This window comes from Nocardia fusca NBRC 14340 (genome assembly GCF_001618425.1).
Classification (GTDB): domain Bacteria; phylum Actinomycetota; class Actinomycetes; order Mycobacteriales; family Mycobacteriaceae; genus Nocardia; species Nocardia fusca.
Window position 1 is genome coordinate 1 of record NZ_BDCU01000007.1, and the last position, 46432, is coordinate 46432.

At 68.8% G+C, this 46432-nt stretch carries 43 protein-coding genes and 1 tRNA gene; 17 read left to right on the forward strand and 27 right to left on the reverse strand.

Features of this window, described 5'->3' with window-relative positions; genetic code table 11:
- Positions 1-79: 79 nt before the first annotated feature.
- The 9 genes from panC to ftsH all read right to left on the reverse strand — a co-directional run bounded on the left by panC (position 80) and on the right by ftsH (position 9143).
- Positions 80-1045, reverse strand: a complete 966-nt coding sequence (gene panC, locus NF4_RS01320) for a pantoate--beta-alanine ligase (protein WP_063125472.1) — start codon at positions 1043-1045, stop codon at positions 80-82.
- 189 nt (positions 1046-1234) lie between these two features.
- Positions 1235-2182: a Rossmann-like and DUF2520 domain-containing protein gene (locus tag NF4_RS01325; RefSeq protein WP_439956713.1), complete on the reverse strand. Its 948-nt coding sequence runs from the start codon at positions 2180-2182 to the stop codon at positions 1235-1237.
- Between the two features lie 117 nt (positions 2183-2299).
- Complete coding sequence (locus tag NF4_RS01330) at positions 2300-3442, reverse strand: DUF6779 domain-containing protein (protein ID WP_157119874.1); 1143 nt, start codon at positions 3440-3442, stop codon at positions 2300-2302.
- 72 nt (positions 3443-3514) lie between these two features.
- The gene (locus NF4_RS01335; RefSeq protein ID WP_063125475.1) at positions 3515-3991 is read right to left on the reverse strand and encodes a DUF3180 domain-containing protein; all 477 of its coding nucleotides are present in this window, start codon (positions 3989-3991) and stop codon (positions 3515-3517) included.
- A gap of 198 nt (positions 3992-4189) precedes the next feature.
- A complete protein-coding gene (gene folK / locus NF4_RS01340) occupies positions 4190-4735 on the reverse strand; it encodes a 2-amino-4-hydroxy-6-hydroxymethyldihydropteridine diphosphokinase (RefSeq protein WP_063125500.1) in 546 nt (181 codons plus the stop codon).
- Complete coding sequence (gene folB, locus NF4_RS01345; RefSeq protein ID WP_063125476.1) at positions 4732-5124, reverse strand: dihydroneopterin aldolase; 393 nt, start codon at positions 5122-5124, stop codon at positions 4732-4734. Before folB ends, folK begins: the two co-directional genes overlap by 4 nt.
- The gene (gene folP, locus NF4_RS01350; protein WP_063125501.1) at positions 5121-5939 is read right to left on the reverse strand and encodes a dihydropteroate synthase; all 819 of its coding nucleotides are present in this window, start codon (positions 5937-5939) and stop codon (positions 5121-5123) included. The genes folB and folP overlap by 4 nt, the downstream gene beginning before the upstream one ends.
- A 92-nt stretch (positions 5940-6031) precedes the next feature.
- Positions 6032-6703, reverse strand: a complete 672-nt coding sequence (gene folE, locus NF4_RS01355; protein ID WP_063125477.1) for a GTP cyclohydrolase I FolE — start codon at positions 6701-6703, stop codon at positions 6032-6034.
- Positions 6704-6779: 76 nt separating this feature from the next.
- Positions 6780-9143 (reverse strand): ATP-dependent zinc metalloprotease FtsH, encoded by a 2364-nt coding sequence (gene ftsH / locus NF4_RS01360; RefSeq protein ID WP_063125478.1) that lies wholly within the window; start codon positions 9141-9143, stop codon positions 6780-6782.
- Between the two features lie 329 nt (positions 9144-9472).
- Between ftsH and NF4_RS01365 the strand changes: the two genes are divergently transcribed.
- A complete protein-coding gene (locus tag NF4_RS01365; RefSeq protein WP_063125479.1) occupies positions 9473-10438 on the forward strand; it encodes a hypothetical protein in 966 nt (321 codons plus the stop codon).
- 208 nt (positions 10439-10646) lie between these two features.
- Here the strand turns inward: NF4_RS01365 and NF4_RS01370 are convergent, their stop codons facing one another.
- Positions 10647-11114 carry an RrF2 family transcriptional regulator gene (locus NF4_RS01370; protein WP_063125502.1) on the reverse strand — a complete coding sequence of 156 codons (468 nt, stop codon included), beginning with the start codon at positions 11112-11114 and terminating at the stop codon, positions 10647-10649.
- An 88-nt stretch (positions 11115-11202) separates the two neighbouring features.
- Between NF4_RS01370 and NF4_RS01375 the strand changes: the two genes are divergently transcribed.
- Positions 11203-11952 carry an SDR family oxidoreductase gene (locus tag NF4_RS01375; protein WP_232330262.1) on the forward strand — a complete coding sequence of 250 codons (750 nt, stop codon included), beginning with the start codon at positions 11203-11205 and terminating at the stop codon, positions 11950-11952.
- A 56-nt stretch (positions 11953-12008) separates the two neighbouring features.
- Here the strand turns inward: NF4_RS01375 and NF4_RS01380 are convergent, their stop codons facing one another.
- Positions 12009-12824: a DUF1266 domain-containing protein gene (locus NF4_RS01380; RefSeq protein WP_063125480.1), complete on the reverse strand. Its 816-nt coding sequence runs from the start codon at positions 12822-12824 to the stop codon at positions 12009-12011.
- 104 nt (positions 12825-12928) lie between these two features.
- Here NF4_RS01380 and NF4_RS01385 point away from each other — a divergent pair, with 104 nt between their 5' ends.
- The 4 genes from NF4_RS01385 to NF4_RS01400 all read left to right on the forward strand — a co-directional run bounded on the left by NF4_RS01385 (position 12929) and on the right by NF4_RS01400 (position 17037).
- Positions 12929-13183 (forward strand): DUF2277 domain-containing protein, encoded by a 255-nt coding sequence (locus NF4_RS01385; protein WP_030524159.1) that lies wholly within the window; start codon positions 12929-12931, stop codon positions 13181-13183.
- A gap of 123 nt (positions 13184-13306) precedes the next feature.
- Positions 13307-14905 carry an aldehyde dehydrogenase family protein gene (locus NF4_RS01390; protein ID WP_439956714.1) on the forward strand — a complete coding sequence of 533 codons (1599 nt, stop codon included), beginning with the start codon at positions 13307-13309 and terminating at the stop codon, positions 14903-14905.
- On the forward strand, positions 14895-15731 hold the full coding sequence (locus NF4_RS01395) for an SDR family oxidoreductase (RefSeq protein ID WP_063125481.1): 837 nt from the start codon (positions 14895-14897) through the stop codon (positions 15729-15731). Before NF4_RS01390 ends, NF4_RS01395 begins: the two co-directional genes overlap by 11 nt.
- Positions 15732-16152: 421 nt before the next feature.
- Positions 16153-17037: a LysR family transcriptional regulator gene (locus NF4_RS01400; RefSeq protein ID WP_063125482.1), complete on the forward strand. Its 885-nt coding sequence runs from the start codon at positions 16153-16155 to the stop codon at positions 17035-17037.
- Between the two features lie 52 nt (positions 17038-17089).
- Here the strand turns inward: NF4_RS01400 and hpt are convergent, their stop codons facing one another.
- Genes hpt through NF4_RS01420 form a run of 4 tightly spaced genes read right to left on the reverse strand, consistent with a single transcriptional unit; the run spans position 17090 to position 21316 of the window.
- Entirely contained in the window at positions 17090-17653 is a 564-nt protein-coding gene (gene hpt / locus NF4_RS01405) for a hypoxanthine phosphoribosyltransferase (RefSeq protein WP_030524163.1), read from the reverse strand.
- A 1-nt stretch (position 17654) separates the two neighbouring features.
- Positions 17655-18674 (reverse strand): tRNA lysidine(34) synthetase TilS, encoded by a 1020-nt coding sequence (gene tilS, locus NF4_RS01410; protein ID WP_439956715.1) that lies wholly within the window; start codon positions 18672-18674, stop codon positions 17655-17657.
- 3 nt (positions 18675-18677) lie between these two features.
- Positions 18678-19796, reverse strand: a complete 1119-nt coding sequence (locus NF4_RS01415; RefSeq protein WP_084532768.1) for a zinc-dependent metalloprotease — start codon at positions 19794-19796, stop codon at positions 18678-18680.
- Between the two features lie 14 nt (positions 19797-19810).
- Positions 19811-21316, reverse strand: coding sequence for a D-alanyl-D-alanine carboxypeptidase/D-alanyl-D-alanine-endopeptidase (locus NF4_RS01420; RefSeq protein WP_063125506.1), 1506 nt, complete (start codon positions 21314-21316; stop codon positions 19811-19813).
- 171 nt (positions 21317-21487) lie between these two features.
- Here NF4_RS01420 and NF4_RS01425 point away from each other — a divergent pair, with 171 nt between their 5' ends.
- Positions 21488-21976 (forward strand): inorganic diphosphatase, encoded by a 489-nt coding sequence (locus NF4_RS01425; RefSeq protein WP_030524167.1) that lies wholly within the window; start codon positions 21488-21490, stop codon positions 21974-21976.
- A 619-nt stretch (positions 21977-22595) separates the two neighbouring features.
- Here the strand turns inward: NF4_RS01425 and NF4_RS01430 are convergent.
- The gene (locus tag NF4_RS01430; RefSeq protein WP_063125484.1) at positions 22596-23417 is read right to left on the reverse strand and encodes a crotonase/enoyl-CoA hydratase family protein; all 822 of its coding nucleotides are present in this window, start codon (positions 23415-23417) and stop codon (positions 22596-22598) included.
- A gap of 140 nt (positions 23418-23557) precedes the next feature.
- On the opposite strand from NF4_RS01430, the gene NF4_RS01435 reads away from it, so the two are divergent.
- The 4 genes from NF4_RS01435 (at position 23558) to NF4_RS01450 (ending at position 30069) form a co-directional block, all read left to right on the forward strand.
- Complete coding sequence (locus NF4_RS01435; RefSeq protein WP_063125485.1) at positions 23558-24031, forward strand: YbaK/EbsC family protein; 474 nt, start codon at positions 23558-23560, stop codon at positions 24029-24031.
- A gap of 72 nt (positions 24032-24103) precedes the next feature.
- The gene (locus tag NF4_RS01440) at positions 24104-24664 is read left to right on the forward strand and encodes a flavin reductase family protein (protein WP_063125507.1); all 561 of its coding nucleotides are present in this window, start codon (positions 24104-24106) and stop codon (positions 24662-24664) included.
- Positions 24665-24805: 141 nt separating this feature from the next.
- A complete protein-coding gene (locus tag NF4_RS01445; RefSeq protein ID WP_063125486.1) occupies positions 24806-28714 on the forward strand; it encodes a Pls/PosA family non-ribosomal peptide synthetase in 3909 nt (1302 codons plus the stop codon).
- On the forward strand, positions 28714-30069 hold the full coding sequence (locus NF4_RS01450; RefSeq protein ID WP_063125487.1) for a M1 family metallopeptidase: 1356 nt from the start codon (positions 28714-28716) through the stop codon (positions 30067-30069). Before NF4_RS01445 ends, NF4_RS01450 begins: the two co-directional genes overlap by 1 nt.
- Here the strand turns inward: NF4_RS01450 and NF4_RS01455 are convergent.
- Both NF4_RS01455 and NF4_RS01460 read right to left on the reverse strand, forming a co-directional pair.
- Positions 30054-30242 (reverse strand): hypothetical protein, encoded by a 189-nt coding sequence (locus tag NF4_RS01455; protein WP_063125488.1) that lies wholly within the window; start codon positions 30240-30242, stop codon positions 30054-30056. The two genes, NF4_RS01450 and NF4_RS01455, sit on opposite strands and share 16 nt — an antisense overlap.
- 14 nt (positions 30243-30256) lie before the next feature.
- Complete coding sequence (locus NF4_RS01460; RefSeq protein WP_232330263.1) at positions 30257-30745, reverse strand: DUF2752 domain-containing protein; 489 nt, start codon at positions 30743-30745, stop codon at positions 30257-30259.
- Positions 30746-31009: 264 nt separating this feature from the next.
- Between NF4_RS01460 and NF4_RS01465 the strand changes: the two genes are divergently transcribed.
- Both NF4_RS01465 and NF4_RS01470 read left to right on the forward strand, forming a co-directional pair.
- Complete coding sequence (locus NF4_RS01465) at positions 31010-32062, forward strand: alpha/beta fold hydrolase (RefSeq protein WP_063125489.1); 1053 nt, start codon at positions 31010-31012, stop codon at positions 32060-32062.
- 141 nt (positions 32063-32203) lie between these two features.
- Positions 32204-33124 carry an NADP-dependent oxidoreductase gene (locus NF4_RS01470; RefSeq protein WP_063125490.1) on the forward strand — a complete coding sequence of 307 codons (921 nt, stop codon included), beginning with the start codon at positions 32204-32206 and terminating at the stop codon, positions 33122-33124.
- 112 nt (positions 33125-33236) lie between these two features.
- Here NF4_RS01470 and NF4_RS01475 read toward each other — a convergent pair whose 3' ends face one another.
- A complete protein-coding gene (locus NF4_RS01475) occupies positions 33237-33710 on the reverse strand; it encodes a hypothetical protein (protein ID WP_063125491.1) in 474 nt (157 codons plus the stop codon).
- A gap of 51 nt (positions 33711-33761) precedes the next feature.
- On the reverse strand, positions 33762-34169 hold the full coding sequence (locus NF4_RS01480; RefSeq protein ID WP_063125492.1) for a DUF4267 domain-containing protein: 408 nt from the start codon (positions 34167-34169) through the stop codon (positions 33762-33764).
- An 87-nt stretch (positions 34170-34256) separates the two neighbouring features.
- Here NF4_RS01480 and NF4_RS01485 point away from each other — a divergent pair, with 87 nt between their 5' ends.
- Positions 34257-34847: a TetR/AcrR family transcriptional regulator gene (locus tag NF4_RS01485; RefSeq protein ID WP_063125493.1), complete on the forward strand. Its 591-nt coding sequence runs from the start codon at positions 34257-34259 to the stop codon at positions 34845-34847.
- Positions 34848-34871: 24 nt separating this feature from the next.
- Here the strand turns inward: NF4_RS01485 and NF4_RS01490 are convergent, their stop codons facing one another.
- The 3 genes from NF4_RS01490 to NF4_RS01500 form a co-directional block, all read right to left on the reverse strand.
- Positions 34872-35258 (reverse strand): DUF1304 domain-containing protein, encoded by a 387-nt coding sequence (locus NF4_RS01490; RefSeq protein WP_063125509.1) that lies wholly within the window; start codon positions 35256-35258, stop codon positions 34872-34874.
- 196 nt (positions 35259-35454) lie between these two features.
- Complete coding sequence (locus tag NF4_RS01495; protein ID WP_084532769.1) at positions 35455-36846, reverse strand: MFS transporter; 1392 nt, start codon at positions 36844-36846, stop codon at positions 35455-35457.
- A gap of 120 nt (positions 36847-36966) precedes the next feature.
- Positions 36967-37821, reverse strand: a complete 855-nt coding sequence (locus NF4_RS01500; RefSeq protein ID WP_063125510.1) for a DUF8832 domain-containing protein — start codon at positions 37819-37821, stop codon at positions 36967-36969.
- 196 nt (positions 37822-38017) lie between these two features.
- Here NF4_RS01500 and NF4_RS01505 point away from each other — a divergent pair, with 196 nt between their 5' ends.
- From NF4_RS01505 to NF4_RS01515, 3 genes are all read left to right on the forward strand, one after another.
- Positions 38018-39421, forward strand: a complete 1404-nt coding sequence (locus NF4_RS01505) for an MFS transporter (protein ID WP_063125495.1) — start codon at positions 38018-38020, stop codon at positions 39419-39421.
- A gap of 50 nt (positions 39422-39471) precedes the next feature.
- On the forward strand, positions 39472-39678 hold the full coding sequence (locus NF4_RS01510) for a heavy-metal-associated domain-containing protein (protein ID WP_063125511.1): 207 nt from the start codon (positions 39472-39474) through the stop codon (positions 39676-39678).
- 270 nt (positions 39679-39948) lie between these two features.
- Positions 39949-40389 carry a VOC family protein gene (locus NF4_RS01515; RefSeq protein WP_063125496.1) on the forward strand — a complete coding sequence of 147 codons (441 nt, stop codon included), beginning with the start codon at positions 39949-39951 and terminating at the stop codon, positions 40387-40389.
- A gap of 147 nt (positions 40390-40536) precedes the next feature.
- Here the strand turns inward: NF4_RS01515 and NF4_RS01520 are convergent.
- The 4 genes from NF4_RS01520 to topA form a co-directional block, all read right to left on the reverse strand.
- Positions 40537-40612, reverse strand: a tRNA-Thr gene (locus NF4_RS01520).
- A 57-nt stretch (positions 40613-40669) separates the two neighbouring features.
- Complete coding sequence (locus NF4_RS01525; protein WP_063125512.1) at positions 40670-41860, reverse strand: DNA polymerase III subunit delta'; 1191 nt, start codon at positions 41858-41860, stop codon at positions 40670-40672.
- Positions 41861-41965: 105 nt separating this feature from the next.
- Positions 41966-42472 (reverse strand): DinB family protein, encoded by a 507-nt coding sequence (locus NF4_RS01530; protein WP_063125497.1) that lies wholly within the window; start codon positions 42470-42472, stop codon positions 41966-41968.
- Positions 42473-42541: 69 nt separating this feature from the next.
- Positions 42542-45457 (reverse strand): type I DNA topoisomerase, encoded by a 2916-nt coding sequence (gene topA, locus NF4_RS01535; RefSeq protein ID WP_063125498.1) that lies wholly within the window; start codon positions 45455-45457, stop codon positions 42542-42544.
- Positions 45458-46432: the final 975 nt, after the last annotated feature.

Sequence of the window (46432 nt, forward strand, 5' to 3'; positions counted from 1 at the left end):
ACCACGGATGCCGACCACTCGGAGGAGACGAAAGGTGTGAACGGACGTGCGCGTCGACCGGATCGGGCGGACAGCGGGTTCACTGTGGTCTCGTCCCGTTCGGGCTGCTCGGCAGCGGCTGCCGAGGTTCCGGGGTCACGAGGTCGGCGTCCGGGTGGCCGTCGAGCCGGGCTCCCAATCGGACGGGGGCGTTGTCGATCAGCCGGGTGGTGCCGACGCGGGCCGCGACGAGCAGCCGGGCGTTGCCGGATTCCGGGGCGGGGCCCAGGTCGGCGGCGCGCAGTTCGAGGTAGTCGAGTTCGATCTCCGGAGCGGCGGCCAGAACCGCGTGCGCGGCCTCCAGTACCGCGTCCGCGCCGGCCGCCCCGGACCGCGCGCCGGCCAGTAGCGCGGCGGACAGCGTGGTCGCGAGTTCGCGCCGGCCGGGATCGAGGTAGCGGTTGCGTGAGGAGAGCGCCAGGCCGTCGGATTCGCGCACGGTCGGCACCGCCACGATCTTCACGTCGAAGTTCAGGTCGCGGACCATCTGGCGGATCAGCGTGAGTTGCTGGTAGTCCTTCTCACCGAAGAATGCCTCGTGTGGGCGCACGATCTGCAGCAGTTTGGCCACCACGGTGAGCATCCCGGCGAAATGGGTCGGCCGGGAGGCGCCCTCGAGGTCGGCGCCGGCCGGTCCGGGCTGCACGGTCGTCCGTGGGCCCTCCGGATACATATCCGCCACGCTCGGCGCGAAGACCAGGGCCACTCCCTCGCCGCGCAGCAACTCCACGTCGGCGTCGAGGGTGCGGGGGTAGCTGTCCAGGTCCTCGCCGGCGCCGAACTGCAGCGGGTTGACGAAGATGGACACCACCACGATCTGGTTGGTCCGCTTGGCGCGGCGCACCAGTTCGAGATGGCCTTCGTGCAGGGCGCCCATGGTGGGCACCAGGCCGACGGTGCGCCCGCTGCCGCGCAGCGCGCGAACGACTTTGCCGAGCACGGCCGGATCGTGCTGCACGGTGAGTTCGCCGGCGCGGTACGCACCGCGCAGGGCCGGGTCCGTCATAGAGCCTCCTTCGAAGCCGGTACCTGGGATCCATGGAGACCGCAGCGAGGGCGGAGATCGACTTCCCCCGACAGCAGCACCCGGGGTCGGCGGAGACCGCAGCGAAGGCGGAGGTGCCGTCTCATTCGACCTCTCCCGACAGCAGCACCCGGGGTCGGCGGAGACCGCAGCGAAGGCGGAGGTATCGCCTCATTGATGGTCCTCCAACAGCTCGCGTAGTTCGGCGGGGGCCTGCGCCCGTTCGGCGGTACGCCGCGACAGGGCCCGGTACCCGGCGGCGATCTCGGGATCCGCCGCCGTGAGAGCCTCGAGGTGCGCGACGACGGCCGCGGTGTCGCCGCGGGCCACCGGACCGGTGAGCGCCGCCTGGCCACGGCGCAGCGCATTGTCCAGGGCGGCGGAGGCCAGCGGGGCGAGCAGGCGTTCCGGCAGGCCGCCGGGCTGATCGTCGACCGTCTGCTGGCCCAGCAGACCGGGTCCGGCCAGCGCCTGGCGCAGCGCCTCCACCGCGTCCAATACCAGCGTGACGAGATGATTGCTGCCGTGCGCGAGCGCGGCGTGATAGAGCGTGCGGTGTTCCTCGGCCACCCGGACCGGTTCGCCGCCCATTTCGATCACCAGCGACTGCGCGATGGCATAGCCGATCTCGTCGGCGGCGGTGATCCCGAAGCAGGCGTTGGCCAGGCGGGACAGGTCTTCGTCGTGGCCGGTGAAGGTCATCGCGGGATGCACGGCCAGCGGAAGCGCACCGGCTTCCCGCAGCGGGGCCAGCACACCGATGCCGTTGGCTCCGGAGGTGTGGGCCACGATCGTGCCGGGACGTACCGTGCCCGAACTCGCCAGGCCGCGGACCAGACCGGCCAGTTCGGCGTCCGGGACGGCCAGGATCAGCAGTTCGCTGCGGGCTGCGACCTCCTCGACCGGGAGGATCTGCGATTCGGGCAGCCGGGACCGCGCGCGGCGCACCGAAGCGTCGGAGATCGCGGCGACGCCGAACACCACATGTCCGGCGCGCTCGAGCGCGGCGCCGAGGGCTGATCCCACACGTCCCGCCGAGACGATGCCTACCGTCAGTCGTGCGGGCGCTGGATCACCACTCGCGGCCGGATTGCCAGGAGTCACGCGTGGCGAGGTCAACAGTGTCCTCTCGAAGTCGTTCCAGTCCCGCGCTGCGGGTACCGGACGTTACGAGTCGAGGATAGGGCCGGCTCCGGCCGATGCGCTATGGGCGCCCCGGGTGATATATGCCGCACTTCAGGAGCTGCGCTGCTCCTCTTCCTGACGCAGGTTGGCCATGATCTCGGCGACCGACAGCCGCCGGTTCCCGGCGGCGTCGGACTGGGTGCGGCGGCGCCGGGAGTTCGCCGAACGGGGGAACAATTTGCCCGCCGCGGACGCGGCCGGTTCTCGGGCATCTCCGTCGAGCGCCGTGCCGTCGACGACGGGCTCGGCCGATTCGGCGGCTACGGCGGGTGCGGGCACGGCGGCCACCGGCGGGCGGGAGTCCGGGGCCTCCCTGTCCGGCGCGGGCGGACCGTAGCAGGGTTCGTCGCGCAGCAGCGGGCTGTAGCGGTCGTCGCCGGTGTCCGGTTCGTCGTACACCTCGGTGAAGGCGTCGGCCCAGCTCGGCCCGGAGATTTCGGAATTGGGCGGCCCGTAGGGCGGATCGTCGTCGAGGCGGACGATCGCCGTTTCCGCGGTGACCGGCGCGTCGTCGGGGCTCGCGAACCGCGGCCGGCCCGGGTGGTCGGTTTCGTACACCGGGGTCACTGCCTTGCGTTCACCGGTGTCGCTCGCCGATTCGGCGGCCCCGGCTTCGGTATCGACCCAGCCGTCCGCGGCATACGACCAGCTCGCGGCGGCGTTCGCCCAGGCGTCCACGGCCCGCCGCTCACCTTCGTCGGGCCCTTGCCAGCCGGGTGCCAGCCCCGGCCGGTCCGCGGCGCCGGGCAACTCCTGGAGACGGAAGGCGGACGCGCGCAGCGCGGGCCGCTCCTCCGGCAGGTCTCCGTCGAAGAGTCGCTCCAGCTGCCGCCGCAGCACCGTCAGTTCGGCACGCAGCGCCGCCATTTCCGTCGCGTCGGCACCCAGTTCGGAACGCACCCGCGATTCGACGCCGAGTTCGTGTTCGCGGCGGGCACTGATCTCACGCTCGAGTTCCAGTTCGTAGATACGGCGCAGATCACGCATTTTCGCCTGGTACCGGCCGGCCGCCCAGGCGCCCAGTACCGCCGCCCACAGCGCCACCACCAACCCGACCCGAATGAATTGCAGACTGTCGCTCAGAACGAGAAATACGCTGGCCACCAGACCCAGTAGAACGAGTGCGCCGAGGAAGAGCTTGCCCACATCTTCCCGGCCGCGCGCGGAAGTACTACTGCGGGACGGTGAAACCATGACCGCAAGGGTAGCCGCGATATTCGTCGTCGCCCAGGTCGGAAAGGGCGGGATCGATCACGGCGATCCGGCCTACGACGGCGCCGGATCGTCGGTCGGATCGTCGGGGGCCCGGCAGCAGTATTCGAGCCACAGAGCGGCCACGGCAAGGGCGATACCGGCACCGCATCCGATGAGCGCGCCCGGATAGTCCGCGTCGGCCGCCCGCAGATCCCCGCGCTGCGGGAAGATCCACAGCAGGAATCCGAGCCACACTCCGGCCACCAGCGATCCCACCTGGGCCGAGGCCTTCGCCAGCGCGAGAGCCCGGGCGACGGTGATCGGGTGCAGCTGGCGTGAATCGGCGCCGATCTGACTGTTGCTCACCCGGGTCCGGATATAGAAGCCCAGGGCGGCCTCCAGAATCGCGACCGGGTACAGCGAGGCGCCGGCGACGGTTGAGATCGGCGGGAAACTCGCGTAGGTCAGCCGTGTCGCCACCCATGCGATCACCGCCGCGATCAGGACGTTGGCCAGCAATTCCCGGATGCGGGTGGGTTTGAGCTTCATCTCCCCGCCATCGCCGTCCCCGCCGCGACCGCCGCCGGTATCCCTACGACCACCCCCAAGACTCATCGAACGCCCCTCGAAGCAGGCACATGCGGTCCGCGGAGGCCGCAGCGAAGGCGGAGGTATCGCATCATTGGACGCCCCTCGAAGCAGGCACACGCGATCCGCGGAGGCCGCAGCGAAGGCGGAGGTATCGCATCATTGGACGCCCCTCGAAGCGGGTAGGAGTGTCAATTCCGTGCGCCGCACACCGTCGCGTTCGGCGGGGTCCAGCTCCGCCAGTAGTTCGCGCACACTGCGTTCGGTCCCGTCGACGGCCAAGGACGCGTCGGGCTCCACATCGAGCCAGGGAATCAGGACGAATGCGCGATGGTGCGCCTGCGGGTGCGGCAGGGTGAGTTCGGGGTCGGTGCTGCGCAGGGCACCGAGTCCGGAGCCGGCCCGCTCGGCGCAGGAGACGATGTCCACGTCGAGGGTCCGGGCACCCCAGCGCACCGCCCGCTCGCGCCCGGCGGCCTGTTCCAACTGCTGTCCGTGCCGGAGCCACGCACGACAGTCGTAGTCCGGGTCCTCGGCCACCAGCACAGCATTGAGGAAATCATCCTGCTCCACCCCGCCCCACGGTGCGGTGGTGTACACGGGTGATACGGCACGCACCCGCGCACCGAGCCCGGTGACGACACTGCGCAGCAGTTCGAGCCGATCCCCCATATTCGAACCGATCGAGAGCACGGCACGCGTCACGGCGACCACTGCTCCCGGCGGCCCGCGGTGACGACCCGCACATCGGCGAAGTTGTGCGGGATGGGCGCGGCCGGTTTGTGCAGCACCACCTCGACATCGGCGACACCGGGCACTTCGCGTACCCGGTCGGCGATTTCGGTGGCGACGGTTTCGATGAGATTCCGCGGCGGACCCGCCACGATCCGCACGGCCAGCTCCGCGAGCGCGCCGTAGTCGACGGTATGCGTGAGATCGTCGGTGGCCGCCGCGGCGCCGAAATCCGACCAGACGGTGAGGTCCACCACGAATTCCTGCCCGTCGCGGCGTTCGTGCTCGAAAACTCCGTGCCGGCCGAAAACCCGCAACCCCCGCAGCTCGATCCGGTCCGGGCCGGGTGCCGGTGCGCTCACCGCGGTGCTCCCGGCTTTTGCGCGCGACGCCAGGCCTCGGTCACGGCGAGGGCGTCCTGCGACCCACGCACATCGTGGACCCGGACGCCCCAGGCGCCGTGCCAGGCCGCGAGCGCGGAAACGGTGGCGGTGGCGGTCTCCCGGCCGGCGGGCGGGCGCGGGCCGTCACCGTCGGCCAGCAGCGACCCCAGGAACCGTTTGCGCGAGGCGCCGATCAGCACCGGGAATCCGTCGGCGACGAACCGGTCCAGGGCTGCCAGCAGCGCCCAGTTGTGCTCCGCGGTCTTCGCGAATCCGAGACCGGGATCCAGGATGATCCGGGCGGGATCGACACCCGCGTCGATCGCGTGCCGCACCTGTACCCCCAGCTCGGAACGTACCTCGGCCACCACATCGTCATAGTGGTCGGCCGGCCCGGTGTGCCGGTAGTCCGACGCGGCCCGCCAGTGCATGAGGATCCACGGGATACCGGCGGCGGCGACGACCGCGGCCATCGCCGGGTCGGCGCGGCCGCCGGAGACATCATTGATCACCGTCACCCCGGCCGCGACGGCTGCTTCGGCAACCCGGGCCCGCATGGTGTCGACGCTGGTCGGTATCCCGGCCGCGACCAGCCCACGCAGCACCGGCACCACCCGGTCGACCTCGGTCTCCACCTCGACGCGCACGGCGCCGGGCCGGGTCGACTCACCGCCGACGTCGATGATGTCAGCGCCCATCTCGTAGAGCCGGATACCGTGCTCGATCGCCCGCTGCGGATCGAGATAGCGGCCGCCATCGGAGAAGGAATCGCTGGTCACGTTGACCACGCCCATCACGACACAGGAGCGGCCCGGACGTGGCTCCACGCCGGGACGCGGCCGCACCCCGGTGAGGGTCGGTACCGCCACGGCCGTGCGCTGGTCGCTCACTTGCGCAGGATCAGGTCGAGGGCCTCGGCGCGCGAGGCCGAGCTGGTCTGCAGGATCCCGCGGACGGCCGAGGTGGTGGTGCTGGCGCCGGGTTTCCGGATACCGCGCATGGCCATGCACAGATGTTCGGCCTCGACCACCACGATCGCGCCGCGCGGATCCAGTTTCCGCATGACCGCGTCGGCGATCTGGCTGGTGAGCCGCTCCTGCACCTGAGGGCGTTTGGCGTAGAGGTCGACCAGCCGCGCCAGTTTGGACAGCCCGGTCACCCGGCCGTGCGGGCCCGGGATATATCCGACATGGGCGACGCCGTGAAACGACACGAGGTGATGCTCACAGGTCGAGTACATCGGGATATCGCGCACCAGGACGAGTTCCTGATGCTCCTCGTCGAAGGTGGTGTTGAGGACCGCGTCCGGTTCCACGTACAGCCCCGCGAACATTTCCCGATAAGCGCGGGCCACGCGGGCGGGGGTATCGAGCAACCCCGGCCGGTCCGGGTTCTCGCCGACCGCGAGGAGCAACTCGCGCACCGCCGCCTCGGCTCGCGGCTGATCGAAGCGTCTACCGGTGTGCAGCGCGACCAGCTCCGCGGCGGGATCGCCGCTCTCGCCCAGCTCGGCGGGGATATCGGCCGTGTAGCCGTTGGTCTGCTGATCGGTCGACATTCGAGGACACCTCCACATCTCGGGCCCGGCAGTACACACCGGGCGCCGAACCCCTCCGAGCGTAATCGGCGCCGGTTTACTGCCGACCGTTCGGGCTGTCCCAGGAGTGCGGGCCACCATGTCCGGAATCCTCACCGGAGCCGTAACCGGATTCGTCGGGCCCGCGGTCGTGCCCGGGCTTGTGATCGGGATGCGAGTACCGGGGCTGTTCCTGCCCACCGCCGTAGCCGCGGTCGGCAGGCGGGACCTGCGGTTCCTCGCGCGGCGGCCACCCGGGCGCCGACCAGCCGGCGGGGGCGCCGTAGTCCGGCCGGGAGCCGTGTGTGGCACCGCGGGGATAACTGGGCGCGGGCTGCGCCGGTGCCGGGTAGCCGCTGGGCGGCTGGCCGTAACCGGGCTGCTGGACCGCGCCACCGGGGAATCCCGCGGGCTGCGGCACGCTTCCGGCGGGCGCCGGGTCGCGCGGGTCGATACCGGCGGGGACGGCGGGTTGCGGAGGCCACGGTTCGCCGCGTTCGGCGGCGAGCTCACCCGGGGTCTTGACCGGCGGTTTGTCCGAGGGCACACGATCGCCGAAATCGTTGAACGCGGTGATCCGGGGCCGCTTCTGCACCGCGCCGAGAAGGGTTTCCAGATCCTTGCGGTGCAGGGTTTCGCGTTCGAGCAGCGCCATCGCCAGATCGTCGAGCACATCACGGTACTCGCTGAGGATCGCCCACGCTTCGGTGTGCGCGGCCTCGATGAGGTTGCGGACCTCGATGTCGATGGCGCCGGCGACCTCGTGCGAGTAGTCCGAGGAGGTACCCATGGAGCGACCTAGGAAGGGATCACCCTGTTCCTGGCCGTACCGCACGGCGCCGAGCCGGGCGCTCATGCCGTATTCGGTGACCATCGCGCGGGAGATCTTGGTCGCCTGGTCGATATCGGAGGAGGCCCCGGTGGTCGGCTCGTGGAAGACCAGTTCCTCCGCGGCGCGCCCGCCCATGGCCATGACCAGGCGGGCGATCATCTCGGAACGGGTCATCAGGCCCTTGTCGTCCTCGGGCACCGTCATCGCGTGCCCGCCGGTACGGCCGCGGGCCAGGATCGTCACCTTGTAGACCGGTTCGATATCGGGCATCGCCCAGGCGGCCAGCGCGTGGCCGCCCTCGTGGTAGGCGGTGATCTTCTTCTCGTGTTCGCTGATGATCCGGCTCTTGCGGCGCGGACCGCCGATCACCCGGTCGACCGACTCCTCGAGCGCGTCACCGGTGATGGTGGAGCCGTTCTCCCGCGCGGTGAGCAGGGCGGCCTCGTTGATGACATTGGCCAGGTCGGCGCCCGACATACCGACGGTGCGCTTGGCCAGACCGTCGAGATCGGCTTCCGAGGAGATCGGTTTGCCCTGCGAGTGGACCCGCAGGATGGCGCGACGGCCGGCCAGGTCGGGATTACTGACCGGGATCTGCCGGTCGAACCGGCCGGGCCGCAGCAGGGCGGGGTCGAGGATATCGGGGCGGTTGGTCGCGGCGATCAGGATGATGCCGGTGCGATCGCCGAAGCCGTCCATCTCGACCAGCAACTGGTTGAGGGTCTGTTCGCGTTCGTCGTGACCGCCGCCGAGTCCGGCGCCGCGCTGACGGCCGACCGCGTCGATCTCGTCGACGAAGATGATGCAGGGGCTGTTCTGCTTGGCCTGCTCGAAGAGGTCGCGGACGCGGGAGGCACCGACACCGACGAACATCTCCACGAAATCGGAGCCGGAGATCGTGAAGAACGGTACGCCCGCCTCACCGGCCACGGCACGCGCGAGCAGCGTTTTCCCGGTGCCGGGCGGGCCGTAGAGCAGGACGCCCTTCGGGATCTTGGCGCCCAGGGCCTGGTAGCGCACCGGATTCTGCAGGAAGTCCTTGATCTCGTAGAGCTCTTCGACCGCTTCGTCCGCGCCGGCGACATCGGCGAACGTGGTCTTGGGCATATCCTTCGACAGCTGTTTGGCCTTGGATTTCCCGAAGCCCATCATGCCGCCGCGGCCGCCCCCCTGCATACGCGACATCACGAAGATGAACAGGCCGAGCAGGATCACCATGGGCAGCACGAACAGCAGGATCTGGGTGAGCCAGCTCTCCTGTTTGACCACCGTGTTGTAAGGGGCGCCCGAATCTTGAACGGCCTTGAAGATCTGGGCCGAGGTATCGCTGCCGCCGGGATACTTTGCGATGATCTTGTCGTGGCCCTGGGTGGCGTCGTTCCCATTTTTCAGTTCGATCCGCAATTGCTGTTCGCGGTCATCGATCTGAACGTGGGCGACGTTCTCCTTGTCGGTGAGCTGGCTGATGGCCACCGACGTGTCGACGCTCTGCCAGCCGCGGGTGTCGTTGCCGAAGTAACTGAACAGATAGATCACGAGCAGAATGCCCGCGATTATCGCCAGGGTACGAAACACTGTCTTGCGGTTCATAGAGCGTCGGCCGGGCGGCCAGTCCTTTCAGGCGTCTCCGCGTTTTGCCTAGCGATGCGTCGCTCTCGGGCGGCGCAACCCGCATCCGTTTCCGCCCGGTGGGCGGATTCGGGTGCGGACATGCCACGTTACCGCGTACGGTCTAGTCGATACATCGCGCTTCCTGACTCGTCGCAAGCCAGTAGTTCGGCTGGTGATGCAGTTCAAGAGGTAAACGGCCGGAAAACCACGGTGGTTCCCGGGGTCGTGTTCTGTGATATCTCGTAGTGATCACAATCATGGCACGCATGTTGGACCGATGATGATCGCGTACGACCCGAGCAGGGGGTATGGACATAGTCGAGTTACGAACACCCACAGCGATCGTGCGGCACGGCGAAGGGCGATTGGTCGTCCTGCGTCCCGGTGCCGACGGCGAATCCGAGAGCGACGGCGAGCGAGTCCTCGACGTCGCGGTGACCGACCTACTGGAGGTGCGACTCAGCCGGCGAGCCGACGACGCGGTGGTCATCGAGATATATCTGCGCTATCCGACCCCCGTGCTGGTCGGCGTTCCGGCCGATCGGACACCGCTGCCCGTGCTGATCGCCGAACACGATGTACCGGCGGCCGCCGGCATCGTCGCCCGCATCAACGACCAGATCCTGGCCGCGCAGCGGATCGATATCGCCGCTCCCGAGCTGATCGCGCCGCCCACCGAACAGACCGAGCACGGGCCGGTACGCGCCGATGTGGAGCGGGCGGTACGCCGGATGTCGGCGACCGGGCGGGGCGAGGCCGCGGTGGCCGATCTGGCCGGTTACGTCACCCCCGACGAATACGTGCTGGAAACCGCGAGTGTCGTCGCGCACCCGCCGGTGGGCGACGACGACCCCTGCCTGCTCACCGTGACCACGACGCGGCTGCTGCTGGTCTCGCTCGGCACCGGCGACGCATATGCTCGCGAACTGCCGATCCCCGTCATCATGCGGGCCCGCGCCACCGAGGAGGCGGTCTCGGTGGTGCAGGACGTCCGGGTGCGGGACCGCCGTCCCCTGGTGGAAGTACACGACGGCAATACGACGATGTACTTCACCGCGATGGATCGCGCCGATTCCGAACGGCTGGCCACCGCGATCAACTTCGCCGTGCGGCTGGTCGCCGTGGACGGCGCGGCCGGTCCCGCCGATCCCAGCGTCGCGCATCTGTACTCGGAATGGGAACTTTTGGTGGAGCGGCATTCCCTGGGAATGGTCGACGACACCCAGTTCCAGCGCTACGGCCGCGGGATTCTCCGCTCCCTTCCGGGTATCTGAACCAAGCCCGGCCGGGCCCATCGACCGGGCGGATCCATCGACCGCGCGAACGCCTCAGGGGTATCGGATGGCCCGCCGCCACGCGGCCGTACGATATCCGTGGCTTGCGCCGGCGGCCGATCCAGGCGGACTACCCGCCACCGCTCGGGGCATCACCGGCCGAGTCGGCACGGCCGTACCCGACGAGCCGGGTCGAACCGGCACCGGTTCACCCCACCAGGCGCCGGCGGGTCCGCTCCGGAGCCCACTCCGGTAATTCGGCGACGAGACCGGCCAGTGAGGTGGCGGCCAGACTCGCCCGCCAGGCCTCGTGCGCCTCGGCCATCTTCACGGCGAGGATGCACGGCTCGCGGCATTCCTCCGCAGGTAGTCCGCCGCGACCCTGTTGACGTATTTCGCGACATTCGTAGGGCGAGGCGCCGCCGTCCACCGCCTCGACGATCTGCAGCAGCGTGATCTCTCGGGCGGGCCGGGCCAGCCGGAACCCACCTCGGGGACCGGTGGTGGCGCTCAGCAGGCCGGCCCGGACCAGAGCCTGGAGCTGTTTGGCGAGGTAGGGCGCCGGCAGATCGAAGTACTGGGCCAGCTGCGCCGCCGACGCGGTAGTTCCCGGTTCGAGCTGTGCCAGCGAGGTGGCGCAGTGCAACAGCCATTCGGTACTCACCGGCAACTTCATGCCCATGATTCTATCCAAGACATTGCGGATCTATTTAGTCCGAGATATTGTTTCGGCAGCATTGGACCACCGCTGGAGGAGACTGCCCATGACCATGCGAATCGCCGTCGCCGGCGCCACCGGCAATATCGGCACTCTCACCGTCGAGGCGTTGCGAGCCGCCGGTCACGAGGTCGTCCGCATCAGCCGCTCACTCGGCGTCGACCTGCGCACCGGCGCGGGATTGGACGCCGCCCTCACCGGCGTCGATGCCGTGGTGGACGCCACCAGCGTCGAAAGCACCGACCGCGACGAGGTCGTCGACTATCTCGGTAGCACCACCGGCAACCTGCTGGCGGCCGAGCAACACGCCGGAGTGGGACACCACGTGCTGCTGTCCATCGTCGGCATCGACCGAGTGGAGGGCAACGCGCACTACGCCGGGAAGCGCGAGCAGGAACGTCTGGTGGAGCAGGGAAAAGTGCCGTGGACGATCGTCGCGGCGACCCAATTCCACGATTTCGCCGCGACCGTCACCGGCTGGACCGAACAGGACGGCGTCGCCACCCTCGCGCCGCTGCTCGTTCAGCCGATCGCCCCGGCCGATGTCGCCGATATCCTCGCCGAGGTCGCGACCGGCGCGCCGCAGGGCCGCTATCGAGATATCGCGGGACCGGAACCGCAGGACCTGGTCGATATGGCCCGCCGCACCAACGACGCGCGGGGACGCTCGGTCCGGCTGGTGCCGACCTGGTCGTCATTGTTCGGGCCGGAAATGGCCGGGAACACGCTGCTGCCCGCCGAGAACGCACGAATCGCCCCGACGACCTTCGACGAGTGGCTGGCCACCCAGAGCTAGCTCTCGGGGGCCGGCCGCAGCGGCGGCAGTAGCCGGAGCGGCCGACGCATTCCGGGCTACACCAAACCGATGCGGCGCCACGGGCTGGTCGGGCGGAGCCACAGGCGCATCAGTTCCAGGCGGCGGTCGACGCCACCGTCTTTCAGTTCCGCCAGGTCCTCACAGGCCTGCCAATAGGTCCAGCCGGTGAGGTAGGCGTCGCCGAACTGCCGCCAGTTGCGGTACTTGCGCTGGGCCAGCGGAAGCGCCCGGCCCAGGTAATCCCACGCGACATCGGCTTCGATGTAACCGGCGGTGTAGGACATCCGCGCCACGGCGACCACCCGCGCCAGATCCCAGGCGTGGATATCGGCCGGCAGGGGACGCGACAGATGGTCGGTGAAACCGATTTTGATCGCCTGGGACCAGATGTCGTAGTCGCGGACCAGTGCCTCGGAATTGTCGATACCGCGGAACGAGGCGACCTGCCGTAGGAAGGCGCGGTGCCGATCGGCGCGTTCGCCGAACCGGTCGCGTTCGCTGGCATTCAGCGAGGCGGTCACCAAGGGATGCACCAGCGCGTAGAGCGGGGCGTGCATACCCTCGAGCAGTTGTTCCATGGACGCGCGCGCCTCGGTGCCGTCGGTGATACCCCAGGCCCCGGTGAGGGTGTCGATGGCCAGCTCACGCCGGTCGCCGAGCGGGTGGTCGCGTTCGGGCCCCAGCAGCAGCGCGTCGTGGAATGCGTCCCACCGCGCCGAGTAGAAGGCGCCCAGTGACAACGCGCGCAGGCGATCGTCGTCGATCTGCGCGCCGGACCAGTGGTCCTCCTCGCGCTTGTCGAGCTCCGGATAGGGAAAGGGGGTCGGCGTGGGCAATCCGGCAGCAGCCATACTGTGAGTCTAGGACGCGCGGGCCCCGGCCGGTCCGGGCAAACGTATTTTCACATTTGTTCCTTGGCCTGTCACGGGCTGTGTTCCAGCGCTAATGTGCATTCATGTGTAGAAACATCACCGTCTTGCGAGGTCTGGAGCCCGCCGCTACCGAGCAGGAGATCTATGCCGCCGCACTGCAGTACGTGCGCAAGGTCGGTGGCCTGTCCGGGTTGAGTTCGGCCACCAAACCCGCCGTGGACAAAGCCGTCGCCGCCGTCGCCGCGGCCACCACCGAACTGCTCGCCGAATTACCCGACCGCCGGGTGCCCCCGGCAACCGAGCCGCCACTGCGCCGGTTGGCTCGCGAATCCCAATAGATCCCGGCATCGGACACCGCGACCGGGCGCGGTGTCTCGCACAGTGTGTCACGATCGATCCGGTGAGCTGATTCACAATGATCGGCCCCAGCGGTTCCGAGCACGACGCAGTGGGAGAACGCAGTGACCAAAACCGAATCGGGACAACCCGACGCCACGGTGAAAACCGTGGACCCGCCTCCGGACTCGGAGATCCGAGTCCTTAATCCCGCCACCGGCGAGGTGGTCGGCTCGGTACCGGATATGTCGGCCGAGCAGGTCGTCGCGGCCATCGCCGAGTTGCGCGAACACCAGCGCGCATGGCAGGCCATCGGCGCCGACGAACGCAAGGAATGGCTGCTCAAACTCCAGGACTGGATCATCGACAACACCGAGGTGCTGGCCGACGTCCTACAGTCCGAGACAGGTAAACCGCGGGTCGATTCGCTCATCGACCCGATCTTCGGCAGTGACCTCATCGGCTATTACGCGCGCCGCGCCGCCAAATTCCTCGCCGACGAACATCCCGCCCCGCACAGTCCGCTGGCCCGGGTGAAACGGCTGACCACGGTATTCGAGCCGTATCCGGTGGTCGGTGTGATCACACCGTGGAACTTCCCGCTGGCCATGCCGCTGCTCGATGTGATCCCGGCGCTCGCCGCCGGCGCCGCGGTGATCTTGAAACCCTCCGAGGTGACTCCCCTTTCCGCGCTCGAACTCGCCCGCGGCTGGGCCGAGATCGGCGCTCCCCCGGTGCTCTCCGTCGTCACCGGCGCGGGCGCCACCGGCGCGGCGGTGGTCGAGCACGCCGACTACATCCAGTTCACCGGCTCCACCGCGACCGGGCGCCGGATCGCGGCGGCCTGCGCCGCCCGGATGGTCCCCTACAGCCTGGAACTGGGCGGCAAGGACCCGGCCATCGTGCTGGCCGACGCCGATCTCGACCGCGCCGCCCACGGCATCGCCTTCGGCGGCATGTTCAATTCCGGACAGGTCTGCATCTCGGTCGAGCGGGTCTATGTGGAGGAGCCCGTCTACGACGAGTTCGTCGCCAAACTGACCGCCAACGTCAAGTCCCTGCGACAGGGCCGCGACGATCGCACGCCCCGCAACGATGTCGGCGCCATGGCCAACGAGAGTCAGGTCGGCATCGTCGCGCGGCATATCGACGAAGCGGTAGCGGCCGGCGCGAAGGTTTTGACCGGTGGCAAACGGACGGGTGTGGGCACCTTCTTCGAACCCACCGTGCTGGTGGACGTCGACCACACCATGTCGTGTATCACCGAGGAAACCTTCGGGCCCACGTTGCCCGTCATGAAGGTGGCCGACGAGGCCGAGGCCATCCGGTTGGCGAACGACTCCGCGTACGGGTTGTCCGCGACGGTGTGGACGGGAGACAAGGCACGCGGCGAACGAGTCGCCCGGGCGCTGCAGGCGGGCGCGGTCAATATCAACGACGTTTTCGCCAACCTGTTCAATTTCGCGCTGCCGATGGGCGGCTGGGGCGATTCCGGTGTCGGCGCCCGATGGGGTGGTCCGAACGGGGTGCGCAAGTACTGCCGGGCCAAGGCGATCACCACGCCGATACTGCCCACCCAGGAACGCGAACTCACCTGGATGCCGTATGACCTCAACAAGATCCTGATCGGGCTCGGCGCCATGCGCGCGGCCGGAGCGCGCGGTATGCGCCGGATCGATATTCCCGCGCTGCTGCGACTCAAGGGGGAGAACCGTGGCGAGTAGGACCGAATCCATCCGCGGCAAAGTCGTCGTCATCACCGGAGGCGCCCGCGGTATCGGCCTGGCCACCGCTATCGCCCTGGAGAAGCTGGGCGCCAAGATCGCGATCGGCGACATCGACGAGAAGACCGTCAAGGAATCGGGCACCGACCACGATTTCGACTACTACGGCCGGCTCGACGTGACCGATATCCAGTCCTTCACCACATTCCTCGACGATGTGGAACGCGAGATCGGGCCGATCGATGTCCTGATCAACAATGCGGGCATCATGCCGACCGGGCGGCTGGTCGAGGAAACCGATCAGATCACCCGGCGGATCCTGGATATCAATGTCTACGGCGTGATCCTGGGGTCCAAGATCGCGCTGGCCCGCATGCTCGCCCGCGGCAGCGGCCACATCATCAATATCGCGTCGCTGGCCGGCGAAACGCATATTCCGGGTCTGGCAACCTACAACGCCTCCAAACACGCGGTGCTCGGTTTCACCGACACCCTGCGCGAGGAGTACCGCGGCACCGGTGTGGCCTTCTCGTCGGTGCTGCCGACGCTCACCCGGACCGAACTCGGTTCCGGGGTGGCGGCGCCGAAGGGCCTGCCCGCGGCGGAACCGGAGGATATCGCGGCGGCAGTGGTCCGGCTGATCGCCAAACCCCGGTCCAAGGCTCGGGTCACCCGGGCGGCGGGCGCCATGTCGGTGTTCGTGAACCTGCTGCCGCAGTCGGTGGGTGACGCTCTGGGGCGGTCGCTGGGGTCGGCCCAGACCTTCCTCGACGATGTGAACGCCGAGGAGCGCAAGGCCTACGAGGAGCGGGTCCGGGGCAGCTGAACCGGAGGCCGCTGTCACCGCGCCGCGGTCCGTCACCGGACGGGCCGCGGCGCACCGCTATGGACCCATCGAGACCCCACCGAAACCCTATTGTGATCAATGTCACTTGACGTTCATAGTCGATCATACGGTGGCGCGAAATCGTTTCGCCCGACCGCCTCCGGGCCGCACCGGAGCTCCATAGGCCGAGGTGACAGCACGCACTGGACGAACAGCCCTACCACGGCAAACGCGCCGGATTTTACGTCGTATCGCCCGGCGATACCCCGCCGTCGGCGATACGAGAAACTCATGATGCACATCACCGCGCCACCCCATAAGCTGTCACTAACAAACCTGCTGACTGTTTCGGGCCCGATATGCGGACTCACTGAACAAATTAGGGCTGGAAATTCAGCAACGATTCTGATAGCAAGGTGCTATGGACCCGCATTTGCGCGATCTGCGGTATTTCGTCGCCGTCGCCGAGGAACTGCACTTCACCAACGCCGCTCAGCGGCTGCACATCGCCCAACCGACCCTGTCGCGTCAGATCCGGCAGCTGGAACGTCAGCTCGATGTGGTCCTGTTCGATCGCAACCAGCGCAGTGTCGCGCTCACGGTTGCCGGTAAGGAACTGCTCAGCGGCGCCCGCAAGATCCTGGAGCTCTGGGAAACCACCAACAGCTCCCTGCAGGAGGCGGGCGAAGTCCTGCGCGTCGGCCTGCAGTCGACACTGGGTCGTGGGCTGCTGCACGATCTCGAGAGCGCCAGTGGCCACCGATTGGCCCTGCATCCCGCCGCCTGGACCGACCCGTCCAGCGGTCTCGCCGGCCGCCAGGCCGACCTGGCGCTGGTCTGGCTCCCGTTACCCGATCAGAACCGCTACCGCTGGCAGGTACTGCGTACCGAGCGCCGCTGGGTGCTCCTACCGGAGAACCATCCCCGCGCCAATCAGGAAATGATCGATTTCGCGGACCTGCTCGACGAACGGTTCATCGCGCTGCCCGCCGAAGCCGGCGCCGTCCGCGATTTCTGGCTCGGTAACGACGCCCGCAACGGCCGCCCTGCCACCATCGGCGCGGAAGCGGCCACCCCCGAGGACCGGCTCGAGGCCGTCGGGCTCGGGCTGGGCCTGTGCCTGCTCGCCGAGAACAATGTGCCGATGTACCGCTGGCCCGGACTCACCGCACGTCCGGTCACCGGCCTGCCGCCGTGCGAGCTCGCGGTCGCCTGGCGTGCCGACGACACCCGGCCGACGATTCTCGAATTCGGCCAGCGGGCCGTGTCCGGCGGCTTCGCGGCACCCCCTGCCATCCCGGCCTGAGCCGGCGAAACCTCGTGGGTAGGTGGGCTCGCCCACCTACCCACGGTTGCGTTCAGGCCTGTTCGCCGCCGTAGACCCGTGGGTGCAGCGTGCCGATATAGGGCAGATCCCGGTAACGCTCGGCGTAGTCGAGGCCGTAACCGACGACGAATTCGTTCGGGATGTCGAAACCCACATTGGCGACCTCGACCTGGGTGCGCAGCGCGTCGGGTTTACGTAGCAGCGTCACCACCTCGAGCGAGGCCGGGTTACGCGTGGAGAGATTGCGCATCAGCCACGACAGGGTCAGGCCCGAGTCGATGATGTCCTCGACGATGAGCACATTGCGGCCGGCGATGTCCTTGTCCAGGTCCTTCATGATGCGCACCACGCCGGACGACGACGTGGAGGATCCGTAGGACGATACGGCCATGAACTCCATCTGAGTCGGCATCGGCAGAGCTTTGGCCAGATCCGTCATGAAGAAAATCGCGCCCTTGAGCACACCGATCAGCAGGAGATCGCCCTCCGGTGCGTCGGCCGGGTACCGCTTGGCGATCAGTTCGGCCAGTTCGCTGACCTTCGCCGCGATTTCTTCCTCGGTGATCAGGACCGAATCGATATCGTCCCCGTACACGTCAACTGGTTTCCCTTCGGTCTCGGCGTTCCCGATCGGTGCGGGCAAGTGTCAGCCTGCCATGCTCACGAACGACGACCAACCGGGTCCCCCGCTCACCGCCCCCCACCGCGACCCCGCCCTGCCCCCGCCAGGCCACCACCAGGTCGTCGATACCGCGGATATGTGTTCCGGTCACCCCCGCAACCCCCTGGGAGAGCAGCCACGCCCGCACCGCCCGGCGGCGCACCGCGGCGGCGGCCTCCGCCAGCACAGCGCAGACCGGCGATCCGGCGCCGGCCCGCGACAGCAGTTCGCCGGCGAACGCGTCCAGGGCGGCATTGTCCTCGCGCAACTGTTCGGCGGTCCGGGCCAACGCCGGTGCCACCGCACCGCCGAGCACCTCCTCGAGCAGCGGCAGCACCTCGGTGCGCAGTCGTACCCGGGTGAACTCGGGGGCGCTGTTGTGCGGATCCTCGTAGGGCGTCAGCGCGAGGTCGGCGCAGAACTGCCGAGTCGTCTCCCGCCGGACCCCCAGCAGCGGCCGGCCCCACGGACCGTCGCTCGGGGCCATCCCCTGGATCGAACGCGCGCCCGAACCCCGCCCGAGTCCCAGCAGTACGGTTTCGGCCTGATCGTCGAGGGTGTGGCCCAGGAGCACCGGCAGGCCCGATCTCGCGCCCTCCAGCGCCGCGTAGCGCGCGTGCCGTGCCGCCGCCTCCATCCCGCCGGGCCCCCTCACCTCCACCGGCAGCACCCGCGCCGACCGGCAGCCGAGTGAACGCGCCGTCGTGGCGGCCGTCGCCGCGACCACATCCGATCCGTCCTGCAACCGGTGATCCACGATCAAGGCGTGCACTTCCGCGGATTCGGCGAGCGCGGCCGCGGTGAGCGCCAGGGAATCCGCACCGCCCGACAGTGCGACGGCCACACGCCGGCTCTCCGGGCCGAACCCTGTCAGCCACGCCCGCACCGCATGCCGTACACCGAGCACCGCGGGCGTTTCCGGTAACCGGATCGGCCGCTGTTCGGCGGAGGGCACCGTTCAGTCCAGGACGCGGGCGATCCAGCGCCGCGGTTCGTCGATCTCGTCGGTGCGCGGCAGCGTATCGGCATCGGTCCACACCACGTTGAACCGTTCCATTCCCACCGTGCCCACCACCTCGTCGACGAAGGCCTTCCCGCGCACGTACTGCGCCACCTTCGCGTCGATACCGAGCAGCGCGCGCAGCAGGCGCTGCACCGGGTTCGCGGGCCGGGTCCGGCGTTTGTCGAACGCCATCCGGATCTGCTCGACCGAGGGCACCACCCTCGGGCCGACCGCGTCCATCACATGGTCGGCGTGCCCCTCCAGCAGAGTGCCGAGCAGCAGCAACCGATCCAGTGCCGCCCGCTGTTCCGGCGGCTGAGTGGCCCGCAGCAGTCCCACCACGCCACGCGAGGCCGGGTCGTCGGAAACCTGGCCACTGCGCCGCAGTTTCACCTCGGTGAGCAGCCGGGACAGCATCTCCGAGGTCGCCTCGTCACCGATCTCGCCGAGCACCTCGACGTTCTCACGCATATACCCGGCCAGCCACGGCGACGCCGAGAACTGCACCCGGTGGCACACCTCGTGCAGGCAGACCCACAATCGGAAATCGGCCGACGGTACCGCGAGCGCACGCTCGACCCCCACGATATTCGGGGCCACCAGCAGCAGCGTGCCGTCCGGACCGGTGAACGGGTCGTACTGGCCCAGGATCGCGGTGGACAGGAAAGCCAGCATGGCGCCCACCTGCACCCCGGCCGGTTTACCGGTGAACAGGCCGGACCGGTCCGTGGTTCCGGTACCGGTCAGCTGGGCCATGGAATCGGCGGCCGCCCCGATCCAGCCGGGCCGGTCCACGATCCGGGCCGCGGGTACGGGCTGGTCGTCGAGCAGGCCGGTCACCGCCCGCACGGGCGCCTCGGCGCGCACCGAGGCGTAGCTCAGCTCGGCTACCGCCTGCTCCGCGGCGGGCCGGGAGGTGCGGGGCCCGGCCGGTACCAGCGCGGCGCCGGTACGGGCCGCCCAGCGCCAGTCCACCGAAGCCGAAAAAGTGCGTCGCTTGTGCTCGCCGGCGGAACCGCCGTTCTCGGCCACTGTCCGGGCGCCGGGCCCATCGGGACCTTGTCGAATCGTCATGCGCCCTCCAGCCGTCAGGAACATCCACAGTTGCGCAATGTGGTCGCGACGGCGTCCAAAGCGGGCCGACTGACCTCCGGGGGCCGATCGCTCGACATCAGTGTGAAGGTCAGGACCCGGCCGTCACGATCCAGCACGTAACCAGCCAACGTACTGGCCACCGACAATGTTCCGGTCTTGGCGCGCACCCAGCCGGCACCGCCCTGGTTCTGCGTGACATATCGGCTGCTCAGCGAGCCGGTACCGCCCGCGACCGGCAGATAGTCCAGCATCGGCACCAGACGACTCGTGAGCGTGGCGGCGGCCGGTTCCGGCTGCGCCTGCCGGCCCGCGCCCGCACCCAGCGGCGGCGCGAGCGGGGCGGGCGCGGTGGTGGTGGTCTCGGGATCCGGTTCGGAGCCGGCCGCGGTGGTGATTATCTGGTTCAGCAGCCGGGCCGGTATCCGGTCGTCCACCGAGAGCCCGCTGCAGTCGAACATCGTCACACCGGTCATATCGAAAGCGTGCTCGGCCAGCACCGCCGCCACCGCGGCCGCCGCCCCCTCGAACGACATCGGCCGCCCGGTGGCCTGGGCGACCTCCCGGCCGATGGTCTCGGCCAGCACATTGTCCGAATACACCATCATGTCGCGCAGCCGGTCGCGCAGCGGCGCCGAAGCGACCTCACCCAGCCGTTTGGTGCCCTGCGGTGCCGTACCGATCCGCACCTTGGCCGGGTCCAGACCGAGTTCGGTGGCCAGCCGCCGGCCCACATCCAGCGCCGGCGTCCCCGATCGCGGCGAATACTCGCCCGCGGGATCGAGCCGGCCGCCGTCGAGCATCACCGATTCCAGCGGTGCGATGGACCCGCCGGGAATATCGATCGGATCCCAGCCCCGGGCCATGGTCTGGCCCGAATAGACGGAGGTGTCCACCACGACCGTGTCGGCCCGGATATCCGCGTTGCGCACCTGAGCGGCCAAATCCAGCAGACTTCCCGCACCCGGGTAGTAACCCTGCCCGCCCGGCTGGGCGGTGAGCGTGGGATCACCCGCGGCCACCAGCACGATCTCATTGGGCGCCGAACCCGCGACGACCTTGGTGTGCACTCGCTGATCAGCGGGCAGGGTGAGCAACGCCGCCGCGGTGGTCATGATCTTGGCCGTCGACGAGGGCACACGCGGCTCGTCGGCGCGCTCACTCCACAACACGGTGCCGCTGGCGGCATCGGTGACCGATCCGGCGAAACCACCCAGATCGGGACTGGCGACCACCGGACCGAGCGCCGTCGCGACACCCGCCGCACTCGGCGCGGGCGCGGTATCCGGGGCCGGCTCCACCTCCGGGGAAACGATGGCCGGTGCGGGCGGCGCGGCGATGGTGAGCCCGCCGTGCCGGAACTCCGGCGTCCACGGCTTCAGGATCACCGCGGCCACCGCCGCCGCCCCGGCCAGCACCACCAGCACGATGATCGACCAAGTCCGTACGCCGCGGCGCCGGCGCGTGGCCGAACCATACCTACCGCTGCCACCCTGCACCACCACGTTGCCCGTCTTCTCCCTTGTCCCCGACTATCACACCCGAGCCCCCACTGAACCCATGTGCCCGCCGACAACAATATCGGTGTTCGGCTACCGTTCTCGGCGAACAACCGGGTGCGTCGGCGAGGCCGGCCACCACGGCGAATCGTGAGAGCAGCGGAAGGAGCTGGCGTGGAGTTCGACGTCACCATCGAGATCCCCAAGGGTTCGCGCAACAAATACGAGGTCGATCACGAAACCGGGCGCGTGCGCCTCGACCGGTTCCTGTTCACCTCCATGGCCTACCCGGCCGACTACGGCTACATCGAGAACACACTCGGAGAGGACGGCGACCCGCTGGACGCGCTCGTCCTGCTGCCCGATTCGGTGTTCCCGGGCGTTATCGTCGAAGCGCGTCCCGTCGCCATGTACAAGATGACCGACGAGGCCGGCGGCGACGACAAGATCCTCTGTGTCCCGGCCGGCGACCCCCGCTGGGACCACATCCAGGACCTCGGCGACGTCCCGGAGTTCGAACTGGCCGCCATCAAGCACTTCTTCGAGCGGTACAAGGACCTCGAGCCCGGCAAGTTCGTCAAGGGTTCGGAATGGGTGGGCCGGGCGGAAGCGGAGGCCGAGATCCAGGCTTCGTTCAAGCGTTTGGAGGAGCAGGGCCACTGAGTGCCGGTGGGCGGAACTCCTGAGAGCCGGATGGACCATGAGGTCGGTGATGCCTGTTGGGCACAGGGGTTCTGCTCACGGGTGAGCGGGCGCTCCCAGTAGAGGCGAGGTGGCACGCTCACTCGGGAAGGCGCGGCAGCTACGTCCGTCGCGAGGGTCGGTGTGCGGCTTGCCAGTGAAGGCGGGAAGCAGGCTTGCCCGAGCCCAGGTAGCACCTCCGCCCGCGAGCGCGGCGCCTGGCCGACCGAGTAGGCGGAGAAGCGGGCTACACCGACGAAGGCGGGGTGTGGACTCGCTCGGGAAAGCTGGGACGTGGGCTCGCTCGCAAGGTGCTGTGTTTTTTGGCGCCGCCTGCGGCGTCGCGGGGTTGAGGCCCCCTGGGTCTCGCCGTTTCGGCCTCGAGACTCGAGCCTTCGGCTCATGCGCTTTCGAGGCCGAAACGGCGAGACGGGCCTCAACCCTTTCAGGTGTCTCGCAAAACTCGACGCACAGGGTGGCGTCGGCATTCGATGTTCGGGTTCACATGCCGACTCGACCGCCCTGGCTGACCTCGCATCCGAACACGCGTGCGGCGTACTCGGCGAGGCCCGCAGGCCGAGGCCCACAGGGGGCACAGCGTTCAGCGGCCCTCGTATTCCGGGGCCCGCTTCTCGAAGACGGCTTGGATGGCTTCTGTCAGGTCCTCGGACGGCAGGAAGGCCGCGTTCCAGGCCGAGACGTAGCGCAGGCCTTCGGCCACCGCTGCGGAATTCCGCTGTCCCAATACGTCCTTCACGCCCTGTACCACCAGCGGCGGGTTCGCGGCGATTTCGCGCGCGGTGGCGTGGGCTGCTTCCAGGACCGCTTCCTGGTCGGCGAAGACATCGTTGACCAGGCCGATCTTCTCCGCCCGGGCCGCGTCGATGTCCTTGGCCGTGAAGGCCAGTTCACGCAGGTGGCCCTCCGAGATGATCCCGGGCAGCCGCTGTAGTGAACCCACGTCGGCCACGATGGCGACCTTCGCCTCGCGCAGGCTGAACTTCGCCTCCGCGCTGGCGTAGCGGATATCGGCGGCGGCGATCAGGTCCAGGCCGCCGCCGATGCACCAGCCGGACACCGCGGCGATCACCGGTTTGCGGCATTCGGCGACAGCGGTGATGGAGGCCTGCAGACGCCGGATATCGGCGAGGAAATCGGTCCGCGGGGCGGCCAGCGCGCGGTCGGCCATCAGCGGGCCGAAGGTACCGCTCATCGCGGGCAGATCCAGGCCGTAGGAGAAGTGCTTCCCGGAGCCGGTGAGCACGATCGCCCGGACCTGCGGGTCGGCATCGAGACCGTGGAATATCTCCGGCAGCTCCCGCCAGAAATCCGGGCCCATCGCATTACCTTTACCCGGCCCGGTGAGGGTCACCCGGGCGACGTGATCGTCGGTTTCGACGGTGAAAGCCTGCCAATCTGTCATCTGCCCAGCCTAAGGGGGCACGGCGGGCGGCGGGCACCGGACCGGCCGCGGTCCACGACCCGGGCCGGGGCGGGAGAAGACCTCGTCCGGTGAGTGGGGAAAGCCGCGCGGGACACTCTGTATCGCTCTACCCTGTGCCCATGCGCAGGTCGCTTCCACAGATAACCTGCCGGGTCTCGGATACTTTGATCGCCCGCGGTCACCACGGGCTGATCGTCACCGCGCCGGAATCGGCGACCGGTCCCGCGGAGACCGCCGAGGCGATGGAGGTGGAACTCGGGGCACTCGTGCATTCGGAGGTCTTCCTCCTCGGCGACGAACCGATCCTGCTGCTGGTCTCGGCGGCGCACCGGGTGGATCCGGAACGTACCGGCGCGCGCCTCGAGGGCACGCTGATTCCCGCACCTCCCCATCTGGTGATGCGCTACACCGGCCAGCTGCCGGGCAGTGTGGCGCCCATCGGTCATCCGGCGAACCTGCCCACCTGGGTGGATTCGCGACTGTCCGGTCACCGCGAACTGTGGGCCGCCGGCGGCAGCCCGGGGACCGTCTTCCGCACCTCCTACACCGAGCTGCTGCGGATCACCGCGGGGCTGTCCCTCGACCTGGATTGACCTCGCTCACCACCCTCCCGGACAGTGGACCAGCTCGCCGCGGGGCGCTGTTCCGGGCGTAGCGTCGGCGAGGTGACCGAAGTACCACGGCCCGACACCGGAATCCGGATCCCCGACGACCTCAGCGGTATCACCGCCGAGCAGTACCGCGCCTCTATGCGCCACTACCCGTCCGGCGTCACCATCGTGACGCTCGGCTCGGCCGCCGGTCCGGTCGGTTTCACGGCGACCTCGTTCGCCTCGCTGTCCCTGGACCCGCCGCTCGTCTCGTTCAACATCAGCCACACGTCCTCCAGCCTGGGGGCATTGACCGCCGCCGAGTCCGTGGTGATCCATTTCCTCGGCGAGCACCAGCGTCACCTGGCCCAGCGCTTCGCCCGGACCGCCGCACACCGGTTCAACGATCCCGCCCTCTGGAGTGCTCTGGACACCGGCGAACCGGTGCTGCACGGCACCCCGCTGTGGCTGCGAACCACCGTGGAGCAGCTCATCCCGATCGGTGATCACACCTTCGTGGTCGGCCGGGTGGTGCGGGTGCACGACGACACCGGCGACGAAGCGTCCGCGGCGCCCCTGCTCTATTACAACGGCCGGTACTACCGGCCCACCCTGCTCGCCGACGACGTGGACTAGCGGCCCCGCCTCCCCCGCTGACATCGGGTGTTACCCGTGGCCGAGTAATCTGTTCACCCGGTCGACCGCTGTTTGCCGTGCGGTAACCCTCGTATGAGAGAACCAGTCCGTCGGCTGGGCGATGGAAGGTGGACCGGACAGATGCGGACGCAGGTGGATGCGGAGAGCGCGCTACGGCGGGCCGAGGCCGCGCCACCGGCGCGCACCCTGGTCGATATCGTCGCCGAGACGGCAGCCGAATATCCCGACGCCCCCGCGATCGCCACGGCGGATCGCACCCTGACCTACACGGAACTGCGCGCCGAGATCGAGAAGTCGGTCCGGGGCCTGGCCGCCGCCGGGGTGGGCCGCGGCGACCGGGTGGGCGTGCGTATGCCCTCGGGTACCTGGGAGCTCTACCTCACCATCCTGGCGGTCTTGCACGCCGGTGCGGCCTACGTCCCGGTGGACGCCGACGATCCCGAGGAGCGGGCCGACCTGGTGTTCACCGAGGCGCGGGTGACGGCCGTGGTGACGGCCGACGGCATCCGGCCGGTGGCCGGACGCCCGGATCCGGCGGAAGCCGGCGAAGGTGTCGACCGGGCGCCCACGGTGGACGACGATGCCTGGATCATCTTCACCTCGGGTTCCACCGGCACTCCCAAGGGTGTCGCGGTGACCCATCGCAACGCGGCCGCTTTCGTCGATGCCGAGGCCCGCATGTTCCTCCGGGATGCCCCACTCGGGCCCGGCGACCGTGTCCTGGCCGGCCTCTCGGTCGCTTTCGACGCCTCCTGTGAGGAGATGTGGCTGGCCTGGCGGCACGGCGCCTGTCTGGTGCCCGCGCCGCGCGCGCTGGTCCGCACCGGCGCCGATCTCGGTCCGTGGCTGGTCCGGCAGGGCATCACCGTGGTGTCCACCGTCCCGACCCTGGCCGCGACCTGGCCCGCCGAGGCCCTGGAATCGGTCCGGTTGTTCATCTTCGGCGGTGAGGCGGTGCCGCCGGAACTGGCCGAACGTCTCGCCGACCCCGACCGCGAGGTGTGGAACACCTACGGCCCCACCGAGGCCACCGTGGTCGCCTGCGCCGCGCTGCTGGACGGCACCGGTCCGGTGCGGATCGGTCTCCCACTGGACGGCTGGGATCTGGTGGTGGTCGACGCCGACGGTGTACCGGTCGGCGAAGGCGAGACCGGGGAACTGGTGATCGGCGGCGTCGGGCTGGCCCGCTATCTCGATCCGGCGAAGGATGCCGAGAAGTACGCGCCTCTGCACACGCTGGGCTGGGACCGCGCCTACCGCAGCGGCGACCTGGTCCGCAACGAGGAGGCCGGGCTGATCTTCCTCGGCCGGGCCGATGATCAGGTGAAGATCGGCGGCCGCCGGATCGAACTCGGCGAGATCGACAACGCGCTACAACATCTGCCGGGAGTCGGCGGAGCGGCCGCCGCGGTGCGGGCCACGGCGACCGGAGCGCCGGTCCTGATCGGCTATCTCACCGGTGTCGCCGAGGACTACGACCTGGCCGCTGCCCGCGCCCGGCTCGCCGGCCGGCTCCCGGCCCCGCTGATACCCCGGCTGGTGGTCGTCCCGGAGTTGCCGACCCGCACCTCGGGCAAGGTCGACCGCAACGCGCTGCCCTGGCCCCTCGCCGACGCCGATAGCGGAATCGACCACGGGCTCACCGGCACCGCCGCCTGGGTCGCACAGCTGTGGACCGATGTCCTCGGTGCCGAGATCACCGGCGCCGATGCCGATTTCTTCGCACTCGGCGGCGGTTCGCTGTCGGCGGCGCAACTGGTCACCGGCCTGCGGTCGCGGTACCCGCGGGTCACGGTGGCCGATGTGTACGACCATCCCCGCCTCGGCGCGCTCACCGAACTGCTCGACCAGAGCGCCCCGGCCGCTGCCGTGCAAGTGCGCCCGGTCCGCCCCACCCCACCGTCGGCCCAGTGGATCCAAGTGGTGGCCACCGCTGCCCTGGCGACGCTCACCGGCCTGCAATGGGTCACCTGGCTGGCCGTCGCCTCCGGGGTGGCCGCATGGTTCGAGCTGCTGCCCTGGCTGCCGCGCCTGTCCTGGTGGTGGACCGCGCTGCTGTTCGTTGTCTTCATCACCCCGCTCGGCCGGATGGCGATCTGTGTGGTGGGCGCCCGGACCCTGCTCGCGGGTGTGCGGCCGGGCAGTTATCCCCGCGGCGGTTCGGTACACCTGCGGTTGTGGGCAGCGGTCCGGCTGTCGGAGGCCAGCGGGGCGGAGAACCTCTCCGGAGCGCCGTGGATGGTGCCGTTCGCCCGCGCCCTCGGCGCGAAGGTGGGCAAGGGCGTCGACCTGCACACGCTGCCTCCGGTGACCGGCATGCTCGAACTGGGTGACGGCTGCAGTGTCGAACCCGAGGTCGACCTGTCCGGCTACTGGATCGACGGCGATACCGTGCACATCGGTTCGATCGCGGTGGGCCGGGGCGCGGTGGTGGGCGCCCGGTCGGTGCTGCTGCCCGGGACCCGGATCGGCCGTGACGCCGAGATAGCGGCGGGTTCGGCGGTGACCGGCAAGGTGAAGGCCGGTCAGGAATGGGCGGGTTCACCGGCGGTGAAGGTCGGGAAGGCCCGGCACCGCTGGCCCGCGGAGACGCCGGAGCGGGCCGTGCACTGGGTCCTGGCCTTCGGGATCGGTTCGCTGGCGCTGGGGGCGCTGCCACTGTTCGGGCTCGCGGCGGGTCTGGCCGTGATCGCCTGGGGTATCCGGCACACTGCGGATTTCACGGACGCCCTGCTGCCCGCCTTCCTCTGGCTACCGGTCGCCGCCATGTTCAGCCTGGTGGTCTACGCCGTGTCGACCGTCGTCGCGGTGCGGCTGCTCGGTATCGGGCTCACCGAGGGCTACCACCCGGTACGCAGCCGGGTGGGCTGGCAGGTCTGGGCCACCGAACGCCTGCTGGACTCCGCCCGCACTTTCCTGTTCCCCCTCTACGCCTCGCTGCTCACCCCGGTCTGGCTGCGCCTGCTGGGCGCGAAGGTCGGCAAGCGGGTGGAGGCCTCCACCGTGCTGCTGCTGCCCAAGTTCACCACCGTCGCCGACGGCGCTTTCCTGGCCGACGACACCATGGTCGCCAGTTACGAGCTCGGCGGGGGCTGGTTGCACATCGGGGAGGCCAAGGTCGGCAAACGCGCGTTCCTCGGCAATTCCGGAATGGCCGCGCCCGGCCGGCGGGTCCCGAAGAACGGACTGGTCGCGGTGCTGTCGGCGGCGCCGACCAAGGCGAAGGCCGGCTCGTCCTGGCTGGGCAGCCCACCGGTCCGGTTGCGCCGGGCCGCGGGTACCGCCGATACCGACCGCACCTTCGATCCGCCGTTGCGGCTGCGCGTCTTCCGCGGCGCGTTCGAAACCTGCCGCCTCGCCGCGGTCGTGGTGACCTTCGCCATCGGCCTCGGCGTCCTGCTGGCGCTGGCCCGGCTGGCCGACCGTTTCGGCTATCCGGCGGCGGCGCTGCTGTCCGGGGTGGTGCTGATGGTCGCGGGCGCGGTGGCCTGTGCGAGCGCGGTCACCGCGAAATGGGTGCTGATCGGGCGGATCCGGGCCGGTGAGCATCCGTTGTGGAGTTCGTTCGTCTGGCGTAACGAGGTGTCGGACGCGTTCGTGGAAACCGTCGCGGCGCCCTGGTTCGCCCGCGCGGCGACCGGTACGCCCGTACTGAACCTCTGGTTGCGCGCGCTCGGCGCGAAGATCGGCCGCGGGGTATGGTGCGAATCCTATTGGCTTCCGGAGGCAGACCTGGTGACACTCGGTGACGGCGCGACCGTGGAGCGCGGCTGCGTGGTGCAGACCCACCTGTTCCACGACCGCATCATGGCCATGGACACCGTAACCCTGGAGCCCGGCGCCACCCTCGGGCCGCATTGCGTCGCCCTGCCCGCCGCCACTCTCGGCGCGGCCGCCACCGTGGGTCCGGCCTCGCTGGTGATGCGTGGCGATACCGTACCGGCCTCCACCAGATGGTGGGGCAACCCCATCGCTGCCTGGACCGGGCCGGCGGCCGACCCCGAATCCGACGAGGACACGGACAGCTGATGGGGAGCAGGTTCTACGACGCCCCCATCGACGACTATCTACCGCAGAACGGAAACAGGGGCTATCGGGTATCGCGGTACGAACTGGACCTGAACTACAAGGTGGCCAGTAACCGGCTCGCCGGGCGGGCGGTGATCACCGCCGTCACCACCGCCGAACGCCCACGCTTCTCCCTCGACCTGTCCCAGGCCCTGGCGGTGTCGAAGGTGCTGGTCAACGGCGGCAAAGCCGGTAAGTACACCCATCAGCGCGGCAAACTCACCGTCACCCCGCGCGAGCGGATACCCGCGGGCGGAATCCTGCAACTGGTCGTGCAGTACGCCGGTGCCCCGAGACCGGTCCGCGGGCCCTGGGGCGAGGTCGGCTGGGAAGAACTCACCGAGGGGTCGCTGGTGGCCAGCCAGCCCAACGGCGCCGCGTCCTGGTTCCCCTGCGACGACCATCCCAGCTCCAAGGCGAGTTATCGGATCTCGATCACCACCGATACCCCGTACTTCACCCTCGCCAACGGGGAACTGGTCGGAAAGCAGACCAAAGCCGGCCAGACCACCTGGGTCTACGAACAGACCGAGCCGATGGCGAGCTACCTGGCCACTGTGCAGATCGGGCGCTACCGCAGACACCAGCTCACCGACCGGCGCACGCCCGTCCCGATCCACGCGGTGATACCGACATCGCTGCGCGCGGCCTTCGACCACGATTTCGCCCGACAACCCGAGATGATGTCGGTGTTCAGCGAACTGTTCGGCCCCTATCCGTTCCAGAGCTATTCGGTCGTGGTCACCGAGGACGAACTCGAGATACCGATCGAGGCACAGGGTATCTCCGTATTCGGCGCCAACCACTGCGACGGCCGCCGCGGCGCCGAACGCCTGGTCGCGCACGAACTCGCCCACCAGTGGTTCGGCAACAGCCTCACCATCCAGCACTGGTGCGATATCTGGTTACACGAGGGTTTCGCCTGCTACGCGGAGTGGATCTGGTCGGAGGCCGCGCACGGGCCCAGCGCCGATCAGCTGGCCCGCGCGGCCTGGCACACCCTGCGCCGGGAACCGCAGAACATCGTGGTCGGTGATCCCGGGCCCGAGCTGATGTTCGACGACCGGGTCTACAAACGCGGCGCTCTCACGCTCCACGCCCTGCGGCTGGAGCTGGGTGATACCGCGTTCTTCCGGCTCATCCGCGATTGGACCGCCCGCCACCGGCACGCCTCCGTCTCCACCGAGGAGTTCACCGATCTGGTCGGTCACTACAGCGTGGTGCCCATGCAGCCGCTGTGGCAGGAATGGCTCTATGCCGAACCGCTGCCGCAGCTGCCGCCGGTCGGCGGGAGTGCGGTTCAGAACACCAGGTAGCGACCCGCGAGCTGTTCGACGAGGGGATCGTCCTCGGCGACGCTGTTCAGCGCAGCGAGGTCGGCGACCACCGAGATGAGCCGCGGATCCTCGGGTTCGGCACCCATCGGGCCGTCCTCGGTCAGTTGCCGCAGCAATTTGTCGCGTATCCGGTCCTTGAGTGAATCGCGCATTCGAACCTCGTCTGTCAGACCGGCGTCAGCCAGGTGCCCCAGGGGGTATTGCGCACCACCGTGTAGACGGCGATCGAGCCGAGCAGCGTCCACATCGTGAGGCTGCTGATTCCGGGCACACGTGGTCCTTCGCCCCGCCATGCGCGGATCGCCCAATCGCCCACCCACAACACGTAGAGCGTCAGCACCGGCAGCGCCAGCAGGTTGCTGTGCAGGGAATCGACGATATGTCCCTCGGTCAGGTTGTGTACTGCGCGCATACCCCCGCAACCCGGGCAGTACACACCGAACAGGGCATAGACCGGGCACAGCCCGTACGCGCCCTCGACATGCGGGTCGCGGACGTGCAGCAAGAGCACCGCCGCGGCACCCGCGGCCGCCGCCGCTCCGGGCAGCAACAGTCCACGCCACCCGGCCAACCAGGCACCGCTGTCCGGCCCGGCCGCTTCCGGAACCCCTGGGTCCACGAGCTTGCGCGGGTCGGCTGCGTCCGAGTCGTTCACGACCTTCACGGTAGTCGCGGCCCGCGGGTTGACGCCACAACCACCGGAGGTGCTTGCTCCGGTTGCCTCGAAACAGGCCGTGGTTACATCGAACAGGCATAAAAGATCCGCCGAATGGGCAATATGTAGCTAACAGTGCTCCGCGCCGCACCGATATTCGGGACAACAACACCATCCCGGATGAGGAGGACCGGAACGGCGCTTGCTCTTGTAAGCACCCAGCTTGCAGAGTTACCGTGTCAGCAGGCACAAAGGAGTGTTCTGATGCTGGTGAAATCCATAACCGCGCTGTCGCAGGCGCATCAAGGCGCGCTGACCGCCCCGTACCGGGCCACCTTGCGCGCGCGGCGATTCCGGACGGCCCACTACAACGCGCCGGCCGCCCATCCCGAGGTCGTTACCGTCACCACCGTCGACGGCGCCCGCCTGCGGGTACACTCCTACGGTCCCGCCGATGCCGAGCCGATCGTGCTCATCCACGGCTGGAGCTGTTGTATCGAGTACTGGCACCCCCAGATCAACGCCTTCGCCGACCGCTACCGCGTGATCTCCTACGACCAGCGCGGCCACGGCGACAGCACCCTCGGTCGCGCCCCACTGGGCGACCGCACCCTCGCCGATGATCTCGCCGCCGTCCTCGACGCGACCCTGCGGCCGGATCAGCAGGCCCTGCTGGTCGGGCACAGCATGGGTGGTATCACCCTGCAGGCCTGGGCCGCCCGTCATCCCGAGCAGGTGGCCAGGCGGGCCCGCGCGGTCATGCTGGCCAACACCACCTCGGGCAATATCCGCTACGACACCGATCTGCTGCCGCTGCTGAACAAGCCGCTCAGCCTGGGAAACCAGCCGCTGAGCCTGCTGGGAGCGCCGATCCGGCTGCCGATGATCGTCGCGGAGTCACTCCTCACCACACCCCTGCCCCTACCCGGCGGCTGGGCGGCCCGCGAGATCCTCAAAGAACGCATCATGGCCCGCGGCGCCACCAACGAGCAGGCCGAGTTCGCCCTGAACATCGTGCGTTCGTGCCGTCCGCTGGCCCGCAGCCGGCACGCCGCCGTCCTGGCGGATCTGCAGCTGGGGGCGGCCGCGGCGAATCTGACCGTGCCCACCACGATCGTCGCCGGCCGCTACGACCGCCTGCTGCCCGAACGGATGTCGCGCCTCATCGCCGACACCATGATCGAGGCCGGGCACCGGCCCGATTATCAGGTCTGGCCCACCGGCCACCTGGGCAATATCGAGCGGATCGACCTTTTCAACAACGAGCTGACCGCCGTTCTGAACCGCACCAGCCCCCGGTCCGCGGCCGCGGGCTGAGCGGGAAGTCCCCGAGTCCGGTCAGTGTCGCCCGGCTCGGTGGACCCTCCGCACCCACCGGCCGCCGATGCGCGGAGCCCGGAATATCGCTTGCGGCGCGTCGTTGCACGCAATGACGACCGCAACCGATAGGACTGGACTATGCGCGCAGCGACCTACGACCGGTACACCACCGACAACAGCGATATCCGGGTGCGTGACCTGCCGAAACCGAAGGTCTTTCCCGGTTCGGTACTGATCGAGGTGCGTGCGGCCGGGGTGAACCCGGTCGACTGGAAACTGATGTCGGGTGCGCTGGACGGTCTGATCGATGCGATCTTCCCGGTGATCCCGGGCTGGGACGTCGCCGGGGTCGTGGTCGGCAAGGGCACGGATACACCGGAGTTCGAAGTCGGTGACGAAGTACTGGCCTATGCCCGCAAAGACGTCCTACACGATGGGACCTTCGCCGAGCTGGTCGCCGTCCCGGCGGCGCGGGTGGCCCGCAAACCGGCGGATCTGCCCTGGGAGCAGGCCGGCGCGCTGCCCCTGGCCGGCGGTACCGCCCTGCGCACCCTGGATCTTCTCCAGGTCACCGGCGAGGACACCGTGCTCATCCACGCCGCCGCCGGCGGGGTGGGCAGCCTGGGCGTCCAGATCGCCCGGGCGCGCGGTGCCCGCGTCCTGGGCACCGCCTCCGAAGGCAACCATGATTTCCTGCGCGAACTCGGCGCCGAACCGGTGGCCTACGGGGAGGGCGTGATCGAACGCATCCGCGAACTCGCCCCGGACGGGGTGCAGGCGGTAGCCGATTTCGTCGGCGGCCAGCTCGACACCACCCTGGCCGTCCTGGCCGAGAACGGCCGGCACGCCTCGATCGCCGATGGCTCGGTGGCCGAACACGGCGGCCATGTGGTCTGGGTCCGCCCTGACCGCACCCAGACCCAGCGCCTGGCCGACCTCGCCGCCAAAGGCGATCTCGTGGTCCCGGTCGCGGCGACCTTCTCCCTGGAGGAAGTCGCCGATGCCTTCGCCGCGGGCCAGTCGGGCCATACCCGGGGCAAGAACGTCATCGTGCTCTGACACTGTCGCCACGAGCTCGGTACGGCAGGCCGGCGAGAAAGCGGTTCGGCTGCCGATAGACGCGGGCGGCCGGGGGACTTTCGTCCCGCCCGGCCGCCCGGAAGCGTCGTGTTCAAGCAATGACCAAGGTGACGATCAACGCCACCAGAGCGAGGGTCTGCAGGACCACCCGGGGGTAGAGAATGCTGTCCCACCGGTCCTGCAGCGCACGGGCGTTCGGCGGAATCACACCGGATCGAGCGGCGGCCTTCTGTGCGGCATTGATCGGTTTGGCGATCCGCGCATAGAGGGTGAGCCACACAGCGAGCGCGAGGACCGCGAGCCCCGCCGAAACAGCGGCACCGGCAGCGCCGGTCAGAGCGGCGACCACCGCGGCACCCAACGCCGCCACCACTCCGGTGATGCCGACCGGCGGCATACGCAGATCTGCGTAGTAGTGCCCCCAGCCCGCACTGAGGGTCATGGTGGTGTCGTCGAGCCGACGGTAGACCGACCGCATGACCAGTGCGGCCAGTACATCGGTGCCGTAGACGACGGCATTGGCGAGAACCGCGACGGCGGCGAGGATCTGAACGAACAGGGACATGGCGGGCTCCTGAGTATTACGGGTTTCAGCTGGTAGTAGTCGGTTCGGCAACTACGCCGGAGTGGGGGCGGACGCAACGGACTCGCGGATGAGCAGCAGCCCGGTGATGCCCACGAGCAGTGCTGTGAAGCCGTGGATTCCGAAGGCGGCTGCCGTGGAGCCGTCGTAGGCCAGGACGGTGGTCATATCGCCGATCGGGATCAGCGCCACGACGACCATGACGACCCCCAGTGCGAAACGCTGCCCGAGCGCCAACAGCGCGAGGAGGAGGATCCCGCAGACCGTGTCGCGTACGCCCTTCAGATTCATGAATGCGGCGGCGTCACCGGTCGGCCACTCGGGCAGGCCGAATCCGGTGGCGATCGACTCGGGAGCGATCAGGTAGTTGATCCCGATGTAGAGGATGAACGCCGCCCCGATCAGCGACAGTGCGGTGGCGATACGCCGAGTGGTGATCATGATTGCTCCAATATCTAGCATCGCTATGTTATAGAGCGACACTAACCTACCCCGGCTCCCTTGTCTAGCGATGCTAGAGTTTCGAGCATGAGTGTTCAGAAAAGACGGGAACGGGAACGGGCGGAACGCCACCGGCTGATCATCGATACCGCGCGCGAACTGGCGGAGACCGAGGGCTGGGAGGCGGTGACCGTCCGCAAACTCGCCGACCGGATCGAGTACAGCCAACCCGTCCTCTACAGCCATTTCGCCGGTAAACGCGCCATCGTCACGGCCGTCGCCGAAGACGGGATCGCCGAACTCGCCACAGCCCTGCACCGCGCCCGGACCACCGCCGAGTCGGAGTCCGAGGCGCTGGCGGCACTCGCCCGCGCCTATATCGAATTCGCCACCGAGCATCCCGCCGTATACGACGCCATGTTCGCCATGTCCACCGATCTGAAGTTCGGCCCCGAGGCCACCCAAGTCCTACGCGACGCGTTCGCCGAACTGGTCGCCGCCCTGGCCCCCTTCGCCGGCGATCACGACGTGGAGACCTTCACCGAAACCGGCTGGAGCGCGCTGCACGGCCTGGCCACTCTCGAACGCGGCCAACGGTTGCGCCCGGGCCTGCGCGAAAACCGGCTGGCAATCCTCAGCCGGCTACTGGAGCAGGCCGGCTCTGCGCAGCACTCGTGACCGACGGTCGCCGGGACCGTCCGCTCAACCGATAAGCGCCCAGACCACCCCGAGCGCAACGGTCACCAGCGGCGCCGCCCCCTGTTTCACCGCCGACGTGCGCTTGTCCGGCGACGAGAGCAGCAGCACCAGCGCGGCACTCAGCATCGCGCCGGTGCCGGCGAAGATCAACGCCACCCCGATACCTCGATCCCCGGCTGCCGCGACCACGATTCCCGCCCCCGCGATGATCGCCAGGAACAGGTTGTAGAAGCCCTGATTGAAGGCCAGCTCCCGAGTCGCCGCCGCTTCCTCGGCACTGGTGCCGAAAACACCCCGCGCCGCACCCGTCCACGCGAACGACTCCAGATACCAGATGTAGACATGGAGCAACGCCGAGACCGCCGCGAACACTGCGATAGCGATGAGCACGAGCACCGACACTAGTCCACAACCCACCCCGACCTGTGGTTGTTGCCGCGGCACCACCCGGCGGGTTCGCTGACCTCGGGCACGGTCACCCGGGTAGCGTCCGTTGCTCGCACTCCGAGCGGACCAAGCCGCACCGACGCAGTGGCGGGCACCCGGGATTCGGGTGCCCGCCGGATGACGCGGTTCGGTGGGATGTTCAGGCCGCGACGGTTTCGACCGACCGCCGTCCTTCTGTCGGCCAGCGTGGGTGTTCGGCATCGATGACGTAAGCGTGGGTGTGCCGGTAGTAGCGGTCGCCCACGCGTACGGCGTCGGCGAGGGGCGCCGGGTCGATGGTGCCGACCTCGTGCAGATGGGTCAGCACCTCCGGGTCGTGGCGTGGCCACATCCGCAGTGCCACAACCATCCCCATCACCCCCAGCACGGCGAGAACCATCCAGGTCGTGGTGAAGCCGGCAGCGGTGGTCAGCCATCCGGCGATCGGATAGGTGAGCAGCCACGCCACGTGCGAGAGCGAGAACTGGGCCGCGAACAGCGCGGGGCGGTCGGCCGACCGGGACGAGCGGCGCAGCACCTGTCCGGTGGGTGTCAGTATCGCCGCGGTGCCCGCGCCGATGCCGGCCCATACCGCGATGGCGGCGGCCCTGCGCCAGTCACCGGAGTCGGCGAACGACAGGGCGATGGCCGATCCGAGTGCGGCGAGCAGGCCGACCGCGCCGGTGAGCATGACCGGCCGAGCGCCGAGGCGATCGAGGATCCGGGGAAGGGACAGAGCGACGAGCATGGTCCCGAACCCGTTGGCGGCCAGCAACAGCGCGACGCCGGACTGGGTGCCACCGAGGACGTCGCGGACGTAGTTGACCGTGTTGACCATCACCACGGATCCGGCGGCCGCGACGACGAGATTCAACCCGAGCAGGCCGCGCAGTCGCGGTGTGCCCCCGAAGATGCGCAGCCCGACCGTGATCCGTTCACGGAAGGAACCCTCGGCCGCCGCGGTCACGTTCGGGATACGTGTGGTGATCACCAAGGCGGCCGAGACGGCGAAGCCCGTCGCGGTACCGACGAACAACCAGTGGAAGCTCATCACGGTCAGCGCGACGGCGGCCAGCATCGGACTCAGCAGGGTTTCCATGGTCGCGGCCAGCTGGGCCGCCGACAGGGCGCGAGTGTATTCGCGCTCATCGGGCAGGATGTCGGGAATGACCGCCTGATAGGTCGGGGTGTAGGCGGCGGAAGCGGTTTGCAGTACGGCGATCAGCACATAGATCTGCCAGATCTGATCGATGAACGGCAATGCGAGCACGACGGCGGCGCGGATCAGATGCAGTGACACCAGGAACAGCCGGCGCGGGAAGCGGTCGGCATAGGCGCCCACGATCGGAGCGACCGTCACGTAGACCACCATCTTGATGGTCAGGGCGGCGGCGAGGACGGCGGCAGCGGCCGCCCCGGCGAGTTCGTAGGCGAGCAATCCCAGTGCGACGGTGGTCAATCCGGTGCCGAACAGGCCGGTCACCTGGGCGGTGAACAGGCGCAGATAGTCGTGGTCGCGGAACGGTGAGCGGGTCATGGGCGCGGAGCGCATCGCGAATACTTCCTCGGTCGAGTTGGGTTGGGGGGCCGCGGGTGGTTCGACAACAGCACTCGCACATATCGGACTCCTTCGACGTCGGTGGGCGGGCGCGCCGTGCGCCCACCGACGTGATCAGTGGGTGACGGTGGGCAGGGTGAAGGCGGCGGTACGCACCACATCGCCGTGCCGGAAATCCAGGAACAGGCGGTAGGTGCCGGGTCCGGGTACGGCGGTGTGGAAGGTGACGTCCGGGCCGGGCGCGGTCACCCCGTCGCCGGGTTCGCCGTTCGGATGCACGTGGATATAGGCCAGATCACCGGCCCGCAGGATCACCAGATGACCGTAGGCGGCCAGGTAGGGCTGCAGATCGGTGACCGGCTCGCCGTCCTTGCGCACGGTCAGCGTGAGCAGGCGACCTTCGCCGGGCACGAGATCGCCGTCGAGGCTCACCTCGTATCCGTCCACGACCGCGGTGCGTGCGGCCGCCGGCACCGGCCGCGGGGCGTACTGCCCCGCCACCGCCAGATCCGCACCGAGGGTGAGGGTCTTGCCGAGCGCGCGCGGAGCGATATCGGCGAACACGCGGTAGGAACCCGCCTCCGGAAGGTTCAGCCGCACCGACCAGGTCCCGTCGGCGCCCAGCTCGGGGTGAACGTGCCAGAACCCGGTCAGTTCGCGCCGCACCACGATGAGATGCAGGTCGCGGTCGTGCAGGGCGGAGTACTCGGTGACCGGTTTCCCGTCCGGGCCCAGGACGCGGAACCGGAAGTCGATCTCACCCGCGCCGGTGATCGGCTCCGCCAACTCCAAGGTGTACCCGTCCTGGGTGATCTGGAGGCCGCCCGGCGCCGCACCGCCGTGTGCGGCGTGGTCTTGGTGCCCGGCGTGGGCGGCCGACGCCGTGTGCCCGGCGTGGTGGCCGTGTTCGGCGTGACCGGCATGAGCGGCGTGCTCGCCATGGTGATGGGCGTGAGTCCGAGTGGTCATTGTCGCGGCCTTCCGATCGTGTGTTGTGGTGACACCGAAGAACATAGTACCCCCCGGGGGTATATGCAACCCATAGTCGGGGAACCGCATCGAGAGCGGGTCGGATCCATGCACCTATCAGGTCACCTATTGACCGATACATACCCTAGGGGGGTATGGTAGCGACCCTGAACGGTTCCGGAAGGACGGAAATGTCATGAGTACGCAGACGCGGACCACCACACGAAAGTGGTGGGCGCTGGCCGTAATCGCCGCCGCCCAATTCATGGTCATCATGGACACATCGATCATCGGGATCGCCCTGCCGAAGATGCAGACCGATCTCGGGTTTTCCCAGGAGAATCTCACCTGGGTGTTCAACGCCTACGTCATCGCCTTCGGCGGGTTGCTGCTGCTCGGCGGGCGACTATCGGATCTGCTCGGTGCGCGGCGGGTGTTCGCCGCCGGATGGACGGTCCTGCTCGTAGGGTCCGTCATCGCGGGTGCGGCGGGCAATGTCGCGATCGAACTGGCCGGACGCGCGATCCAGGGTGGCGGCGCCGCCCTGATCGCCCCCTCGGCGCTGACCTTGCTGATGATGCTGTTCGGCTCGACACCCGGAGAATTGACCAAGGCACTGGCCGTATACGGCGCGGCAGCCCCGGCCGGTGGCACCGCCGGAGTCTTCCTCGGCGGCGTCATCACCGAATACATCAGCTGGCCCTGGGTTTTCTACATCAACATTCCGATCGCACTGCTGGCCCTGCTCGCGGTCCCCGCGCTCATGCCCGACGCACCGGCCCGTTCCGGTTCCGTCGATCTGCTCGGCTCGGTGACGGTCACGGCCGGTCTCGCCGCGGCCGTCTACGGCATCGTCCGAGCGCCGGAGGTCGGCTGGACGTCGGGACAGACGTGGAGTGTCCTGGGCGCGGCCGCCGCACTGCTCGCCGCCTTCGTACTGATCCAGGCGCGGCGCCGGGAACCGCTGATGCGCCTCGGCATCTTCGCCGCACCGAATCTCGCCGCCGCAAATATCGCCCAGCTGTTGCTCGGCGCGGCCTGGGTGCCGATGTGGTTCTTCCTGAACCTGTACCTGCAGCAGGTACTCGGCTACAGCGCCTTCCCCGCCGGCTCGGCCCTGCTGCCGATGACCACCCTGATCATGCTCGGCATGATCGTGCTGGCGCCCCGCGCCATGCAGCGGTTCGGCGTCAAGCCGATGATCGTGGCCGGGCTGACCGTGCTCGGGCTGGGTCTGGGGATCATGTCGCTGGTGCGTCCGACCGGGAACTTCTGGGTGGACGTCCTGCCGGCCTCACTGGTCGCGGCCGCCGGGATGTCACTGGCCTTCGTGCCGTCACTGGGCACCGCCATCTCCGCCGCCCGCCCCGAGGAGGGCGGCCTGGCCTCGGGCATCGTCAATGTGAGCTACCAGGTCGGCTCCGCACTGGGCCTGGCGGCCATGACCGCGGTCGCCGCCTCCTTCGGTGCCGACCGCATCGACAGCCTGCCGGACCTCACCAACGGGTTCTCGGCGGCATTCATCGGCGCGGCCGTCATCGCCCTCACCGGCGCCGCCGTCACGGCGGCGACCATGCGCCGCACCGAACCGGCGTCGTAGCCGGTCGGTACAACGATCGAATTCCATTGACCAAGAAGGAAAACAGCGAGATGAACACGACAACGCTCAACGTCACCGGGATGACCTGCGGCTGCTGCGCCGGCAAAGTACGCGACAAGGTCGGCCGGATCGCGGGCGTCCGGACAGTCGACGTGGATGTGGCCGGAGGTCTGGTCACCATCACCGCCACGGAGCCGATCCGCCGAGAGGCGGTCGCCACCGCGGTTGAGGAGGCAGGTTTCCACCTCGCCGAGTGAACACGAGCGACGACCCGGTGCCATCCGCCCGAACGCCGACGGGAGGCACCGGGTTGTTCGATGCCACGGGCACACCGGCGAAGCATCCGCATCCGCCGGCCATCGCCAAGTGGGCACGTATCGTTGTGCGTCGCCGCTGCCACCGCACCGACGACGAGCGGTCCCAAGTTGTCGAAGCGAGGAGGCCGAGGATGTCGACGGTGACATGTCGGCTCCGTCCCAGGGGCAGATGCGGGCATCGTCGCCGCACCACACCAAAGGAGGCCTGACATGGCGATTCAACGTATGGACAACGTCCTGATCGTGGTCGAGGACCTGGACGCGGTCATCGCGTTCTTCGTCGAACTCGGTATGGAACTGGAGGGCAAAGGCCCACTCGACTGGCGTGGCGCGGAACGCGTCATCGGGCTCGACGACGTCCTACAGGACGTCGCCATGCTGCGAATCCCGGACGGCCCCGGCCGAATCGAGCTGGCGAAGTTCCACAGGCCGAAGGCCATCACCCCCGAGCCGAAAGACGCACCGGCGAACACGCTGGGTATCCGGCGCATCATGTTCGCCGTCGACGACATCGACGAAGTCATCGACCGCCTGCGCAACCACGGCGCCGAACTCGTCGGCGAGGTGGTGCAATACGAGAACATCTATCGGCTCTGTTATGTCCGTGGCCCCGAGAACATCATCGTAGGGTTGGCCGAACAGCTCACCTGAAAATTGCCGCGGGGCGCCATCACAGGGTTCGGCCCGTCGAGCGCCTCCGAAGCCTTCGTAGAAGGTCCGCCGCCGGCAGGTAACCCCGCCCGCGCGGACCGGAGACCAAGAAGGCCCTTCCCTACAACCGGGAAAGGGCCTCTGACCTGGAGCCGCCTAGGAGAATCGAACTCCTGACCTTTTCATTACGAGTGAAGCGCTCTACCGACTGAGCTAAGGCGGCGTGCCTTTCGGCGTGGCGAGTCTATCGTCTCCGACCTGGTAACGCGAAAACGGCTGGTCAGGAGGTTTGTGCGATGAGGGTGGCGGCCATGGCGGCCACCGCGAAACGGGGCTTGACGTTCCGGTCGAGGGCTGCGCGGCAGGCGAGGACGGCGTCGATCGAGCGGAGGAGGCCCTCGGGACGGACTCGTTTGGCCAGATCGCGGGCGCGGTCGGCCATATCGGGGTGGGTCATGGTGATACCGGCGGGGTCGCCGAAGGCGATGGCGAGGGCGTCGCGGTAGAGGCCGGCGATATCGAGGAGGGCGCGGTCGAGGGCGTCGCGGCCGGTGCGGGTGGCGCGGGATTTCTGGCGGCGTTCGAGGTCCTTGAGGACACCGGCCGAGCCGCGGGTGGCACCGGCGGCGCCTTTACCGGTGCCGCCGGCACCGAGGGCGGTGGCGAGTTCGTCGCGTTCGCGTTCGTCGCGTTCGGCGCTGAGCTGTTTCGCCTCGTCTTCGGCGGCCTTCACCAGTTCGTCGGCGGCGAGGTAGGCGGTGCCGCGGGTTACCGCGGTCACGACGTCCAGGGCGCGACGGCGGCGGGCGCGGGCCTCGTCGTCGGTGGCGAGGCGGCGGGCGCGGCCGATATGCCCGCCGCTCACCGCGGCCGCCCAGTCGGCCGTCTCCGGATCGAGGCCGTCGTGTTCGCGCAAGACCTGGGCAATCGCCGGAGCAGCGGGGGTGATCAGGTGAACATGCCGGCAACGGGAGCGCAGGGTGACGGAGATGTCCTCCGGATCCACCGAAGGGGCGCACAGCAGGAACACGGTCCGCTCGGGCGGCTCTTCCACCACCTTGAGCAGTACGTTGCCCGCGGCTTCGGTGAGCCGGTCGGCGTCCTCGATCACCACCACCTGCCAGCGGCCGGTGCTGGGGCGCCGGGCCGCGATCTGGACGATCCCGCGCATCTCCTTGGTGGAGATGCTCAGGCCCTCGGGGACCACCCGGCGGACATCGCCGTGCGTGCCGGCCATGGTGGTGGTGCAGGCGTGACATCGGCCGCACCCGGGCTGTTCGGGATCGGTGCACTGCAGCGCGGCCGCGAAGCACAGCGCGGCGACCTCGCGACCGGACCCGGGTGGGCCCGTGAACAGCCACGAATGCGTCATGACGCCCTCGGCCACACCGGATCGGCCGGCGACCGCGGCGGCGGTCAGATCGGCGGTCACCGAATCCTGACCCACGAGACGCTCGAAGACACCCACCACGCTCACACCCTAATACGCTCGACCGGCCACGACCGGCCACCGGGGCACACCGGTACGAGTGCTCCCCACGGTTCTGCTCTCGGCTGCCGGAATTCCCCGGCCGGACTACCCGGCGCGCTGCGCGGTGGTGTTCGCCCCGTCCAATTGTTCGCGGATGATATCGGCGTGTCCGCTGTGGTGGGCGATCTCACGGAGGATGTGCAGGACCAGGAACCGCGCGGACCACCACACACGGCCGGGTACCCACGGGTTGGTGGGCGTGGGAATCGACGCGTCCAGATCGTCCACGGCGCGGACGAGCTCGGTGGTGTTCGCGGCGACGCGCTCCCATTCGGCGAGCAGACCGGCGACCGTCTCGTCGTCGCCGATGACGTATTCGCCCGCGTAGTCCTCGAGTTTCGTTTCGGCGTTCTCGTCCCGCTCGACCAGCACCTTCGTCCAATCCCGCTCACAGCGGATGATGTGGTGCAACAGGCCACCGAGGGTCAGTTCGCTGGCGGTGGTCCGCTGTCGCGCCTGCTCATCGTCGATACCTCGCAGCGTTATCCGGAACATCTCACGCTGTTCGTCGAGCAGTTGGACGAGATCTTCGCGTTCCCGGCTACCGGGCATCGGCGCTCCTTGTCATCGGACGGTACTCGCGCGCGACGTTACTGCGACGGTCCGACAGACAACCGCTGTCTAGTCTTCGCTCTGGGAAGACGACCGGCTCGCGGACTGCTTCGCCGGGGCCTTTTTGGCGGGAGTCTTCTTGGCCGCGGTCTTCTTCGCGGCCGCTTTCGCGGTGGTCGTCTTCTTCGCCGCGGTGGTGGTCTTCTTGGCGGCGGCCTTCTTGGCCGGGGCCTTCTTCGCGGTCTTCTTGGCCGCCTTCTTCACCGGACCGCGCGCCCGCCGGTCGGCCAGCAGTTCGGAAGCGCGTTCGTCGGTGATGGACTCCACTTCGTCGCCCTTGCGGAGGCTGGCGTTGGTCTCACCGTCGGTCACATAGGGCCCGAAGCGCCCGTCCTTGATGACCATCGGCTTCCCGGTGGCGGAATCGTTGCCGAGTTCCCGGAGCGGCGCGGCTGCCGCGGCCTGTCTACCTCTGCGTTTGGGTTCGGCATAGAGCTTGAGGGCCTCGTCGAGAGTCACATTGAAGATCTGGTCCTCGGTGGCCAGCGACCGCGAATCGGTGCCCTTCTTCAGATACGGCCCGTACCGGCCGTTCTGCGCGGTGATCTCCTCGCCGGAGGCCGGGTCGTTGCCGACCACGCGCGGCAGCGACAGCAGTTTCAACGCGTCCTCGAGCGTGACCGTGGCCGGGTCCATCGATTTGAACAGCGACCCGGTGCGCGGTTTCGGCGCGTTCTTCTTCGCGGTCTTCTTGGCCGCCTGGTCCTCTTCGGGCTCCGGCAGGATCTCGGTGACGTAGGGGCCGAAACGTCCTTCCTTGACCACGATTTCGTGACCGTTGCCCGGGTCGTTGCCCAGAGTGCGGCCCTCCTGCGGAGTGGAGAAGAGTTTTTCCGCCACCTCCGGGGTGAGTTCGTCGGGCGGCAGGTCATCGGGGAGATTCGCGCGCTGGGAGGTCGGCTCGGCATCCGGCTTGTCGGGGTCGGCGACCATACGTTCCAGGTACGGCCCGTACCGGCCGACCCGCACCATCACATCGCGACCCGCGTCGTCGCTGAAGAGTTTGATGGAGTTGATCAGGCGGGCATCGATATCGTCGAGCCGCTCCCCGACCATCCGCTTCAGACCGCCGGACCGCGCGACCGAGCCCTCGGCACCGTCGTCACCACCGAAGTAAAAGCTGGACAACCAGTTTCCGCGCTGCGCCCGGCCGCCGGCGATGGCGTCCAGATCGTCTTCCATGGCGGCGGTGAAATCGAAATCGACCAGACGGCCGAAGTACTGTTCCAGCAGCCCGGTCACCGAGAAGGCCACCCAGGACGGCACCAGCGCGCTACCGCGTTTGTAGACGTACCCGCGGTCCAGGATGGTCTTGATGATCGACGAATAGGTGGACGGCCGCCCGATGCCGAGTTCCTCCAGCGATTTGATCAGCGAGGCCTCGGTGTAGCGGGCGGGCGGGTTGGTGCTGTGCCCGTCGGGATTCAACTCGACGGCGGTGACGCCCTCGCCCTCGGCGAGCTGCGGCAACCGGGTCTCGGCGTCGTCGGACTGGCCGCCGGCCTCCTCGTCGACACTTTCCACATAGGCCTTCAGGAAGCCTGGGAAGGTGATGGTGCGACCCGAGGCGGAGAACACGCATTCCTCGCCGGTGCCGGCGGTGCCGGTGATCCGCAGGGTGAGGGTGGTGCCCCTGGCGTCGGCCATCTGCGAGGCGACGGTGCGCTGCCAGATCAGCTCGTAGAGCCGGAACTCGTCGTTGTCCAGCCGCGCGTGCAGCTGGCCCGGGGTGGCGAAGGTGTCACCCGCGGGACGGATGGCCTCGTGCGCTTCCTGCGCGTTCTTCACCTTCCGGGTGTACTGCCGAGCAGTGGGATGCACGAATTCGGCACCGTAGAGCTGGGTGGCCTGGGTGCGCGCGGCATTGATCGCCGACTCCGACAGCGTGGTCGAGTCGGTACGCATATAGGTGATGTAGCCGTTCTCATACAACCGCTGCGCGGTGCGCATTGTGCGTTCCGAGGTGAACCGCAGCTTGCGACCGGCCTCCTGCTGCAGCGTGGAGGTCATGAACGGCGCATACGGTTTGCGGGTGTAGGGCTTGGACTCGGCGGAGGTCACCACCAGATCGGCGCCGTGCAGGGCCTCGGCGAGGCGGCGGGCCCGGGCCTCGTCCAGGACCAGCGCCCGGGAATCGGCCTTGAGCCGGCCGTCGGACCCGAAATCGCGGCCGGTGGCGACCCGCGAGCCGTCCACGTCGACGAGGCGAGCGGAGAAGACCCGAGGATTGGCGGAGTCGGCTTCGCCGCCGGCATCCAGTCTCGCGGCGATATCCCAGTACTCCGCCGACCGGAACGCCATCCGTTCCCGCTCGCGCTGCACGATCACCCGGGTCGCCACGGACTGCACCCGGCCCGCCGACAACCGCGGCATGACCTTCTTCCACAGCACCGGACTGACCTCGTAGCCGTACAGCCGGTCCAGGATGCGCCGGGTTTCCTGCGCGTCGACCAGGTCGTTGTCCAGGTCGCGGGTGTCGGCGGCGGCCGCGCGGATCGCCGGCTCGGTGATCTCGTGGAAGACCATCCGCCGGACCGGCACCTTCGGCTTCAGTGTCTCCAGCAGATGCCAGGCGATGGCCTCGCCCTCGCGGTCGGGGTCGGTGGCCAGATACAGCTCGTCGGCGTCGGCCAGCAGACCCTTGAGTTCGGTGACCTTGCCCTTCTTCTCCGGGCTGACGACATAGATGGGTTCGAAGTCGTTGTTGACGTCCACCCCGAGCCGCGCCCAGTCCTGGCCCTTGTACTTGGCCGGGACATCGGCCGCACCGCGCGGCAGATCACGGATATGGCCGACAGATGCCTCGACCGTATAGTCCCGCCCCAGGTAGGGCGCGATTTTGCGGGCCTTCGTCGGGGATTCGACGATGACGAGACGACGCACGGGACGACCCGCCTCGGCTGCGTTTCGGTCTCGTGTTGCCACCGGTGAATCCCTTTCCTTCTCGACCCGCTGAACACTGCTCGGTACGCAGGACGCGGCTGATTGAGCAGATGGTGACGCCTTACATCACCACCAGTCACGTTTATACCTCGACGCCGCGCGTGGTCGAACGGTTGCGACCATCGGGCGATGGCGCGTCGATGCCGTTCAGTATGCAGGGCCGCGCCGACAGTCGGCACGCACGGTGCGTCACGAATCCACGCAGTATCGACTTGACCGGTGTGCGCGAGGGCCGATCCGCCTCCGGCCCGCGCGTGGCGCGGAGCACGTTCGAGGGGTACGAGTGGCGAGCGATGGGAGTGCCCCGGCCCAGGGCGGCACGCCACCCTCCGGTCCCGGTCGTCGCCACACTACCCGCCGAGCATGCGGCGGGTGCCGGCTCCGGAAACGCGCATTCGCAATAGATACGGAGCCTTCCGGAAAACACACCGCATGGGCAGCACCGCGCGCGGAGACCACAGGTTCGGCGGCCGCACCGTCGCATGGACGTCTCCCCGGCTCGGCTGCGCTGATATGCCGAACCCGTATGGTGGGCGGGCCGCCGGGCGATAGACGTCCCGGCGAGGCGTCCACCCGGGGGCCTGGGCTCACGAATGAAGCGTCCACCCGGGGGCCTGGGCTCACGAATGAAGCGTCCACCCGGGGGCCGTTCGAGCGCCCGCCGGGAGTCGATGCCCACGAACGCACGGCCGGGGCGGACGCTGCGATGCGCCGTGACCACAGGCTCCGAGCCGACGCCCGAGTATGCCCGATACGCGCGGCCGGAGCGGAGGCCCGAGTGCGCAAGAAGCGCGTGGCGGGGCCGGGCGCCGGGGTACGCGAAGAGCGCACGACCGGAGCAGACGCCGCGGTACGCAGAAAGCGCACGGCCGGAGCGAACGCGGAGGAACGCAAAGAGCGCACGGCCGGAGCGAACGCGGAGGAACGCAAAGAGCGCACGGCCGGAGCGAACGCGGA

Bases quoted from the DNA above. Each gene is read 5' to 3' on its own strand.
- folP (WP_063125501.1), bottom strand. From the start codon at position 5,939: ATGGGCGTGGTCAACGTGACCAGCGATTCCTTCTCCGATGGCGGCCGC.
- NF4_RS01510 (WP_063125511.1), top strand. From the start codon at position 39,472: ATGAACACGACAACGCTCAACGTCACCGGGATGACCTGCGGCTGCTGC.
- NF4_RS01400 (WP_063125482.1), top strand. From the start codon at position 16,153: ATGGACCCGCATTTGCGCGATCTGCGGTATTTCGTCGCCGTCGCCGAG.
- NF4_RS01450 (WP_063125487.1), top strand. From the start codon at position 28,714: ATGGGGAGCAGGTTCTACGACGCCCCCATCGACGACTATCTACCGCAG.
- NF4_RS01330 (WP_157119874.1), bottom strand. From the start codon at position 3,442: ATGGTTTCACCGTCCCGCAGTAGTACTTCCGCGCGCGGCCGGGAAGAT.
- NF4_RS01505 (WP_063125495.1), top strand. From the start codon at position 38,018: ATGAGTACGCAGACGCGGACCACCACACGAAAGTGGTGGGCGCTGGCC.
- NF4_RS01475 (WP_063125491.1), bottom strand. From the start codon at position 33,710: ATGTCCCTGTTCGTTCAGATCCTCGCCGCCGTCGCGGTTCTCGCCAAT.
- NF4_RS01530 (WP_063125497.1), bottom strand. From the start codon at position 42,472: ATGCCCGGTAGCCGGGAACGCGAAGATCTCGTCCAACTGCTCGACGAA.
- NF4_RS01470 (WP_063125490.1), top strand. From the start codon at position 32,204: ATGCGCGCAGCGACCTACGACCGGTACACCACCGACAACAGCGATATC.
- NF4_RS01370 (WP_063125502.1), bottom strand. From the start codon at position 11,114: ATGAAGTTGCCGGTGAGTACCGAATGGCTGTTGCACTGCGCCACCTCG.
- NF4_RS01435 (WP_063125485.1), top strand. From the start codon at position 23,558: ATGCGCAGGTCGCTTCCACAGATAACCTGCCGGGTCTCGGATACTTTG.
- NF4_RS01465 (WP_063125489.1), top strand. From the start codon at position 31,010: ATGCTGGTGAAATCCATAACCGCGCTGTCGCAGGCGCATCAAGGCGCG.
- NF4_RS01415 (WP_084532768.1), bottom strand. From the start codon at position 19,796: ATGACGATTCGACAAGGTCCCGATGGGCCCGGCGCCCGGACAGTGGCC.
- NF4_RS01480 (WP_063125492.1), bottom strand. From the start codon at position 34,169: ATGATCACCACTCGGCGTATCGCCACCGCACTGTCGCTGATCGGGGCG.
- NF4_RS01380 (WP_063125480.1), bottom strand. From the start codon at position 12,824: ATGGCTGCTGCCGGATTGCCCACGCCGACCCCCTTTCCCTATCCGGAG.
- NF4_RS01385 (WP_030524159.1), top strand. From the start codon at position 12,929: ATGTGTAGAAACATCACCGTCTTGCGAGGTCTGGAGCCCGCCGCTACC.
- NF4_RS01335 (WP_063125475.1), bottom strand. From the start codon at position 3,991: ATGAAGCTCAAACCCACCCGCATCCGGGAATTGCTGGCCAACGTCCTG.
- NF4_RS01365 (WP_063125479.1), top strand. From the start codon at position 9,473: ATGGACATAGTCGAGTTACGAACACCCACAGCGATCGTGCGGCACGGC.
- NF4_RS01500 (WP_063125510.1), bottom strand. From the start codon at position 37,821: ATGACCACTCGGACTCACGCCCATCACCATGGCGAGCACGCCGCTCAT.
- ftsH (WP_063125478.1), bottom strand. From the start codon at position 9,143: ATGAACCGCAAGACAGTGTTTCGTACCCTGGCGATAATCGCGGGCATT.
- NF4_RS01375 (WP_232330262.1), top strand. From the start codon at position 11,203: ATGACCATGCGAATCGCCGTCGCCGGCGCCACCGGCAATATCGGCACT.
- NF4_RS01455 (WP_063125488.1), bottom strand. From the start codon at position 30,242: ATGCGCGATTCACTCAAGGACCGGATACGCGACAAATTGCTGCGGCAA.
- panC (WP_063125472.1), bottom strand. From the start codon at position 1,045: ATGACGGACCCGGCCCTGCGCGGTGCGTACCGCGCCGGCGAACTCACC.
- NF4_RS01515 (WP_063125496.1), top strand. From the start codon at position 39,949: ATGGCGATTCAACGTATGGACAACGTCCTGATCGTGGTCGAGGACCTG.
- folE (WP_063125477.1), bottom strand. From the start codon at position 6,703: ATGTCGACCGATCAGCAGACCAACGGCTACACGGCCGATATCCCCGCC.
- NF4_RS01485 (WP_063125493.1), top strand. From the start codon at position 34,257: ATGAGTGTTCAGAAAAGACGGGAACGGGAACGGGCGGAACGCCACCGG.
- NF4_RS01445 (WP_063125486.1), top strand. From the start codon at position 24,806: ATGCGGACGCAGGTGGATGCGGAGAGCGCGCTACGGCGGGCCGAGGCC.
- NF4_RS01495 (WP_084532769.1), bottom strand. From the start codon at position 36,846: ATGCGCTCCGCGCCCATGACCCGCTCACCGTTCCGCGACCACGACTAT.
- NF4_RS01430 (WP_063125484.1), bottom strand. From the start codon at position 23,417: ATGACAGATTGGCAGGCTTTCACCGTCGAAACCGACGATCACGTCGCC.